Annotated in this window: 47 protein-coding genes (2 of these 47 cut by a window edge); 26 read left to right on the top strand and 21 right to left on the bottom strand. The window is 40.5% G+C overall.

What is annotated here, in order from left to right; translation table 11 throughout:
- A protein-coding gene (locus WA256_RS06185) for a YfcC family protein (RefSeq protein WP_289096245.1) crosses the window boundary here: on the bottom strand, positions 1-1,373 show its 5' portion. The gene continues 34 nt to the left of window position 1, outside the view; the window shows 1,373 of its 1,407 coding nt (coding positions 1-1,373); it begins with the start codon at positions 1,371-1,373; the stop codon falls past the left edge of the window.
- Between the two features lie 152 nt (positions 1,374-1,525).
- Positions 1,526-2,746 (bottom strand): M24 family metallopeptidase, encoded by a 1,221-nt coding sequence (locus WA256_RS06180; protein ID WP_335989791.1) that lies wholly within the window; start codon positions 2,744-2,746, stop codon positions 1,526-1,528.
- Between the two features lie 129 nt (positions 2,747-2,875).
- Between WA256_RS06180 and WA256_RS06175 the strand changes: the two genes are divergently transcribed.
- Positions 2,876-3,955, top strand: a complete 1,080-nt coding sequence (locus WA256_RS06175; protein WP_335989789.1) for a M24 family metallopeptidase — start codon at positions 2,876-2,878, stop codon at positions 3,953-3,955.
- 15 nt (positions 3,956-3,970) lie between these two features.
- Here the strand turns inward: WA256_RS06175 and WA256_RS06170 are convergent, their stop codons facing one another.
- Complete coding sequence (locus WA256_RS06170) at positions 3,971-4,579, bottom strand: flavin reductase family protein (RefSeq protein WP_335989786.1); 609 nt, start codon at positions 4,577-4,579, stop codon at positions 3,971-3,973.
- 10 nt (positions 4,580-4,589) lie between these two features.
- On the bottom strand, positions 4,590-5,336 hold the full coding sequence (locus WA256_RS06165) for an SDR family NAD(P)-dependent oxidoreductase (RefSeq protein ID WP_335989783.1): 747 nt from the start codon (positions 5,334-5,336) through the stop codon (positions 4,590-4,592).
- Between the two features lie 423 nt (positions 5,337-5,759).
- On the opposite strand from WA256_RS06165, the gene ppc reads away from it, so the two are divergent.
- Positions 5,760-8,405 (top strand): phosphoenolpyruvate carboxylase, encoded by a 2,646-nt coding sequence (gene ppc, locus WA256_RS06160; RefSeq protein WP_054564093.1) that lies wholly within the window; start codon positions 5,760-5,762, stop codon positions 8,403-8,405.
- Here ppc and WA256_RS06155 read toward each other — a convergent pair.
- Positions 8,402-10,441, bottom strand: coding sequence for a tetratricopeptide repeat-containing sensor histidine kinase (locus tag WA256_RS06155; RefSeq protein WP_335989780.1), 2,040 nt, complete (start codon positions 10,439-10,441; stop codon positions 8,402-8,404). The two genes, ppc and WA256_RS06155, sit on opposite strands and share 4 nt — an antisense overlap.
- 337 nt (positions 10,442-10,778) lie before the next feature.
- Between WA256_RS06155 and WA256_RS06150 the strand changes: the two genes are divergently transcribed.
- Together WA256_RS06150 and cdd are read left to right on the top strand one after the other, a co-directional pair.
- On the top strand, positions 10,779-11,147 hold the full coding sequence (locus WA256_RS06150) for a hypothetical protein (protein ID WP_062565518.1): 369 nt from the start codon (positions 10,779-10,781) through the stop codon (positions 11,145-11,147).
- 165 nt (positions 11,148-11,312) lie between these two features.
- Entirely contained in the window at positions 11,313-12,239 is a 927-nt protein-coding gene (gene cdd, locus WA256_RS06145; protein WP_063528656.1) for a cytidine deaminase, read from the top strand.
- Here cdd and udp read toward each other — a convergent pair.
- On the bottom strand, positions 12,231-12,986 hold the full coding sequence (udp, locus tag WA256_RS06140) for a uridine phosphorylase (protein ID WP_055021853.1): 756 nt from the start codon (positions 12,984-12,986) through the stop codon (positions 12,231-12,233). The genes cdd and udp overlap by 9 nt on opposite strands.
- A 145-nt stretch (positions 12,987-13,131) precedes the next feature.
- Here udp and WA256_RS06135 point away from each other — a divergent pair, with 145 nt between their 5' ends.
- From WA256_RS06135 to WA256_RS06120, 4 genes are all read left to right on the top strand, one after another.
- Entirely contained in the window at positions 13,132-13,911 is a 780-nt protein-coding gene (locus WA256_RS06135; RefSeq protein WP_054564098.1) for a DUF2189 domain-containing protein, read from the top strand.
- Positions 13,912-14,200: 289 nt separating this feature from the next.
- Positions 14,201-15,310 (top strand): arginase family protein, encoded by a 1,110-nt coding sequence (locus WA256_RS06130; protein WP_055198846.1) that lies wholly within the window; start codon positions 14,201-14,203, stop codon positions 15,308-15,310.
- A gap of 124 nt (positions 15,311-15,434) precedes the next feature.
- Positions 15,435-16,127, top strand: a complete 693-nt coding sequence (locus WA256_RS06125; protein ID WP_130167533.1) for a substrate-binding periplasmic protein — start codon at positions 15,435-15,437, stop codon at positions 16,125-16,127.
- 139 nt (positions 16,128-16,266) lie between these two features.
- Positions 16,267-17,553, top strand: coding sequence for a hemolysin family protein (locus WA256_RS06120; RefSeq protein WP_175080072.1), 1,287 nt, complete (start codon positions 16,267-16,269; stop codon positions 17,551-17,553).
- A gap of 29 nt (positions 17,554-17,582) precedes the next feature.
- On the opposite strand, the gene iadA is transcribed toward WA256_RS06120, so the two are convergent.
- The 3 genes from iadA to WA256_RS06105 all read right to left on the bottom strand — a co-directional run bounded on the left by iadA (position 17,583) and on the right by WA256_RS06105 (position 23,240).
- Positions 17,583-18,749: a beta-aspartyl-peptidase gene (gene iadA, locus WA256_RS06115; RefSeq protein WP_062565512.1), complete on the bottom strand. Its 1,167-nt coding sequence runs from the start codon at positions 18,747-18,749 to the stop codon at positions 17,583-17,585.
- An 11-nt stretch (positions 18,750-18,760) separates the two neighbouring features.
- Positions 18,761-20,170, bottom strand: coding sequence for a putative basic amino acid antiporter YfcC (gene yfcC / locus WA256_RS06110; protein WP_335989765.1), 1,410 nt, complete (start codon positions 20,168-20,170; stop codon positions 18,761-18,763).
- A 142-nt stretch (positions 20,171-20,312) separates the two neighbouring features.
- A complete protein-coding gene (locus WA256_RS06105; protein ID WP_335989762.1) occupies positions 20,313-23,240 on the bottom strand; it encodes a TonB-dependent receptor domain-containing protein in 2,928 nt (975 codons plus the stop codon).
- A gap of 343 nt (positions 23,241-23,583) precedes the next feature.
- Here WA256_RS06105 and WA256_RS06100 point away from each other — a divergent pair, with 343 nt between their 5' ends.
- The 7 genes from WA256_RS06100 (at position 23,584) to WA256_RS06070 (ending at position 33,609) form a co-directional block, all read left to right on the top strand.
- Positions 23,584-25,278, top strand: coding sequence for a cyanophycinase (locus tag WA256_RS06100; RefSeq protein WP_335989760.1), 1,695 nt, complete (start codon positions 23,584-23,586; stop codon positions 25,276-25,278).
- A gap of 87 nt (positions 25,279-25,365) precedes the next feature.
- The gene (locus WA256_RS06095) at positions 25,366-25,779 is read left to right on the top strand and encodes a hypothetical protein (RefSeq protein ID WP_335989759.1); all 414 of its coding nucleotides are present in this window, start codon (positions 25,366-25,368) and stop codon (positions 25,777-25,779) included.
- A gap of 71 nt (positions 25,780-25,850) precedes the next feature.
- Positions 25,851-26,939, top strand: a complete 1,089-nt coding sequence (locus WA256_RS06090) for a 6-phosphofructokinase (protein WP_335989757.1) — start codon at positions 25,851-25,853, stop codon at positions 26,937-26,939.
- Between the two features lie 213 nt (positions 26,940-27,152).
- Complete coding sequence (locus WA256_RS06085) at positions 27,153-28,316, top strand: efflux RND transporter periplasmic adaptor subunit (RefSeq protein WP_063529955.1); 1,164 nt, start codon at positions 27,153-27,155, stop codon at positions 28,314-28,316.
- Between the two features lie 12 nt (positions 28,317-28,328).
- Positions 28,329-31,460: an efflux RND transporter permease subunit gene (locus WA256_RS06080; RefSeq protein ID WP_335989754.1), complete on the top strand. Its 3,132-nt coding sequence runs from the start codon at positions 28,329-28,331 to the stop codon at positions 31,458-31,460.
- On the top strand, positions 31,460-32,863 hold the full coding sequence (locus WA256_RS06075; protein WP_335989751.1) for an efflux transporter outer membrane subunit: 1,404 nt from the start codon (positions 31,460-31,462) through the stop codon (positions 32,861-32,863). The genes WA256_RS06080 and WA256_RS06075 overlap by 1 nt, the downstream gene beginning before the upstream one ends.
- A 128-nt stretch (positions 32,864-32,991) precedes the next feature.
- Entirely contained in the window at positions 32,992-33,609 is a 618-nt protein-coding gene (locus tag WA256_RS06070; protein WP_058584303.1) for a TetR/AcrR family transcriptional regulator, read from the top strand.
- 8 nt (positions 33,610-33,617) lie between these two features.
- On the opposite strand, the gene WA256_RS06065 is transcribed toward WA256_RS06070, so the two are convergent.
- Together WA256_RS06065 and WA256_RS06060 are read right to left on the bottom strand one after the other, a co-directional pair.
- Positions 33,618-34,715, bottom strand: a complete 1,098-nt coding sequence (locus WA256_RS06065; RefSeq protein WP_335989748.1) for a HupE/UreJ family protein — start codon at positions 34,713-34,715, stop codon at positions 33,618-33,620.
- A 162-nt stretch (positions 34,716-34,877) separates the two neighbouring features.
- Positions 34,878-35,582 carry an anti-sigma factor gene (locus WA256_RS06060; RefSeq protein WP_332393870.1) on the bottom strand — a complete coding sequence of 235 codons (705 nt, stop codon included), beginning with the start codon at positions 35,580-35,582 and terminating at the stop codon, positions 34,878-34,880.
- Between the two features lie 304 nt (positions 35,583-35,886).
- On the opposite strand from WA256_RS06060, the gene WA256_RS06055 reads away from it, so the two are divergent.
- Positions 35,887-37,509, top strand: a complete 1,623-nt coding sequence (locus tag WA256_RS06055) for a diacylglycerol kinase family protein (RefSeq protein ID WP_062565501.1) — start codon at positions 35,887-35,889, stop codon at positions 37,507-37,509.
- 4 nt (positions 37,510-37,513) lie between these two features.
- Here WA256_RS06055 and WA256_RS06050 read toward each other — a convergent pair whose 3' ends face one another.
- Positions 37,514-37,780, bottom strand: a complete 267-nt coding sequence (locus WA256_RS06050; protein ID WP_335989743.1) for a VF530 family protein — start codon at positions 37,778-37,780, stop codon at positions 37,514-37,516.
- Between the two features lie 56 nt (positions 37,781-37,836).
- Positions 37,837-38,136, bottom strand: a complete 300-nt coding sequence (locus tag WA256_RS06045) for a DUF1496 domain-containing protein (protein ID WP_269408366.1) — start codon at positions 38,134-38,136, stop codon at positions 37,837-37,839.
- Between the two features lie 77 nt (positions 38,137-38,213).
- Here WA256_RS06045 and WA256_RS06040 point away from each other — a divergent pair, with 77 nt between their 5' ends.
- The gene (locus WA256_RS06040) at positions 38,214-38,444 is read left to right on the top strand and encodes a TIGR02647 family protein (RefSeq protein WP_054563059.1); all 231 of its coding nucleotides are present in this window, start codon (positions 38,214-38,216) and stop codon (positions 38,442-38,444) included.
- 53 nt (positions 38,445-38,497) lie between these two features.
- On the opposite strand, the gene maiA is transcribed toward WA256_RS06040, so the two are convergent.
- Positions 38,498-39,127, bottom strand: a complete 630-nt coding sequence (gene maiA / locus WA256_RS06035; protein ID WP_054563060.1) for a maleylacetoacetate isomerase — start codon at positions 39,125-39,127, stop codon at positions 38,498-38,500.
- A complete protein-coding gene (gene hmgA / locus WA256_RS06030; protein ID WP_335989740.1) occupies positions 39,127-40,431 on the bottom strand; it encodes a homogentisate 1,2-dioxygenase in 1,305 nt (434 codons plus the stop codon). Before hmgA ends, maiA begins: the two co-directional genes overlap by 1 nt.
- 103 nt (positions 40,432-40,534) lie before the next feature.
- Between hmgA and WA256_RS06025 the strand changes: the two genes are divergently transcribed.
- From WA256_RS06025 to WA256_RS06005, 5 genes are all read left to right on the top strand, one after another.
- Positions 40,535-40,990 (top strand): MarR family winged helix-turn-helix transcriptional regulator, encoded by a 456-nt coding sequence (locus tag WA256_RS06025; protein WP_335989738.1) that lies wholly within the window; start codon positions 40,535-40,537, stop codon positions 40,988-40,990.
- Positions 40,991-41,085: 95 nt separating this feature from the next.
- Entirely contained in the window at positions 41,086-41,898 is an 813-nt protein-coding gene (locus tag WA256_RS06020; RefSeq protein ID WP_062565497.1) for a hypothetical protein, read from the top strand.
- Positions 41,898-42,938, top strand: a complete 1,041-nt coding sequence (locus tag WA256_RS06015; protein ID WP_054563064.1) for an extracellular solute-binding protein — start codon at positions 41,898-41,900, stop codon at positions 42,936-42,938. The genes WA256_RS06020 and WA256_RS06015 overlap by 1 nt, the downstream gene beginning before the upstream one ends.
- Complete coding sequence (locus WA256_RS06010) at positions 42,938-44,437, top strand: ABC transporter permease (RefSeq protein ID WP_063530111.1); 1,500 nt, start codon at positions 42,938-42,940, stop codon at positions 44,435-44,437. Before WA256_RS06015 ends, WA256_RS06010 begins: the two co-directional genes overlap by 1 nt.
- A gap of 11 nt (positions 44,438-44,448) precedes the next feature.
- A complete protein-coding gene (locus WA256_RS06005; RefSeq protein ID WP_269408361.1) occupies positions 44,449-45,459 on the top strand; it encodes an ABC transporter ATP-binding protein in 1,011 nt (336 codons plus the stop codon).
- A gap of 405 nt (positions 45,460-45,864) precedes the next feature.
- Here the strand turns inward: WA256_RS06005 and WA256_RS06000 are convergent, their stop codons facing one another.
- Entirely contained in the window at positions 45,865-48,987 is a 3,123-nt protein-coding gene (locus WA256_RS06000; RefSeq protein WP_335989731.1) for a TonB-dependent receptor, read from the bottom strand.
- A 34-nt stretch (positions 48,988-49,021) separates the two neighbouring features.
- Positions 49,022-49,885, bottom strand: a complete 864-nt coding sequence (locus WA256_RS05995; protein ID WP_335989729.1) for a S1/P1 nuclease — start codon at positions 49,883-49,885, stop codon at positions 49,022-49,024.
- 219 nt (positions 49,886-50,104) lie between these two features.
- Between WA256_RS05995 and WA256_RS05990 the strand changes: the two genes are divergently transcribed.
- Entirely contained in the window at positions 50,105-51,007 is a 903-nt protein-coding gene (locus WA256_RS05990) for a hypothetical protein (RefSeq protein WP_054563069.1), read from the top strand.
- Positions 50,994-51,941, top strand: coding sequence for a hypothetical protein (locus WA256_RS05985; RefSeq protein WP_063527523.1), 948 nt, complete (start codon positions 50,994-50,996; stop codon positions 51,939-51,941). The genes WA256_RS05990 and WA256_RS05985 overlap by 14 nt, the downstream gene beginning before the upstream one ends.
- A gap of 58 nt (positions 51,942-51,999) precedes the next feature.
- On the opposite strand, the gene ushA is transcribed toward WA256_RS05985, so the two are convergent.
- From ushA to WA256_RS21045, 3 genes are all read right to left on the bottom strand, one after another.
- A complete protein-coding gene (gene ushA / locus WA256_RS05980; protein WP_335989725.1) occupies positions 52,000-53,607 on the bottom strand; it encodes a bifunctional UDP-sugar hydrolase/5'-nucleotidase UshA in 1,608 nt (535 codons plus the stop codon).
- 75 nt (positions 53,608-53,682) lie between these two features.
- Positions 53,683-53,880: a hypothetical protein gene (locus WA256_RS05975; protein ID WP_054563072.1), complete on the bottom strand. Its 198-nt coding sequence runs from the start codon at positions 53,878-53,880 to the stop codon at positions 53,683-53,685.
- A gap of 231 nt (positions 53,881-54,111) precedes the next feature.
- On the bottom strand, positions 54,112-54,180 hold the full coding sequence (locus WA256_RS21045; RefSeq protein ID WP_350338400.1) for a hypothetical protein: 69 nt from the start codon (positions 54,178-54,180) through the stop codon (positions 54,112-54,114).
- Here WA256_RS21045 and WA256_RS05970 point away from each other — a divergent pair.
- Complete coding sequence (locus tag WA256_RS05970; protein ID WP_350338401.1) at positions 54,158-54,865, top strand: peptidylprolyl isomerase; 708 nt, start codon at positions 54,158-54,160, stop codon at positions 54,863-54,865. The two genes, WA256_RS21045 and WA256_RS05970, sit on opposite strands and share 23 nt — an antisense overlap.
- A gap of 123 nt (positions 54,866-54,988) precedes the next feature.
- On the opposite strand, the gene WA256_RS05965 is transcribed toward WA256_RS05970, so the two are convergent.
- On the bottom strand, positions 54,989-55,402 hold the full coding sequence (locus tag WA256_RS05965) for an MAPEG family protein (protein ID WP_175080616.1): 414 nt from the start codon (positions 55,400-55,402) through the stop codon (positions 54,989-54,991).
- Positions 55,403-55,568: 166 nt separating this feature from the next.
- Here WA256_RS05965 and WA256_RS05960 point away from each other — a divergent pair, with 166 nt between their 5' ends.
- Positions 55,569-57,671, top strand: the 5' portion of a protein-coding gene (locus WA256_RS05960) for an insulinase family protein (protein ID WP_335989720.1). Its footprint extends 783 nt past the window's final position; only the first 2,103 of its 2,886 coding nucleotides appear in the window; the start codon lies at positions 55,569-55,571; the stop codon falls past the right edge of the window.

Raw genomic sequence — 57,671 nt, 5'->3', positions numbered from 1 at the left:
CCAAACATTACAGCTAATACCAATACAACCGATGCTGCGACCATTAGTTTGATCAGTAGTGGTAAACAGAATCTAAACCAATGGCCGTAAGGCACACCTGCCATCCCTAAAATACCCATAAGTACGGCATTGGTAGGGATGATCATATTTGAAAAGCCATCACCAAATTGATAAGCAAGCACGGCGACTTGCCTTGGTACACCCACTAAATCACCTAGTGGCGCCATTAGTGGCATGGTGACATAAGCTTGCCCTGAACCAGAAGGAATAAAGGTATTAAGCAGGGTTTGAATAACCAGCATGCCAATTGCTGATATTTCTGCTGATACATAAGAAAGCGGTAACGACATGCCATGTACAAGGCTATGCAGGATTTGGCCGTCTTCTAAAATAAGTGCAATACCACGTGCAACACCAATTAACACTGCAGTAGTAACAAGATCAGACACGCCCTCTATAAATTTGTTAGCTGCTTCATCAGCAGACAGTTTGCCTAAGATGGCTACAACTACACCCCAAGCAATAAAAACACCACCTAGCTCGTATAAGTACCAGCCCTTTGTTGCGATACCCCATACTGCAATTGCAAGGGTAATAATAAAGCTGCCTAAAACTAGTTTATGGCGCAGGGCAAGTGCTGGGTAACTTGTTGCTGTTTGATTTTCCAGTGGGCAAGGCACGCCAATCATCATCGATTTAGACGGATCGTTCGCTACCTTTTTGGTGTATTGCCAAACATGATGAAAACCAATGAGCACAAATGGAATAAATATAGCTAAACGTAACCATAGGCCAGAGTAAACAGGAATACCTGCAATTTGTTGTGCGATTAATACCGTAAATGGGTTAAACGCCGAAACACCATAACCAATACCATAACCTGCGACTATCATACCTACGGCAGTCATTGCATCTAGGCGCATTGCCTTACAAAGCGCGACGAGAATAATAACAAAAGGAATATATTCGCCGGCGGTACCAATACTGCTTGATGCTAAGGCAAAGCAAAACACCACCATAAAGATTAATCGTTGCGGTTTTTTACCGTGTCGCTCTAAAAGTCTACCAATGAGAGCATCAACAGTGCCTGTGGCACGTGCAACAGCTAATACGCCGCCAACAATTAACACAAAGAAAATAACATCTTGAGCTGCAGCAAATGCGCGAGGTATGGCTTGTAATAAATCCCATGGGGTTAAGTAATGGCGCTCAGCAACCGTTTGATAGGTGCCCGCAACAACCATTTCTCGACCTGATTCACTCAATGTAGTAGTGAAAAAACCTTGTGGTACTAACCAGGTAGCTATAAGCGCAACAACCATCATGCCCAGCAGCAGTATCAGGGTATGTGGAACTTTAAAACGTAAACCCATTTATTCTCCGTAATTATGTTAGGTTAAATTCTTGAAATCATAACATGATAAAAGCTGATAGGTTGTCTCTAAAATGTCCACACTGTTAATGATTGTAATAATTCAGATACAAAAAAGGCCAGAAAACTGGCCTTATAAAGTTAATTTGAATTTTATTTAGCTAAACCAAATGGGTCATCAATGCTATGAGCAGGCTCGGTAAACCAGCGCGGACCTTCGTCTGTCATATAAAAGTGATCTTCTAAGCGAATACCAAACTCATCCGGTATAACTAGCATGGGTTCGTTACTAAAACACATACCTGTTGCGAGTGGGGTAGGGTTACCACCAACTAGGTATGGCCATTCATGAATATCTAAACCAATGCCATGGCCTGTTCTGTGTGGACAGCCTGGTGTTTGATACTCTGGACCCATGCCATTTTCGGCGAGGTACTGCCTTGCAGCATCGTCTACTTTGCCACATGGCTCACCATTTTTTGCGGCAGCAAAAGCAGCAAGTTGGGCATTTTTCTCGTGTTGCCAAAACATACGTTGGCGATCGGTTGCTTCACCAAATACATAAGTACGGGTAATGTCAGAGAGGTAATCATGTACTTTACAGCCAGTATCAATCAGTACCACATCACCTTTTTTAAGGGTTTGCGGGTTTTTAACGCCATGTGGGAAAGACGACGCAACACCAAATAACACAATACAAAAATAGTTACCAGGTGCGCCGACTTTTTGGTGCGCTTTTTTAATAAAGGCTTCAACCTCAGTGGTGGTGATACCTTCATAAAGCATACTTGCCGTTGCTTTGTGTACTTCTAGGGTCATGTCCATAGCACGTTGCATTAAGGCAAGTTCATTAGCTGACTTATGCATGCGGCAGTGAGCTGTTACGCACTGTGCGTTAACAATATTGTAATTGCCGTTCGCTTTATTAATGCCGTCGTAGATGAAAAACTGTGCGCTTTCATCAATACCAAGGGTACCATTTTTGCTAATGCCCATTTCTGTCAGAACATCTACACACAGTTGATAAGGGTTTTCGTGTTCTTGCCAGCCACGAATTGGGCCATCAATCACCATAAAATCGTTTAAGCTGCCGATTTCAAAAAATGGTGCTATGTATTGCACATCACCTTTAGCAGGTAAAATAGCGCCAACTAAACGCTCACTTGCGTACCAACGCATACCTGTAAAGTAGGCTAGGTTAGTGCCTGCATTTAAGTATATTGCATCAATATTGTTTGCTTGCATATACGCTTGTGCCTTTGCGATACGCGCATGAAATTCGTCATTTTGAATAGGGGTTAAATCTGTTGTCATATCTGACAAAGAGTCAAGCGCCTGCTCTGGCGTTTGTGTGCCAATACCGTATGTTGTCATTGTGTACTCCTTGGTTTTTTGTGCATTGTGGCTTGAGTAAACAGCTGATGCAAACTCACTGCGACTAATCGCATAATATTCGTATTTATGGACATAACTGTTAGCATGCGCAAAAAATAAGGAGCGACAATGCAAGTTAATTACTTAAAAAGACAAGCTGAATTTAAAGCCTTGCTAGAGCAACAAGGTTACAGCGCCATGTTAGTACTTGGTCATGAAAATATTCGTTACTTAAGTGGTTTTAGTGGAAATGCTGCTTATGCATTAATTACTCAAAATGCGTGTGTGTTGATCACTGATTACCGTTACCATCAACGTGCAATTGCTGAAACAACAGGATTTGAAGTTGTTTGTCGAGACAGAGACAACGAAACCCTTGGCCATTGTATAAATAGACACCTTAACCCAAACAGCCATGTTGCATTTGATGCAAGCTATATCACGGTAGCAATTTGGCAAGGTGTGGCAGATGAACTAACCGGCCACACTCTAACAGCGGTAAACGGCTTAATTGAAAAGCTCAGACGCGTTAAAGACAACTGGGAAGTTGCGCAAATCAAAGCTGCTGCAGCCATCGCTGATGAAGCATTAGCACAAACGCTACCTTATTTTAAACCGGATGTAACTGAGCGAGACCTTGCCTTAGAGCTTGAATTTAGAATGCAAAAGCTAGGTTCAGAAGGTATGTCGTTTGCCACCATCATGCTGTTTGCAGAGCGCTCAGCCTTGCCACATGGTAACCCGTCAGATCAGGTTTTAAAACAAGGTGACTTTGTAACCCTTGATTTTGGTGCTGTTGTTAATGGCTATCGCTCTGATATGACTCGCAGCTACATCATTGGCGAAGCGTCAGAAAAACAAACCCGTATTTATAATACAGTACTTGATGCACAAAATGCTGCACTTGAAATGGTTAAACCAGGTGTTAACTGTTTAGATTTAAATGCCATGTCAAATAAGGTAATTGCTGAGGCGGGCTTTGGCGAGTACGCAGGTAAAGGCCTGGGCCATGGTTTAGGGCTATTTTTACATGAAGTGCCATTTATTAACACATTGACAGACTACAACCTTGAAGTTGGTAATGTGATCACTATTGAGCCTGGCATTTATATACCAGGCTACGGTGGTGTGCGCCTAGAAGATGACATAGTTGTCACCGAATCTGGCTTTGAGGTGTTAACCCATGCGCCTAAGCCATTTATAATCTAGTGCTTAAATTAAAGGTTACTTTTTAGCATACGCTAAGCGGGCTAAACGTTCAGTTACATGGTAACTATCAAGCCCGCTCACTGCGACTGTACCAATGGATTCAATATCGACAAAGCCATCTTCTTGCAAACACGCCTCATCTAAATAAATGTCGGTTATTTCACCTATGATCAGCTCAGTGCCATTGATGGCAAGGTGGTGGTGTTCTCTCAGCTCAAGCGCATATTTAAGCTTACTTTCTTTAACAAAAGGCGCTGTAAAGTCATTTAGGTATTCAGTACTGAGCCCTGTTGCATCAAATTCAGACTCGTCCTTGTCGTAGCGTGCCGATGTTTGATGCGCTTTGCTATAAATGTCTTTGTTCACATGGTTAATTGTGTACTGCTGGGTGGCTAATAAGTTTTCTAGGGTATGGCGAGGCACTGAATGGGGCCTAATTATCATACCCACTAAAGGGGGATGTGCGCCAAGATGAAATACTGAACTGACAATCGCTAAGTTAGTTTGGCCATTATTATCTTGTGTGCCGACTAAGTTGGCACTTTTAAACCCCGACAAACTATTAATTAGATGGGCGCGGTAGCGGTTTTCTAAATCAGCAATGGCTTGTTTTGTTAAATGCATAAATTTCCTGTTACCAGTCTATGGGTTTTCCTTGCCAGTCAAAGTAGGCTGGGCTGGGTGATTGTTGTAAATAATCAGCATCACTTATCAATGAATACAATTGCTCGGCTACAAACTCAGGGGTAAATAGCTTTCCTTCGGGCACATTTGCTTGAAAGGGCTTTGATAATGGCGTATCAGTAGTACCTGGGTGAAATAACACGCAGTGGCATTTTTTATAGCGTCTGCTAAGTTCAATCGCAGCAGATTTAAATAACATATTTAATGCCGCCTTCGACGCTCGGTAGCTATACCACCCGCCTAACTTGTTATCACTAATGCTACCAACACGTGCACTAAGGGCACACACCACAGTTGAAACTTGTGGCTTTAAAAGCGATGAGAATAAAGTCACACAGCGAATTGGTAGTAGAGCATTTGTCGTCATGCTATTTATAAAGTGCTGCTCAGATATTTGTTCAAGTTTACGTTCAGGCACATGATCTGGATCATGCAATAGGCCGTTAAATATCATCAGTTGAGCTAAGTCATATTGGCTGCCGGCAAGTTCTTTCGCAATACCACTTAAGCTTTGCTCTGAGTAGTCAGTAATAAAATGCTGGTGGCTTATCTCATTGCTTGATGACTCATTAAAACTTGCCTTAAATTCACCTCGACTGATGGTTACAATATGACCCGTGTTTATTTGTTTATATAGAGTGGTGAAATAAGCATTTGCAATTTCACTGCTTGCACCGCACAAAATATAGAGTTGCATTTTTACCTGTTCTAAAAATATTTGAAAATTTTTTCGCTCAAACTATCACCAATTAATAAAATGATAGTAGCTCTGTTTGTCTTGATCTAACCCTACAAACACATAAAAAAAGGCGGGTAAAGATTTGACCATGCAAACATTAAGGATGCCTTAATTTACGGGGATTTTACCCTCTAAATTGGTAAGTCCATTTTACCAATTAAGCTGGCTTTAACGCTTTGCAGCTGACTAAGCTGCGTATTTATTACACTTTTATGTTTATAGATTGGTTATTCTTTTTTACGAGTATGTTAGAAAATTCGATCTATTAAATTAACGCTGACAATGATATTAATAAAAGGGATCAGTGTTTAGCTGCGTTCGTGCTTGGCTAAATACTGTGCAGTAGGTACTTTCAACTTAGTTAAAGAAAGGAGTATGAGAATGAGTGAACAATACGCTGCACTTCGCGGTAATGTTAGTATGCTTGGACAAATGCTGGGTCAAACCATTAAAGATGCACAAGGACAAGCCATTTTAGATAAGGTAGAAGAGATTCGTGCTTTATCTAAATCGTCACGCAGTGGTAACGAAGCCGACAGACAAGCGCTTATCGAAGTACTACACGCTCTCACAGATGAAGAACTATTACCGGTTGCACGCTCATTTAATCATTTTTTGAATCTTGCTAATGTTGCTGAACAATTCCATACCGTATCTCGCTTTAATGATGTTGGTTTTTGCCAACTAAACCCTCTCACTCAAACATTAAAAGCGTTAGCAACAGCATCAAAGCAAGGTCAAGTTGATCCTAATCACTTGGCGCAAACACTCTCAAAACTCCACATCAATTTAGTACTGACGGCTCACCCAACTGAGGTGACACGCCGTACAATGATCAATAAACACGTAGAATTAAGTGATTGCCTTGCCTCTTTAGAGCGTAAAGACAACTTACCTAGTGAACGTGCAGATTTATTAAACCGCATTGCCCAACTTATTAGCCAAGCGTGGCATACCGATGACATTCGTCGCTCACGCCCAACGCCAATTGATGAAGCAAAATGGGGTTTTGCGGTTATTGAAAATAGCTTATGGCACGCTGTTCCGCGTTTCTTACGTGAGTTTGGCGAAGACGTAAAAGCAGAGCTTGATCTAGAGCTACCTATTGATTTCAGCCCAATTGAATTTACTTCTTGGATGGGCGGCGACCGAGATGGTAACCCGTTTGTAACTGCTGAAGTCACACAGCAAGTACTTGATCATGGCCGCTGGATGGCACTTGATTTGTATTCTCGTGATATCGAAACGCTAAGCAATGAGTTATCTATGTCGGATGCAAGCGATGAGCTTATTGAGCTTGCGGGCCAAGACTTTGAACCTTACCGTGCGGTACTTAAAAAATTAAAGAATCAAATCGCTGAAACTGTGACGCATTTGGGCGCTAAAATAAAGAAAAAGCGCACTGATTCTGAAGATTTAATTACCGATATCGCGCAAATTAAACACCCAATCGAAGTGTGTTATCGCTCGCTTATTAAAACCAACATGAAAGTAGTTGCCGATGGCTTGCTGCTTGATGTTCTGCGCCGTATTAATAGCTTTGGTCTGCGCCTTGCAAAACTTGATGTACGTCAGGATTCATCGCGTCATGGTGATGTTTTCTCTGAGCTAACACGTTATTTAGGTTTAGGTGATTACCATCAATGGCAAGAAGAAGACAAACAAGCGTTTTTACTTGCTGAGCTAAACTCTCGACGTCCGCTAATTCCAAAACATTGGCAACCAAGCCCAGAAGTACAGGAGGTGCTAGATACATTCGATGTAATCGCAGCGCAAGATGCTCAAACATTTGGCTTGTATATTATTTCGATGGCACGTACCGCATCTGATGTGCTGGCAGTGCAGTTATTACTTAAAGAAAGTGGTTGTAAGTTTAACTTACCGGTTGCGCCATTATTTGAAACGTTAGATGACTTAAATAATGGTAAAGAGGTTATCGAATGTTTACTTGATAACACTTGGTACCGAGGTCACATTCAAAACCAGCAAAATGTCATGATCGGCTACTCAGACTCAGCAAAAGATGCAGGTATGATGGCTGCCGGTTGGGCACAATATGAAGCTATGGATAAGCTGGTACAATTAGCCGAAAATCGCGGTATTGAGCTTATTTTATTCCACGGCCGTGGTGGTACTGTTGGTCGCGGTGGCGCGCCAGCTGCCCAAGCTCTTCGCTCACAGCCTCCTGGTTCATTAAAAGGTGGCCTACGTGTAACAGAGCAAGGTGAAATGATCCGCTTTAAGTTTGGTTTGCCTGCTGTAGCGTTACAAAGCTTAAATATTTATGCCGGTGCAGTTCTAGAAAGTAACCTGCTGCCACCGCCAGAGCCTAAGAGCGAATGGCGTGATGTTATGGAGCTTATTAGTGCAGATTCTTGTGAGCATTACCGTCAAGTTGTGCGCCATGATGAAAACTTTGTGCCTTATTTTAGAATGGCAACGCCAGAGCAAGAGCTTTCTAAATTACCACTTGGTTCTCGACCTGCGAAGCGTAACCCAAACGGTGGAGTAGAAAGCCTTCGTGCTATTCCATGGATTTTTGCATGGAGCCAAAACCGTTTAATGCTGCCAGCTTGGTTGGGTGCATTAACAGGTCTTAAAGCTGCGTTAGATAAGTATGGCATCGAGACACTTCATGAAATGAGCTTAAAATGGCCATTCTTCCGTGCTCGTTTAGAGATGCTAGAAATGGTATTTAGTAAAGCAGATACATGGTTAAGTGCGCATTACGACGATGCACTAGTGACTGAGCAATATAAGCCATTAGGCGTGAAGCTACGTCAAGAATTGAGCGAAGCTATTGAACTTGTTCAATCGCTTAGTCCACAAAAGAGCCTGCTTGCAGACCAACCTTGGATCAAAGAGTCAATCGCACTTCGTAACCCGTACACAGATCCACTTAACTTATTACAAGTCGAGTTACTGCGTCGTTCACGCGAAGCTGACGAAAGCTCAGCAGGTGATATTGATAATGCCTTGATGATCACTATGACAGGTATTGCTGCAGGTATGCGTAATACCGGTTAATAGCTGGTGTCATCAACCAATCGAGCATCGATTGGTAGGCTAATAACAAATCGTGCGCCGTGTTTACATGACTCGGCGCTTATTTTCCCTCTAAGATTATATTTTACCGCATTAAATACTACGTTTAAGCCAAGCCCTAGATGGTTTCCACCTAGATTTGTTGTATAAAAAGGCGTAAATATTTCATGTAGGATCTCATCATTGATACCGACACCGTTATCTTGATAGGTAATTTCAACCACATGTGTATAGGCTTTAACTATTACTTCGACAACACCTTGATCAGAATTAACAAAGCCATGCTCGCAGGAATTTATAACCAAGGTTTTTAATACATCACTTAAGATAGTTGGATATGACGTAATAACTGCCTCATCACCATGAATTTTAAACTCAATTTGTTTACCAAGATGTTTGCTCAAAGGGCATAAACGATGATTAAGAAAGCTTGGCAGCTGTATTTTGCTCATCGGTTTATCAAGGTGTATCGACACATTGAGCGCTTTGAATTCTTCGACAATTCCAGCAAGCCGATTAATGCTACAGATCACCAGCTCTTTAGCGCTATTTGTATCATTGATGAACTTATGAAAATGCTTACTAGAGAGCTCTCGGGCTTTAAATTTTTCCTCTAAACCTTCCATGTATTCATCGATTAATGAACTTGCGGTCACTATGGTGCCAATAGGGGTATTAAGTTGATGCGCCATACCAGATACCAGTGCTGTTAAAGAGGCTATTTTTTCGATTTCAATCAGATGATCTTGTGTATCTTTTAACTGCTCTAATGCTTTAGTTAATTTTTGTTTTTGTTTGTCTATGCTGTTAATGGCGATAAGTGAGCCAAATAAAATAACAACTAAACAGATGCTTACTACAATCGTGAGATCTTTAAATGCATTGGCTTTAGTTGCTTTTATTTGCTCAGCACGAGTTAGGTTAGAAATTCTTACTTCTTTTGCGGCAACATCGGCTTCTGCAAGTGCTTTTGCTAAATTCACTTTGGCTTGTCTGGTTAAAATAGCGGCGTTAATGTACGAATATTGTTTATAAGCGCTGAGTGCATTTACATAATTTTTTTGTTGCTCGTAAAGCTCTGCAGTTAATTTTGCAATCGATAATAGGGCTTCAAAATTAGTATGGCTAACAGTGTGTGTATCAACGGATGCAAGTGTATTGAGTGCTTTGTCAGTATGTCCTTGTGCTTCATACGTTTCTGCTAAACATAAAATAATATTAAGTTGCTCATTCTCAAGCTGTTTATTTTCAATGAGTGTTGAAGCCTCGTTGAGTACCTTTTCTGAGTCTTCTAAAAAACCTTGAAAACGTAATACTTTGGCTTTTAGAACAAGGCTTGAAGCAAGGTGAGTGGTGTAGTTGTGTTGGCTTTGCAGCCCAATAGCTTCATTGATAACCTTGAGTGCATTTGAGTACTGTTTTAATCCAATTAAAGCAAGCGCTAAGTTATTGCTAGCAAATGATTCGTTGAGAGTTTGATTTTTTCTGTGGGCATAATCTCGATAGTATGTGAACGAGTCTGCAGCTTCTTTATAACGGTTCAAACGTAGCTTTACCAAAGCGATATTATTTTCGGTTTGATAAATTAAACGCTCATCTCGAGATTGTGCAAATGGCATGGCATCACGATAGTACACTAAGGCTTCTTCATATAGACCTAATCGCGCATAAATCCCACCAGAAATATTGAAATAGCCATACATGAGGTCTTTTTCATCAGATTGAGAAACCATATTCATGTACTTAACAATGGTTTCCATGGCTTGTTCAAGCTTGTCAGTCTCAAGCAAAAACCAAGCTTTATAATTTGTGACTATAATCTTTTGTTCTAGTGTTAGTTCGGTAGTTTCAATTAGCGCATTGACAAACTCAAGCCCTTCTTGAGGTGAACTGGCGTAGCTTTGCCTTATTGAGGTTCTAAGCTTTTCAAATTCTTTAATGGGCATCGCTTTAGGTGTTGTTGAAATTAATAAAATCAACAAGGTAAAGCCAAATAATATAACCAATCGCGCTTTCATGACACACCAATCCATTTAAAAGTGAGCTTAAAAAACGCTCACCCATTTTGCTGTCTAAATAACGCTAAATATTATAAATTTTAACTAAATATAGGTTTATCTGAAAAAGCTGATTCTATGAAAGGAAAACTCATACTTGTGTCTAAAGTAAATAAGATATGAATTTGCATAACAACTCTTTAAAGTAGATCTAATCCTAAAATCTGAATTTTACAACTGGTCATACCTATTTTATTGCTAGGTATTGACTAGAGAGGCGATATTTATAAAATAGCCCAGCTTTTTGATTCAGCTACCGTTAAGCCAAATCAACCCCACGCTTTTTTTAGAGTAACTTATGCCAAACGTGTCTACTTGCATCACTTATGATGCATCGACGTCACTCGTGATGATGACGTTAAGAGGGACTGCTAGTGCACAGGATGTGATAAATTTTTACCAAATTGCCCAACAATATTCAGAATTACATGGGTCAGAGAAAATACTCGTTGATGTGTCTGAGATGACACACAATTTCGCACCTGCTGATTTATTCACCATTATGCCGGAAGTGGCAAACTCTTTGAAAAAAGCTGTTGTAGCAATAGTTGTAAGTTTTGATGGTTTTATGCACGACTTATTTATGCAAAAAGCAAAACGCTATAACTTACAAGCTGAAAACTTTGAATGTTTTAACAAAGCAAAAAATTGGCTGGTTCGTCAATAGTTGGTCGAGCTAGTCATCGCTATTTTGTTGTGTATATCTGGGCTTACAAATACCGCTAATTTTTAGCTTTTATTGTGCGATTTACCTTGATGTTTACCGCCAAAACCTAGCAATTCATTACGTAACCTTTTAAACTGTTTAGCCAATTAATAATTATAATTTGTTATGACAGCAACTAGGATAGATGCAAGCAAACTAGCTCAAAATTCAGAGCCGTTTAGCTTCAATGATCAACAAAAAAATTCTCTTTTTGCCCAGCTTAAACAGCAACGTGGCATCTTATCTCAATCTGATATTTCTTCTCTTTGTCAGCAGTTTCAAGTTAGCCAACTTGAGTTACTAAAAGCCTGTGTACCCGTCGCAAGTTTATTTTCTGTCGCGCCTATTTCTAAATTCTATGTGGGCGCCATTGCAGTTGGGTTAAACAAGCAAGGCGAAACAAATTTCTATTTTGGCGCAAATGTTGAGTTTTCTCATCAAGCATTGAGTTTGGTCGTTCATGCTGAGCAATCAGCCATTAATAATGCATGGCTTAATGGCGCGCAAGCAGTGTTAAAAATTGCTATTAGCGATGCACCTTGCGGTTACTGCCGTCAATTTATGAATGAATTGAGCACCGCAGACTCACTTGAGATTTTATTGCCAGAACGTGACTTTAATCTACATGAGTTATTACCTTATTCATTTGGCCCAAAAGACCTAGGCAATGAAGCCTGTTTATTTTCTAATAAGCAAAGTGATAAACAGTTTACTGATCTTTCGATTGCTGATAATAAACTTATTCAATTGGCACTCAATGCATACGTGCCTTACACAGGTAACTTTAGTGCGGTTAAATTAACGACTTTTGATGAAGGTGACTTTTACGGAAGTTATGCTGAAAATGCGGCCTATAGTCCAAGCCTTTCGCCATTACAAAGTGCATTGAGTCAGTTTTATCTTGCGGGCTTAACCTTTGATGATAAAACAGTTAAGTCAATAACCTTGTTAGAAACACAAGGGGCAGAAAATCAATATGAGGTGGCTAAAAGTGTGCTGGCAAGCTTTGCAAACCCACCAGCATTTGAGCACTGTGTTGCTAAACTAGTCTAGCAACAGTTTTGCAGCTTCAATGACGACGGCGACTGATTTTTTCTCAATCTCGCCGTGGTCAACATTCGGAATTTCTTGTTTAGTACGATTTACTAATACACCTGCAACACAGGCTGCGCGTAAGCCAAGGGCGGCACACATAGTAAATAGTGTTGCTGATTCCATTTCATAATTCATCACGCCTAGTTTTTGCCACTCTTCACAGCTGCCTTGGAATGAGCGAGGAACATAGCCAGAATAAGTATCGTAACGTTCTTGACCCGGGTAGAAAGTATCACTCGATGCAGTAATACCAATGTGGAAATTAATTCCTAACTTATCACATGCATTTACCATCGCTTGTGTTGCAAAGAAGTCAGACACAGCAGGGTAGCTTAGTGGTGCGAAATGCTGGCTAGCACCATCTAAACGAACTGAAGCTTGGCTAATTAAAATGTCGCCTTCGTTAATGTGTGGCTGAATTGCACCGGTCGTGCCAATACGCAAAAAGGTATCAATACCTAGCTGAGCAAGCTCTTCAACAGCAATTGATGTAGATGGGCCGCCAATACCGGTAGAACAAACTACAACGCTGTGCCCGTTTAGCTCACCTCGGTATACATGAAATTCACGGGTCTTCGCTAAGCATTCAGGGTTATCGAGAAGTGTTGAAATGCGTGCTGAGCGGTCAGGATCGCCTGGGACAATCGCAAGGGTTGCGCCGTTTAAGTCCTGACGAGTAAGCCCTAAGTGAAATACCTTTTCCATTATTGAACCTTATTTTTGTCTAAAGCGTAATACTTTAATCATATGTGTTTAAAGTACAGGACAGATGTCCTATTAGATCACCAATGTTGCAAGAATTGCACAGATAACCTAAACCTAAAGAAGTAACGATAAAAGAGGATATATTATGCCTGCTTCATCTTCTATGAGTAAACACCATGAGTTTGCACGCTGTTTAGAAAGCTCGAAAATTTCAATTGGTGCGCCTTTTCATTGGTTAGCACTTGCATTTAAAGATATTGCTAATGCGCCCATACTGAGTCTAGTCTACGGATTAGTATTTACCTTGATACCTGCGACTATCATGTATTTTGTCTATCAGTTTGATACACACTTAGTCATATTGCCTGCAGTCGTTGGCTTTGCATTAATTGGCCCTGCCTTTGCTGCCGGACTTTACGATGTTGCATGGGAGCTTGAAAAAGGCCACAAACCTACTTTAATGCACAGCCTTAAATCGATGTTTAGAAACCCAGCAGGTGAATGGGGCTTTGCAGTGTTATTAATGGTAATTATGATTGTTTGGATGCGCTTAGCTGCACTTATTCATGCATTGTACCCGAACGTTGTTAACCCGAGTTTTGAGCAGTTATCTGCGTTTTTAACGCTCGGTAGTATTGTCGGTGGTATCTTACTGGTCACTGTATTTGCTATCTCAGCGTTTACCCCGCAAATTATGATGGAACGCAGAGTTGATATTATGACTGCGGTAATTTCTTCAATGAATGCGGTTAAAACCAATTTCGGTGCCATGGTTGTCTGGGCTGGTTTGATACTATGTTTAGTATTTGTCGGCTTTATTACAGGTACTGCCGGGTTTATCGTTATTATGCCTTTATTGAGCTATGCCAGCTGGCATGCATACATTGCCGTTATCAAAACTAAGAAGCCAAGAGGCTACGAATAATGAGTATTCACTTCGTTTGAATATAAATCTATAGCGGCAATCGCCTTGGTTGCCGCAAAATTTGACTTTCTTTTCGCGCATGTTATACCTGCCAAAATACAGCGCTCTTATTTGACTAGAGCAGTTTAAATTCTTCTGCATTAAAAATATAACTATTTAATATCAGTGAGTTATAGGTTTGGTTTAGCAAGCGATTGTTGAGTCTCAAAAATCCAGACTATACACAAACCTGATTGCGTAACTTTTTTAATTACGCATGAATATGCAGATAAAGATCAGCGGAGTAGAGATGAGTAACACACAAAAAGCCTTCCACGAAAAACTAAGTCAGTGTCTTTGTCCTCCTGGCGATGGCGTATTTACAGTTAATACAGCAAAAGAACGTAAAGATGCGCTGCGTACTAAATTATACGGCCAAACAGATAATGTTGACGTGCTTTGGAAAGAGTCACTTGAAACACTGGCAGAGTCTGAACACAAAGCGGTAATTTTAGGTATTAGCTCTGACTGTGGCGGTGGTATTTTACGTGGTGCTAACTGGGGCCCACTATTTTTACGCTCTACCTTGATTGATCAACAACCACAAGCACGCGCCTTTGATTTAGGCGATGTTCGTGTGATCCCACATTTACTTCATGATAAATACCTTAACGATGCAACCATTACAAACTGTCAAAAAGCGTTATATGCTGATGAAAACAGCGAATATCATGTATCGCCTTTGTCTATCACTGAAGATGTCTGTGATGGCTTTTATGCAAATTACCCAGATAAGGGTATTTTTGGTATTGGTGGCGACCATTCAATTAGCTACCCGCTGACTAAAGCTTACTTAAAAGCAAAACGTGATGCAGGTAAACGCACTGCAATCATTCATTTTGATGCTCATACAGACTTATTAGTAGAACGTTTAGGTATCGATTTATGTTTTGGTTCGTGGTGTACACATATTCTTGAGTACTTACCAGCTCCACGTAACTTAATTCAATTTGGTATTCGCTCTAGTGGTAAGCCTAAGCAACACTGGGAAGACACGTTTGGCGTTAAACAACATTGGGCACACGAAATCATCGAACGTGGCGCTAAAGCTGTTGCTGAAGAAGTTATTGCGCAGCTAAAAGCAGATAATGTTGATGAGCTTTATGTGAGCTTTGATATTGATGCACTTGATGAAAGCTTTGCTTCAGCGACAGGAACACCAGAAGCCGGTGGTTTAACACCTCAGCATGCATTAGACATTCTAGTTGAATTGGCTGACGAGTTCCCAATTACTGGTGCTGACATGATGGAAATTGCACCATTCACAGATAGCTCATTAATCGGTCAGACAAGTTCTGAAACAACTCTAAGAGAAGGCGCTAAAATCTCAGCTTTTTTGATTAATGCAATGAATAAGTAATTGACTCTATAGCGGAAACACCCTGTTTCCGCTCATTCCTTTTTACTAAATAATATTTCAATATCTGCAACTTCGAGCTATATTATTATAAAAAATAATTATAATTTATTTGGTATCGCTCATCATGCGCTCAATTATCACCTTGTCATTGCTGCTTTTTCTGCAACCTTGTTTTGCAGCAATTACTGTGGTGACAGAAAATTTCCCTAATTTCCAATACCTAGATGAAAATGGCGAATTAACTGGCACTGTAGTTGATAAAGTTAAATCAGGTTTAGATAAAAGTGGTGTGGATTATGAGCTGTCAGTAAATTCTTGGTCAATTTCGTATAATGCTGCATTACGTGATAGCAATACCTGCATCTTTTCTATGGCAAGGCTTCCTGCACGCGAAGATAAATTTACTTGGGTGGCACAAATCGGTGGTTTTTCGGCGTCGTTCTATTCGTTTAAATCTGAGCAATTAAAAATAGCGAGTATAGATGATGCTAAAAAGTACCGAATTGCAGTATTAAAAAATAACTATTCACATATTTACTTAAAAGAAAACGGCTTTGATGAACGTAATCAGCTGATCTTACTTGATAGTTTTGACAACATTTATGATGTACTTAAAAGTAGACGCTCAAGTATAGATTTAGTCATCCTCAGCGATGAACAATTTAAATATGAGCGCGATAACGACAGCACACTTGAAGATTTAAAACCGATATTTAAACTGCCCGTTGGCACACCTCAGTTATACTTTGCCTGCAATAAAAATATCAATCCTGTGACTCTTGAAAAATTAAATAAAGGCTTTGCTGCTAACGATTAAAAATAGCACTTGTTGATTGCCACAAAGTGGCTATAATCAGCTGCTTTTTGTCCATTCTCGCCAAACTCTCGCTAGCCTAAACGAGCAAAAAGTTGTTTGCATTCAACACTCTGAATGCGCTTAATTATTAGGAGCTACAATGAGTGATTTACTCATTATCATGATTTTAATTTTGATCAGTGCATTGTTTGCAATGAGCGAAATTGCGATTGCGGCATCTCGTAAGATCAAATTACGAGTTATGGTGGACGAAGGCAACAAAAAAGCCCAAGCAGTGCTTAGCTTGCAAGAGCAACCTGGGGCATTTTTTGCCATGATACAAATTGCCCTCAACGCAATTGCCATTTTAGGTGGTATTGTTGGTGAGCAAGCATTATCTCCTTACATAGAACAAATCTTAGGCATGATTTATCAAGGCCCGTTATTGAGTCAAATCAGCTTTTTGATTTCGTTTTTGAGTATTACCTCTTTGTTTATTCTATTCGCTGACCTATTACCTAAACGGTTAGCCATGATTATGCCAGAGGCAGTTGCAGTTAACGTGGTATCCATTATGCGCTGGGTGACCTTTGCGCTCACTCCTTTTGTTGTTTTCTTTAATGGTATAACTAATTTGGTTTTACGCGCGTTTAAAGTACCCGCTGAACGAGAAGATATTGTCACCACAGAAGACATCGTCGCGATGATGGATGCAGGGGCCGAGTACGGCAGCTTACAGCAACAAGAATATGAGCTAATTGGCAATGTATTTGATTTAGAGGCACGTTTTTTATCGAGTGTGATGACTCCTCGTGATCAAATTGTGTTTTTTGATGTAAAGGCGGATGCTCAAGAAGTTGCAACCAAAATTATTGAGCACCCTCATAATCACTTTTTAGTCTGTGATGGTAGTTTAGATAAATTAATTGGCTCGGTTGAATCAAAAGATATCCTTCGCAAGGTGCTAAAAGGGCAAACCGCTGAAATTGATAATGAACTGATAAGCCAAGATATTTTTTATCTGCCAGAAACATTGAGTCTTTCAGAGGCGCTAAATACTTTCAAAAAAGCGGCAGAGCCGTTTGCCGTAGTGGTTAATGAGTATGCGCTAATGGTAGGTATTGTTACTGTTAAAGATTTAATGAAAGGATTTATGGGCGACTTAATTAGCCACCAGGGTGAAGAGTTAATTATTCAACGTGATAATTCATCTTGGCTGGTTGATGGTTTAACACCTGTGGTTGAGCTTGCTAAGGTACTTGAAATTGAAGAGTTCCCTGAACAGTCTCATTACGAAACTGTCGCAGGGTTTTTGATCTACACCATGAAACGCTTGCCTAAACGTGCAGAGTTTATTAATTACGGTGGCTATAAGTTTGAAGTTGTCGATGTTGAAGGTGTGAAAGTCGAGCAACTACTCGTTACTCGCATTTCTGAACATGTTTAGCATAGTGTTTAAGGCCGCCGATTGCGGCCTTATTCAAAGGTGCCTTTAACAAGTGCTTTGCCTTTGCTTACCATATGAACACCCTTTGACCAGCATTCTGTTGGCGCAAGCGTTGTTTTATTAAGTAACACAAGGTCGGCATCTGCATTTTGCTTAATTACACCTTTATTTATACCCAGTATCTGTGCAGGGTTTGATGTAACAGCCATTAAAGCGTGTTCAATCGAAACATTAAATTTTTGCACTGCTTCTACAAACGAGCCATGCAATGTGGACTCTTTACCTACTTCAAGGCCAAGCAGATTATAGCTTTTGTCAAAAATAGGGAGGCTTGCATGGCCATCAGAGCTCATAGTGAGCTTCGTTGGGTCGACTTTATTCTCTATACAATAGGCAAGTGCGTGTGCGGCAGAGTATTCACCATGAGCAAGGTCATACTCTGTTGTACTTGTTGTAAAATCGATAGTGCCACCGGCTTTACAAAACTCTACCCCAGCATTAAGTAAGTCGATATTACGATTCATGTGAGTTGGGTAAAATTGTGCTAGCGAAATATCGGTTAGCTTATCAACCTCATGCAATATCGATAAATGTGTATCAACAGGGCCAACATGAATGCTGACAGTGCCTTTTTTACCACTTAACATGCCGGCCACTTTTGCCTCTGCAGCCAGTTCTGCCAGCTGTTGCACTGTGGGTTGGCTGCTACGATGATCAGATATAGCAACTTCTCCCACGCCAATAAACTCATCTATGTACATTAAATCGCTGGTGATAGAGCCTGTCAGTGTTTTCGCAGGTAAATGATATGAGCCCGAATGACAAAAAACGTTGAGCCCAAGCTCTTTCAGCTCTTTTGCTTTAGCAATCAGGTTACTATGAGTTCGGCTACTTGAGTCAGTGCCCAGGGCTGCAATAACAGTAGTTGTACCATGCAGTGTTGCATCAGTCAGGTTCATTTCTGGTGTTCTACTTGCAAAGCCAGCTTCGCCGCCACCGCCAGTTATATGAACGAGTGAATCCACAAACCCCGGGGCCAAAATACAATGAGTGCCATCTACCTTGGTAATCCCCTGATAGGTATCGATAGTTATTTCAGGCTGTATATCAACTATTTTTGTGCCAGCAATAAGGACATCTTGAATGCCTAAAGGTGAGGGGGCGAAAACGTCTGCGCCTTTTATAAGTGTTAACATAATTAAATCTTTTACTGATAGTTAATAAAGTGTGCGAGAAAAATAAAACCACTGGCAAGGCCAAACAAAGCCAAAGTGAAGCGCCAAATAAAACGTGCCCATTCACTCCAATCTAATTTAACAATACCTAAACAGCCAATGAGACTAGCAGAAGTAGGAATAAAAATATTCGTTAAACCATCACCCAACTGAAATGCCAACACCACAATTTGACGTGAGATATTTAATAAATCACCGAGCGGCGACATTAGCGGCATTGTTATGGCTGCTTGTCCTGAACCAGACGAAACAAAGAAGTTAAATACACTTTGAAATAATAGCATGCCCCAAGCAGCAATATAATCGGGCACAACTGAGATGCTGGTGGCACTATAGTACAGTAAGGTATTAAGGGTCGAAGGTGACGTTAAATCGCTACCGCCAAGTATTAAAATAACGCCTTTTGCCAAAGCAACCAAAAGCGCTGCAGGTAAGAGCTCTTGGGCACCTTCTTTAAATGCGTTTGCGCTTTCATTGGCAGTTTGTTTTTTGAATAGGCTGGCTATTACAGCGCAAGCAATACCTAGGCAAAAGAATTGCGCTGCTAGTTCAGGAATATAATACTGCCGAGCCATCACGCCCCAAATAACCCAAACAATGCCAGCAATAAAAGTAAGTAAGATTAGTTTATCTGCGTTATCTAAATTTATTGCACTGTTTATGTGTTGGTTAGATTGTTGTTTAGTTGCTCTGATAGAATTGGCATAGCGAATGGTGAATACAAGGCCAAATGAAGTAAAAACAAGCCAAGCAACCATTCTGAACCCTGCGCCAGAAAAAACGGGAATTTCAGCAATTGATTGAGCTATGGCAATGCTAAATGGATTCATCCATGAGGTAGCAAAGCCAATTTGTGTAGCAACATAGGTTGTTAATACCGTCACTTTTGCGTCATAGCCAAGTTGTTTCATAATCGGAAATAACACAATACAAAAGGCGATGGCTTCTTCACCCATGCCGAAAACCGCACCACCTAAAGAGAAAAGCACGAACAAGAGAGGAATGAATACCCACTCTATATGTTGTGTTTTGTTGATCAGTGCCATTATGCCGTTATTTATCGCACCGGTTTTTAAGATAATCCCAAACGCACCGCCAGTGATTAAAATAAACGCCATTACACCAATCGCTGCGCCATACTTATCACCTGACACTAACCCTTCAAATAAGACATTAGCTAGGCCAATTTCACCACCTTCTGCAAAAAATGCTGGCGGGATATGATCTGAGGCTGTTTGATATTGTGATAATTCAACGCTATGGCTATCTTTTTCGGCATTAAACACACCGGGGGTTATAAATAGCCTGGCAAAATAGGCGATAACTGCGACGCACAACAAAATGATGCTCGCATCTGGCATCGCAAACTGTTTGTTTTTCATAAAGTCACTTAAATGTCATTCGACGTTTATAAGATAAGCAAGGTATTGTAGCCCTTGCTAATAAAGATTAATACTGAGAGTCGTCAGTTTAAGATAAGGTAAGCTCAAAAGTGTGGGCGACTATTAAGCCGCCCATACCTTGCTAAAAGCGATAGCTCAAACTTAACGTATAGCGACTGCCATAAGCATTATGGTTTATAGAATCAAAACCTCGACTTGAACCATACAGTTTAGGCAGTTCTTTATCGAAGATATTATCGATACGAGCACGGATTGATAATGAATCATTGATAAAATATCCGGCTGATAAATCCCATACTAGCCAGTCATCAACATCGCGTTTTAACTCATCATTAAGCTCGCCAAGTTCTTCTAGCTCATCTATTTCACGGCCACGAAGCCCTTCAATATCATCCTCATAGCTACTTGTATAATTGGCGCCTAGGTTTAAATAATAACTCTCGGCATCCCAATCGATAGAGAATCTGCCAACATTTTCAGGGTAGCGATAAGTGCCGATTAGCTTTTCGATTGCATCTGAACCGGGTTTGTTTCGCTCAAACTCTAAATAGTGTGTACCATCAAAAGCGAGTGTTAAGTGGCCTGTTGCAAAAAGAAAACGATGATCGAATTTAAAGTCGATACCCGCTAAGGTTTGTGTGCCGGTATTTTCCAGTGGAATAACATGGTCTCTAAATAGCGGCAGGAATAGCTCATCTTCTCGCGGATTAAACTCACTAATATAGTTTGTTAGGATCTCTGAAAGATTAGCGCCATCACTTTCGATATTAAGGCCTGCATTATCGGTTACTTCACACAGCTGCTGCTCGTACGAAATACCTTGTTGCCCTTGTGGTACTAAGCCACAGTGACGAAGAGAAGCATCCGTAATTGCTCTATCTAGCACTGCAGTCATATTGGTATCGATGACTTGCTCATGATCAAAATGCCAATAATCGACAGTGAGATTGGTATTTACAGATGGGCTCCATGCAAAGCCAATACTGAGCGCTTCAGACTCTTCGGCTTTGAGTGCTTGGTTCCCAAGTTCTAGGCTGTTAACACTGACTTCTGTACCATCACCCATACAGTATAAGTCTGCAACTGCCTGATTTGCCCCGCAATCAAAGCTTGATTGTGTGGTACGTAATTTTACGCCAGCTTGAGTTAATGAAGGTGCTCTAAACGACGTTGACCAAGAGCTCCTAATAATTAGAGAATCTGAAGGGCGGTAGCTTAAACCCACTTTAGGGTTAAACGTTCCACCAAAGTCATCGTAATGATCGTAACGACCAGCAACTTGCAGTTCTAGCTGCTCAGTAACTGGCATATTCAACTCTACAAATGCAGCGTATTGCGTACGGTCTGCTTCTGATAAGCTCGAGCCAAAACCAAAAACATCAACTAAATAACCATTTTCAGCACGCGCTTGAGAGTCTAATGACGGAATATCTTTTAACTCTTCTCGGCGAGCCTCAATACCAAATGCAGCATAAATGGGTAACTCATTAAATGTAAATAAGTCGCCATTAAAGTTTAAATCCCATCCGTAAACTGTACTTTCACCACTTCTACTAGGGTTTGCTTTTGCAAGCTCAAGCACCGCATCATTATTAGCATCACCCTGTAAAAAAGGGTTGTAGAATGGCATTAACTGACCTTGCGCACAATTGAGCTGTGTTCCATCGTATGTAGCAGTTGAACCGTCGGAGCATAATTCACCAGTGATTGCAGCATGAAATTGGTAGCGGTTGTAAATACCATCTATCGCTTCTTGCTCTGACTTAGAACGAGAAAATGTTACACCTGACTCCCAACTCCAGTCCCCAATGTAACCAGCTAGGCTACTGACTAAGCGAAAGTTTTTAGTTTCAACTTCAACAGTACGCGGTGAATTAAAACGTGCATCAAATGCAAAGCCATACACTTCTCGACCCGCTTGAGTGGTAAATGGATCAATATAAAGCTGGTCCATTAAGTCGTTACTGCCATCAGCGTTATCATAAATGAATAGCGCATCTTCTATGATAAACGGACCATCATCATCGTTTATTTGATTGATTGGTGCAGGTGATGAATAGGCTTTTGATTTAGTTTGGCTATAGAAGAAATCGGTATGCCAATCTAAATCACCTAAGCTGCTGTTAAACATAAAGCCAGTTGAAAGGCTTTCAAATGGGGTTTCTAGGTAATCATCTTGGTTAGCATAGTAAGCACAAATTTGCTCACCATACTCAGTCGTGACAAGTTCTGTTTTACAGTTTGGCGCAGGTAGCTCATTGCCATCTCGACTACTGTAGTAATAAATGTTCGGCGAGTTCTCAAGTTTCGGTAAGTATGAGTAACCATTCACTAAATTTGGGGTTGCGGTATAGCTTCTGTCGGTCGCTTTAAAGGCATTGCGGTCGTAAATATCGGCAAATACCGTTAAGTTACTCTCACCTATATTCGTGCCGTAAACTAAGTTAAGTTGTTTCTTACCTTCGTCATGACTGTCAAAACTATTAGTGTAAGAAGTGTTTACTTCAGCTCCTTGATAGTCATCTTTAAGAATATAGTTAATAACACCAGCGACAGCATCAGCCCCATATATTGCCGATGCGCCAGTGGCTAAAATATCAATGCGCTCGATTGCAGCAAGTGGAATTGAGTTCACATCGACAAAGTTTTCAGTGCCTGCTGCGAACGAGCTTGGTGCAACACGGCGGCCATTAATCAGCGTTAATGTTGCAGAAGGCCCCATACCTCTAAGGCTCGCAGCGGATTGACCCGCTGGCGTTGAGGTTGATGTACCACCACTTTCAGATGTTGAAAAGGTACCGGATCCGCCTTTAAAAACGGATAAATCTTTTAATAATTCATGAATAGTGTTCGCTCCTGAGCGCTTGATTGCATCTTGGTCAAGCACTGTAAGCGGGATGGTTCCTTCTAAATCAACCCCTTTAATTCGTGATCCTGTTACTTCTACTCGTTCAATTTTTTCTGATTGTTGGTCGTTTTGAGCATACACAGCTTGTACTGGGCACAGCACAGCACTGATTGCTACAGCAATTGATAACTGACGAAACATATTGATTTACCTTTGTCTTAAAAAACACACGGCAAAACCGTGACGTTTTGAATAATTGTTATAATTTTTTAGACAGGGCAGTGGGTTATAGACACAACTAGCCCCTCACAGGAAGTGAGGTGTGGCTACTCGTCAAACCACTCCGAAAGGTAGTGTGGAGAGTAGAAATATGTGCAAAGCGATAATGCGTTTTTCAACATAATTCCAATCCGTAAGGTCTTTTGACAAAGCTAGCGATACAGTGCTAGCTTACTCGCGTTTTTAAATGTTCCTTTTTTTTATAGCAAGCAACAAAAAGCTGCGCAAGCAATTTTCTAATATTTTTTTACAAGAGTGTAACAATATGAACATCCTTAAGGAGCAAAAGACTAAATATCAAACTTCAGCTTTTTCTTTGGTATTTGGTTTGTTTTTCGCATCATTTGGCAGCAAAGTCTATGCAAATGATCAACAGCAAACGCTGGTCTTAGTCGGCGGTTCTTTGACCACCTGCTCAAGTATGAGCCCTAAAAACTGTCTTTCGAGTAAACAGATTAGTGGTAAACAAACTAATCAATATCGATTAAATAATGATGCTTTATCTACAATAAAGACAAATTGGCCAACCAAGAATAAAAAAAATCGTCAGCAAACGCTTAAGGTATTAGCACAGATTGCACGTGAAAAGTCAGGTTTGATCACTAAAAGTGATATTTTATGGGCATGGCGTGATTTAGATAACAAGTTACTAAACGAACTCACTGATTCAGAATACAACTTTGTCGTAGACTCACTTGAAGTGGCTGTATTAAATACAGATTCGACCCGTCAAAAAGAGCAGGTCAGTACAAGCGATAATAACGAACGTGCAGCCAATGATATTTTAGACTTTGTTGCTGCATCATTAAAAACAACCACCGAATCACCAACAATTTTAGCGGTTACGGCTTCAAGCAGAGACCCATATGAATCAGCTGACTTTTATGAAGCGCTATTAGACTTTACTGGTGTAGAATCAAGCTGGTTACCTCTAACCCCCGCCTTAGCAAAAGCGATTACCAGTAAGCAATGTGAGAGTTTGGATTCTTTACGCACTGACTCTATGGGCGTTTTTAATCGTGAGACAATTTACCCTGATCGAATTAAGGCCGAAAAAGCGCTTTGTGATAAAGGAGTCGATCATTTAGTTAAACTGATTGAAAACGCTACGGGTATTATGTTTAACGGTGGCGATCAGAGTTTAACCAGAAAAGTACTGTTTGATGACAACGGCAAGCAATATCCTTGGACTCACGCAATTTTACAAAGACCATTACTTGTTGGCACAAGCGCAGGTACAGCGGTGCAAAGTGGTGGTAAAAATGCCTACGGCACAGTGCCGATGATTTCAAATGGTACAAGTTTAGCGGCAATGAGAGAAGGCTCGTTTGCGGTGTCTGCGCCGAGTGAGCGCTGTGAAAATGAATGCGGTGATAAGATTTCGGCTGATAGTCTTACCTATGAAAAACAAGGTGGGCTTGGCAGCTTTACTTATGGTGTTCTTGATACACACTTTAGCGAGCGCAACAGAACAATGCGTTTGGCAAGATTACTGGCAGATACCGAGCAACAGCATGGCTTTGGCATTGATGAGACAACAGCCCTTGTATCAATTCGAGCTGGTGAAACCGCACTAATGACGGTGATTGGTAAAAGCGGTGTCGTGCATGTTAAATCTGACGCTAAAAACAACGGAGCAATCAGTTATTGGCCTGCTGGTGCCGTTATTGATGTAACAAAGGATGGTTTTACTCTAGCTAAACGAACTGTTGATAATGCACTCCCTAGTATTAAAATTCCGCCACTGCCGATGCAGCGTTTTGGCACTATTTTTTCAGATGCTAAATTACGTTCGCTTGTACAAGCTATGTGCTTAACACAAGAGCAACAAGCAGTCGCTCAGCATGATGAGTTTTTATTAGATTTAAATGCCACAGACAATACTCATTATTATCGTGTAAACACGAGTAGTACAGGCTGTGCGGTAGAAAACCTAGCCTTTAAAGTTAAGACATTTTAACGATGTAAGGTACTGAAAAAGTAGTGGATAATTTGTTCATTATTAGTTAGCGTAAGGCTAATAATGAACAAACCATGGAATGGGGTTATGAAATATAACGTACTACTTTTATTTATTTTTGGCTGTTTATTTGCCTATTTATCAATACCAGTCATAGGTTATGGTTCGGCTATTGCGATTCCAACCGAAGTACTTTCAGCCCTTTATGATTTGTCACCTAACTTTGCTTTATCAATGGTTGATATCGTTACTTTAGGTCTTCCTTTATTAGCGTTACTCTTAATATTTTTACTCATTAGTAAGTCGCTGTACCTTAAAGATAAAACGTATTCATACTTTATATTGCTGACACCATTTTTAGCGCTGCATTTATATTTTGCTGTTAACACCTTTTCTGCAAATATTGATAACACCACTTTACTGACTAGTCTGCCTAAGTATGTATTACTAGTGCTATTTGTTGCGCTTTTTTCTACGCATAAAAAACCAAGTTTTAGTTGATGTAAGTCATACGCGAAACTTCAACATATAAGCTAATCTGTAATTAATCAGTGAACGAAGTTGGTAATACAATGAAAAAATTACTGCTATTAACAAGTGGGGGTGATTGCCCTGGGCTCAATGGGGTGATCAGAGCGGTGGTTAAAGCAGCCGAACATGATGGCAATTGGCAGGTGTATGGTAGCCGAAGAGCATATTGTGGTGTGCTTGAAAAGCCAAATGATATTATACACTTAACTAGTGAAGTTGTGGCGGGTATTCATGTTCGTGGTGGAACAATTCTCGAAACTGTTAATAAAGGGAATCCTACCGCATTTCCTGCTGAAATAGCTGGCGAACAAGTGTTTATTGACCGCTCTGATGAGTTAATCAGTATTATTAAGCAACTTGGTTTTGATGCCGTTATAAATATTGGTGGTGATGGTTCACATAGGGTATCTCAGCATTTATTTGAGCATGGCTTAAATATCGTTGGGGTACCAAAAACTATTGATAATGATTTATATGGCACTGATTACACAATTGGTTTTCAGACTGCTGTCGACACCGCCACCGAAGCCATTGATCGTTTAATACCAACAGCGCAAAGTCATAACCGAGTGATTGTGACTGAAGTAATGGGGCGCGATGCCGGTTGGATTTGTTTGCACTCTGCTATTGCAGCTGGCGCAGAAGTCGCACTTATTCCAGAGATTCCTTACGATATTGAAGCTATTAAAGCCAAACTAATATCACGATTTGATAAAGGCCATGGATTTGCCAACATTGTCATTTCAGAAGGAGCAAAACCTGTTGCTGGTGATGTTGTTAGTAAACAATCAAATGAACTTGGTTACGAAAACCCAGTGCTTGGTGGCATTGCTGAGCAGCTTGCTTCACAAATACGTGTGGCGCTTGATCTTGATGTAAGAGTAACCGTATTAGGGCATATTCAACGTGGAGGCACACCTAATGCGTTTGATAGGGTGCTTGCAGCAGAGTTTGGGGTGCAAGCATTCGAGCTAGTAAAGAAAGGCCAGTTTGGTTTTATTCCTGTCAGTAAAGACGGTGAAATTAAACCAATCAGTTTAAAAGAAGCTACTTCTGAATATCGCGTCATCCCTCTAGAACATTCTTTAATAGCAAGTGCCCGCGCAATGGGCATGTGTTTAGGCGAATAATCTGCGAATTGATATAACTTCAATTCGCATAACTAATAGTTTTAAAACAACTTTCTCAGTTACGTTCGTAATAATTCAATTAGCAATTTATTTATTGCACAAAATTCATGCGTTAAAGCAAGCATTTTATTTAATGTAAAGTTCTTTAAAGATGGTTGATCTGTGCCTTTTTTAGTTTAGAGTGATCGTTCACTCTAAACTAAGGAACTACACATGCAGCGCTCTCGCATTCCATTTTTTGCAGTGTCAGCTTTGGCTGGTGCTGTTTTATTATCAGGCTGCGGCCAATCAGAATCGGCTCAAGGGCAAACGCAGGCAGCTCAAGCTGTTCCTGTTGGTGTTATTGAGATGCAAAGCAAACCACTTACGCTAACTAAAGAATTACCGGGTCGTGTGGCTGCTTCACGTATCGCGCAAATTCGTCCGCAGGTTAATGGTATTATTCAATCACGTATGTTTGTTGAAGGTGCTGAGGTTGAAAAAGGCCAAGCTTTATATCAGATTGACCCATCTACATTTGAAGCTGAAGTAGCGACTAGTAAAGCCGCTATTACTAAAGCTCAAGCAAGTATTGCAAATGCCAAGGCAAAAGCAGAACGCTATAAAGAGCTATTGAGCATCAAAGCAGTAAGCCAACAAGATTACGACGAAGCTGATGCAGCATACAAAGGTGCAAAAGCTGACTTACTGACAGCTCAAGCGCAGCTTAAAACCGCTGAAATCAATTTAAACTACAGTAAAGTGTTAGCGCCAATTAGTGGCCAAATTGGTAAATCAGATGTCACTGCCGGTGCCCTTGTGAGTGCAAATCAAGCAACTGCATTAGCAACCATTACTCAATTAGACCCAATCTATGTTGATTTAACCCAGTCAAGCAGTGAACTAACACGTTTGAAAAAAGCCATTGCTGCGGGTGATCTTGATAAAGATGCCGCTTTGCATTCAAAAGTTGAATTAAAGATGGAAGACGGCAGTACTTATCAACATAAAGGTACATTGCAATTCTCTGAAGTGACTGTTGATCCAAGCACAGGCTCAGTAACCTTACGTGCTGAATTTCCTAACCCTGAAAAATTACTACTACCAGGTATGTATGTTCGTGCAGTGATTGTTGAAGGTGTGAAAAGTGATGCGATTTTAGCACCGCAACGTGGCGTAAGCAGAAACACAAAAGGTGAGCCTACAGCCATGGTTGTAAGCAAAGATAATACCGTAGAAGCACGTGTGCTTAAAACTGATCGTACTGTTGGCTCAAATTGGTTAGTGACAGACGGCCTAAACAATGGCGATAAGTTAATTGTTGAAGGTTTACAGAAAATCCGCCCAGGTGCACCAGTCAATGCAATGCCCGCAGAATCAGCAGCTAACAGCCAGTAACGGAGAAACTTAATGTCACGATTTTTTATTGATCGGCCCATATTTGCATGGGTACTTGCTATCGTTGTTATGCTGGCAGGTATCTTAGCAATTAGAAGTTTGCCGGTTGCGCAGTATCCATCAATTGCACCACCTGCAATTAGTATTCAAGCCACATACCCTGGTGCGTCGGCCCGTACTCTAGAAGATACGGTTACACAGGTTATTGAACAAAAAATGAAAGGGCTAGATGGCTTGCTCTACATGTCGTCAACCTCAGAGTCTAACGGCTCAGCGACCTTAACCTTAACCTTTAGTGCAGATACAGACCCGGATATCGCACAGGTTCAAGTACAAAACAAATTGTCGCTTGCAACACCGTTATTACCAGAAGAAGTACAACGTCAAGGTGTCTCGGTTGCAAAATCGGCTCGTAACTTCTTAATGGTTGTAGGCTTTGTATCTGAAGACGGCAGTATGAACAACATCGATATCGGTGATTATGTTTCATCAAACGTGCTTGATATTATTTCTCGTGTAAACGGTGTCGGTGAAGTACAGCTGTTTGGCTCTCAATACGCAATGCGTATTTGGTTAGACCCTGCTAAATTACTAAAATACTCATTAACTCCTGCTGATATTAGTGCTGCAATCAGTGCTCAAAATGCGCAAGTTTCGGCAGGTCAACTAGGTGCATTGCCAGCGGTGAGTGGCCAGCAATTAAATGCAACGGTGACAGCACAAAGCCGCTTGCAAACACCTGAGCAATTTAGAAATATCTTTGTAAAAACCAATGCTGATGGTTCAGTTGTTCGTTTAAGTGACGTTGCTGATGTTGAATTAGGTGGTGAAAACTACGGTGTTGTTGCGCGTTTTAACGGCAAACCGGCATCAGGTTTAGGTGTTAAGCTTGCCAGTGGTGCTAATGCACTTGATACAGCTGATGGCGTAAAAGCGGCGCTTGCTGAGCTTGAGCCTTTCTTCCCTGAAGGTTTAACAACGGTTGTTCCTTACGATACGACGCCATTCGTCTCGCTTTCAATTGAAAAAGTTGTCAGCACTCTAATCGAAGCTGTTGTGCTGGTGTTCTTGGTAATGTACTTATTCTTACAGAACTTCAGAGCAACACTTATTCCGACTATTGCAGTACCTGTTGTATTGCTTGGTACGTTTGCTATCTTGCAAGTGTTTGGCTTCTCAATTAATACCTTAACCATGTTTGCGATGGTACTTGCCATTGGTCTACTTGTAGATGATGCAATCGTCGTGGTTGAAAACGTTGAACGTGTAATGACCGAAGAGAACTTATCTCCTCTTGAGGCAACACGTAAATCAATGGATGAAATCAAAGGTGCCCTTGTTGGTATCGCGATGGTGCTGTCGGCAGTATTCGTGCCTATGGCGTTCTTCCCTGGCTCAACAGGGGTTATTTATCGCCAGTTCTCAATTACCTTGGTAACTGCGATGAGTTTATCAGTACTTGTTGCATTGATTTTAACACCAGCTTTGTGTGCGACAATGCTAAAACCAAGTCATGTACATAACGATAAATCTTTATTTGGTCGTTTCTTCCTTGGCTTTAACCGTGGTTTTGACAGAACGAACTCGGGTACACAAGGTTTTGTGTCTCGCATGATCAAGCACAGTAAACGCTATTTACTTATTTACGGTTTAATCGTCGGTGGCATGGTGTTTATTTTCTCACAATTCCCATCGGCATTCTTACCAGATGAAGACCAAGGTATTTTGTTTAACCAAGTAAGCTTACCTGCCGGTGCAACAACAGAGCAAACGTTAAAAGTTGTTGAAAAGATGGAACATCACTTCTTAGAAGAACAATCAGAAGCGGTTAAGTCTATCTTTACGGTAACAGGTTTCAGCTTTGCAGGTTCTGGTCAAAACGCGGCAATCGGCTTTGTGGGTTTAAAACACTGGGATGAACGTCAGCGTCCTGATTTAACTGTCGGTGCGGTTGCGGGTAAAGCCATGGGGTACTTCTCAACGATTAAAGAAGCGTTCGTGTTTGCTTTCCCACCTCCTGCGGTTGTTGAGCTTGGTACTGCAAACGGTTTCACCTTGTTCTTACAAGGTAGGGTTGGTCTAGGTCACGAAAAACTACTTGAAGCACGCAACATGTTTTTAGGTATGGCTGCACAAAACCCGGTGTTATCTGGTGTGCGCCCGAATGGTCAAGAAGATAAACCTGAGCTAGAGCTAGATATTGATTTAGCAAAAGCCGAAGCATTAGGCCTAACTCAAGCAGATATCAATAATACGTTATCAACGGCTTGGGGTAGTAGCTATGTAAATGACTTTATTGACCGTGGTCGTGTGAAAAAAGTGTACTTACAAGGTACGCCAGAATCACGCATGGTGCCAGAAGACTTAGATGAGTGGTATGTACGTAACGCCAATGGTGACATGGTGCCATTTACTGCCTTTGCTCATTCTTATTGGACTTATGGCTCACCGCGTCTTGAGCGTTATAACGGCTTTTCAGCGATGGAAATCCAAGGTGCTGCTGCTCCAGGCTACAGTACTGGTCAAGCGATGGCTGAAGTTGAGAAAATGGTTAAGAAATTACCACCGGGCGTATCGTTCGAATGGACAGGAATTTCATATGAAGAACGTTTAAGTGGTGGTCAAGCGCCATTACTTTATGCACTTTCATTGTTGGTTGTATTCCTATGTTTAGCGGCGTTATATGAAAGCTGGTCAGTTCCTGCTGCCGTTATGCTAATTGTACCGCTTGGTGTATTTGGTGCGTCGATTGCGTCATTTGTATTTAATTTATCAAACGATATTTATCTCCAAGTGGGTCTATTAACCACCATAGGTCTGGCATCAAAAAATGCCATCTTAATTGTAGAGTTTGCTATTCATAAAATGGATGAAGGTATGAAACTTGTCGATGCCGCGGTAGCAGCTATTCGTCTACGTTTACGTCCAATCTTTATGACATCAATGGCATTTGTGTGTGGTGTACTACCACTGGCAATTGCATCCAGTGCAGGCTCAGGTGCACAAAACGCACTAGGTATTGCTGTTATTGGCGGTACTCTTGCGTCATCGACCATTGTGGTAATCTTTGTGCCGCTGTTCTTTGTACTGGTGCGCAGAGTATTCCCAGGCAAAACAAAGTCAACTAATGAGGAGCAGGCATAATGAAAGCTAAACTTATCTCAGTGTCTGTTGCTGCACTTATGTTATCTGCCTGTAATATGGCGCCAGATATGGAGCAACGTGAATTACCCGTTGCTCAAAACTATGAAATCCAAGGTACAGCGGGCGATATCAATGCGCTCAATTGGCAGTCATTTTTCAGTAATGCGCAGCTGCAACAGCTGATTGCGCTCACACTGGAAAACAACAAAGATATTAAAACTGCTGCACTGAATGTGCAGCAGGTTAGAGCAATGTATCAGATTGAAGATTCAGCGCTTTACCCAAGCATAGACCTAAATGCATCGGGTACTCGTCAGCGTCTTCCGGCAGATTTATCTGGTACTGGTCAATCAACTATCTCTGAAAATTATTCAGCGACTGTTGGCTTAACCGCTTACGAAATTGATCTTTGGGGCAAAGTACGCAACCAATCAGAACAAGCATTACAAAACCTATATTCGGCTGAATACAGTTTGACTAGTGTGCGCATTAGTTTGATCTCCGAATTAGTGAATGCATGGCTTAACTATGCGACGGACAAAGAGCTTTTGGCACTTGCAAACGAGACTTTAAAGTCTCAGCAGGAGTCTTTAGAGCTAACTCGTAAGACATTTGCTCTAGGTGCTGCTTCTCAGTTAACGCTATCGCAACTTGAAAGCACAGTAGCAACCGCTAAGGTCGATATTGCAAACTATCAGCGTTTACTTAAGCGCGATAAAAATGCCCTCGATTTTCTAGTAGGTAAAACCGTCACTGCAGATTTATTACCAAGTGAAAGTATTGATGATGTACTTAGTTTGCCTGATGTGCCAGTAGGGTTACCGTCTGAGCTATTGACTCAGCGACCTGATATCAAAGCTGCAGAGCATGATTTATTGGCTGCCAATGCAAACATTGGTGTGGCAAAAGCGGCATTTTATCCAAGCATCAGTTTAACCGCGAATGCGGGGACAGCTTCAGCTGACTTGAGTAATCTTTTTGATTCAGGTTCTGGGACTTGGAGCTTTGTGCCTTCGGTAAACTTGCCCATTTTTAACATGGGTCGTAATCAAGCTAATCTCGATGTTGCAAAAGCTCAGCAAGAAATGGCTATAACCAGTTACGAGCAAACCATTCAACAGGCATTCAAAGAAGTCTCTGATGCCCTTGCTGATCGTGAAGGTTATATGCATCAGTTAGATGCCCTGAATGACTTGTATCAAAGTAATGAGCTATCTTTTACTTTATCGGATGCACGTTTTCAAAAAGGCGCCGACAGTTACTTGCAAGTATTGGATGCACAGCGAAATTGGTACAGTGCAGGACAACAGTTAATTTTGGGTAAGCAAGCGTATCTGGCGAGCCAAATTAATTTGTATAAAGCACTGGGTGGCGGCTGGAATGCACAAAAATCTGTGCAATAAATCAGCAAAAGCATAATTTATTTAAGGTTTTGCAGGTTCTTAGTTGTTTTGACTCTCCTCAAAGATTAAGATCCTGTAAACCTTGTTTAAATTAAAGTTAACCCTAGTCAGTAAAGCTTGGAGAAACCATGACGCAAAAAACGAAAAGACACAATGATCCTGCGCTTGCTGAGGCAAGACGTAATCAAGTGCTTTGTGCCGCAGCGGATTGTTTTCGACGTAAGGGTTATCATGGCGCGGGAATGGCCGAAATTTCAAAAACCGCGGGTATGAGTGCTGGCCACATTTACAATTACTTCGCCAGTAAAGAAGCGATTATAGAGTCGATTGTTGAGCGTGATATGGAAGAAATGTTCTCAATCTTTAAAGAGTTTGCTGATAAACCCGGCGATCGTGTCACTGTATTACTAGATGGTCTAGGCAGAGGCGTTGAGCGCCATACCGATTTGAATCAAGGTGCGCTTGATTTAGAAATGCTCGCCGAAGCTGCTCGTAATGAAAAAGTGGCTAACTTATTACGAGAGTCAGATAGCCACGCTCGTGATTCTATGCGTGAATTATTAGTGGGTGAAAGAGGGCCATTACAAGGCACAGCACTTGAAGAAGTGAATGCCCGTATTGAAGTGATGTTTTCAGTAATGGGTGGCCTGTTACTGCGTAAAATGCTCAACCCAGATTTAGATATTCATGAGTTACTTAAAGCGCTACGTCCAACAATGAAAACCTTATTGTTACCCTTTGAATAAAGCGCTTATTAAAAGCGCTCCATAGACCATTGGATTGCCATAATGGCAATTACCACTGAGCCTGCTGGCATAATAGCTTTTTTGTACCAAGTGTTATTTCTAAGTAGCATTAGCAGTGGTAAACAGATTGCTAAAATAACCAGTTGACCAATCTCAACCCCTAAATTAAAGGCTAAAATACTCATTAGCTGGTATTCATTTGATAAACCAAGCTCACCTAAAACACTCGCAAACCCCATACCGTGTAATAGACCAAAACAGAATGTGATCCAGCCTAAGCGCACAATCATTGGCCAAATATTATTTATTGCAGCAAAAAATACAGAAAGCGCGATACCTAATTCTACCCATCGGGTGTTTGGCGATATGATATTCATAGCAGTCGCTGTGAGGGTAATTGAGTGAGCAATTGTAAAAGCGGTGATTATCCAAGCTGTATCAATTAGAATTTGTTTTTTAGACTCGACACGTTGCCACTCGCCTTGCTTACGAACTAACACACCGCCCAGCAATAGCGCGATTAAGAACAAAATATGATCGGTACCCATCCAAATATGTAATATGCCTTGATGTACATATTCTATAAACGTTGTGGTGAAGCTTTGCTCTTTAAAGTTTATAACTTGTTTTGGCGTATTTTGTTCAAATACGCGGCTTGATTTAGCAATGGCAGCAATTGCTTGATGATGCTTATCTAATTCAAATAGGGCTGTGTAATTAACTGTTATAGAACTATCAGATGGACAATCAACTTGTAGTGGCACATGGATATACGACTGATTAAAGTGGTTATCTATACTAAGTGCACCATCAACCGTGACCTTGCAGCTTTGATTTTGTTGTAACACATTAAAATGGCTATTTAGATAGTCTAATACTGCTTGCTGCTGTGATGTAATTTCATGCCATGTAATTACATTATCCTGATTTTTATCGAAGTTTACTGCTTTATCGAGATCATTCACCGAGGCTTGCCAAGAGCCTACTAGCAATAGCTTATCGCTCGTTTGTTGTTCTAAATTAAGATAAGCGGTGCTTTGCTGGTGGGCGTGACAGATAGAGCTAAAAATTAATAGAAATAGCGTAAACAACAACGACTTTTTCATTTTTATTCCTAAGATAATACAGGCAGACAAGTCTGATACTCGAATGACCCCATTTCTTTTAATATAAGTAAAAAGAGGCTGTAACTATAGCAAGTACAAAGGTTTATCGACTAGGTCATCTATCTTAGAAATACTGGCTTTGCTCGTATTTATATATTGTTTCTAGTCTGTGTATGATTTGTTCGCATCGAGTACGGCTGTATAAATAATTTCACTTGGGCTACCTGATTGTGAGCCGCCAATTGGTTCACGGCTTATTGCAAGTAAAGTGATATCTTTTGGTTTAAATATTGCGTTTCGGGCAATTTCTTTGCTATCTGTTTTTGGTAATAAAGCAATAGGGATGGCGTTGGGGTAGTTTTTTAAACGGATCCACAACTGGTAATCATAATCAGTTTGCAAACTCATGCCGCTAGCTGCTTTAAGTAAAATACTGTGATCGCTTATTTCTAAATTCCAAACTGGATTATTTGCTGAGTCATAAAACATTACCGAGTGATTGATTTTATCACTAAACGACTCTTGCGGTTGCCAAGTAATTAATACCAACACAATACAAACCGCTGTTGCAATAGCAGCCCAAGCCTTAAATATTCCAAAGTTAGGGTCTTTTGCTTTCTTCTGTGTTGGTAGAAATAGTGGGTCAATCCGTTTTGTTATTTTATCCCAAACTTGCTGATCAGGTGGGTTAGATTCAATCGCGTTTTCTAGGTTTTTTATATGTCTTTGCCATAATGAGGTTGCGTATCGGGCTTGAGGAGAGGTTCGCATTAAGCGGCTAAATCTATCACGGGCATGGCCATGTAAAGTGCCTAAAACATATTCTGCTGCAAGTAAATTAAGTAGCGTTTGGTCATCGTATTTCATAACGAATTATGCTCGGGTTGATTTAAATTTTTGACGAAAGCTCTACTAAAAACCTGTGATTATTAGGCATGACTTTTAACATAGACTAGCAGGGAAAGAGTACTTGGCAAATCTATGCAATTCGTTCTATGTAAATTATTGTAAGTTATTCATAAAATTGTGAAAAAATGTCCTAAACTAAAATGGTAAGCTTTTTTATAAATGCTAAGTTACTGATTTTAAATAGCCAGTAGGGGTAATTTAACGGCTTTTACTGGAGTGAAACTTGCAACGTAGTATGCAATTAGAATAACAAGGAGTGATTATGTGGGCAGCATTTAGTTACTTAGCTTTAGCGATTGTATTTATAATTGCGGCTATTCGGGTAGAAACTTTTTACTTTGCGCTGTTTTTTTATTGGACGGCTTTGTCGTTACTTTTGGTTAGTGGCGCATATTTTTTTAATATCGCACGTATTTTTAGAAAACGTGAAAATGGCGTTATTCCTATCTATATTCGTTGGGCTTTTATTCCATTTTTATTGGGTGCACAACTTTACAATGCTTGGTCGAGAAAACACGACAAAGTGCCACCATTACAACAAATTAATGAGCATTTATTTTTAGCCTGTCGTTTATTTCCTTCAGATATAGACACCATGAAAGAAATGGGTATTACAGCTATTTTAGATGTAACTTGCGAGTTTGATGGCCTTGAATGGTCTTCTACGCAAGAGAATATTCGTTATTTAAATATCCCTGTTCTTGATCATAGCGTGCCAACACGCGCGCAACTACACCAAGCGATTAATTGGATTGACCACCAAGTAAAAGCAGATAGACGTGTTGTAGTTCATTGCGCTTTAGGGCGTGGCCGTTCAGTATTTGTGATGGCAGCTTACTTACTTAGCCAAAACAAAGATGCCGATGTGCACCAAGTACTCGCACAAATTAAAGAGACACGAGAAACTGCAAATTTAAACAAGCGCCAGCTGCGTCATCTTGTGCGTCGCCATCGTAGAGGTGACTTACTAATCAAAAATAAAGCTGTGCTCATTGCTAATCCTGTTTCTGGCACAAAACTGTGGGAAGCTAAACGTAAGCAAATTACATCTCGTTTGTCTGAGTATTACGATTTAACTGTTTACACCACGTCAGAGCAGGTAAATGGTACTGAGTTAGCCAAAGAAGCACTAGAATTGAACCCTGATGTAGTCATCGCCTGTGGTGGTGATGGCACAGTAACAGAGGTGGCAAGTGTACTTGTTAATACAGAGTGTAAACTGGGTATTATTCCTTTAGGTACTGCCAATGCGCTCGCTCATGTGTTGATGGGTATACAATCGAAGCTTATTCCGGTAGAGCAGGCGTGTGAGCTTATTATTGAAGGGCAGGCGAGTCGAATAGATACCGCTGTGTGTAATGGCGAGCGTATGTTATTACTAGCAGGGATTGGTTTTGAACAAAAGATGATTGAAAAAGCCCATCGTGATGCTAAAAATGAGTCTGGGCAATTAGCTTATTTACAAGGGTTTTGGCAAGCATTAGGTGAGCATGAAGCGCAAGACTATGTTGTTACTCTTGATAATAACGATGAGCAAACAATCAATACCACCAGTTTAATCATCGCCAACGCCGCGCCATTTACTACTTTACTTGCTCAATCTGCAGGGCAGCCAGATCATCAAGATGGTTTACTCGATGTAAATTGGCTAACACCTAGTGCCGATTCTAAAGCGAGTACTTTAAGTATTGCGGAGTTAGTCTTCTCGAGCATTACGCAAACTAGTTTTGCCATTAACAGTCATCACACAAATGCTAAACGAGTAACAGTAAGCGCAGAAAAAGGGTTGAGCTATGTTATTGATGGTGAGGTGAAAACCGCAGATAAACTAGAGGTAGAGATATCACCGAAATCGCTTTCGGTGATGGTAGCAGCTGAAGATTAAGTGGTTACTTTTTGATGCTTTTCCATTGGAAAGTGCCATCATCAGCTAGGTCATTATTGATAAAGGTATCAATATATAACTGCTCTACTTTTTCTCGTGCCCAAGGGGTCTTTCGTAAAAACTTAAGACTCGACTTTACACTTGGGTCATTTTGAAAGCAGCGTACGTCTACGTGCGCTGCCATACCTTCCCAACCAAGTTTTTCTTCAAGTTTAGTAATGATGTCGGCTAGTTTAACGCCATGTAACGGATTATTTGGTTGATTGTCCATGATAAATCTTAGGTTATTTGCAACCGCGCAATAGTACCCTATCTGTGCGTTTTAAGCTAATTGACGTGAATCGTTTTCGCTTGTTTAGGGTAAATAATCTCGCCATTAGCATTTAGTCTGAGCCAAGCCAAATCACTGTTTGAAAAATTAGGCTGTTTAGCAGTGCAAATTAACCTAATATCGCCAACAGTAATATACGCACCTTCGGTATAGCGTTTATTTTCATACCAACACACTTTTTGATTGTTTAATGCCTCTTGACCATCAAGCACAATTAGTGGTTTTTCCTTTGCTAGCGCTTGGTTTAGAAACCCTAAAGTAAACAAAGTACTTAACAGTAAAATTTTCTTTAACAAAATGCGCCTCCCGTTGGGCAGATCTGTATAACTACACTAAGCTTATGACAAGGAATAAATAATAAAAAGGTGAACACATGCAATTTGATAAAAATATGATCGACGAACTAACCCTGCTTGCAAAATTTCCTCGCAACTCTCAAATGCAGGGAATTAAAATTCATTCCGATGCCGAAAGCTCAATTAAAGATGCAGCAAAACGTCTTTATGATAAAGGTATTACAGATAGTCCTGATGGTGGCTACTTAACCGACTTAGGGCTCGATTTAATTAACCATGTGAGTGTGATTAACTCAGCGCTTAGATAACAAATAAAAAAGGCCCGAAATGTTCGGGCCTTTTTAAAAACAAATCTTAAAGCTTAAATCGCATCTGGCTGGTTTTGCGGTGCAGCATCAATAAAGGCATCAAGCTTATTACATTGCTCATATACCGCAGCAATTTTAGGGTACTTGGTCATATCGACTTTAAAGCGCAAGGCATTAAATACTTGCGGCACTAAGCACACATCAGCAAGCGTTGGTTTGTTGCCCACACAAAAAGTGTTCGCTTCATTAAGTAGCTTTTCGATACTTTCAAAGCCCACTTCTACCCAATGCTTATACCAGGTCGTTTTTGCTTCTTCATCAACACCAAGATCGTTAGCCAAGTACTTTAATACACGCAAATTATCGATAGGGTGGATATCGCACGCTACGGCATAACATAAATTACGGATCTGAGCTTTTTGCCATGCATCACCCGTTAAAAGAGGCGTTTCTGGATGAGTTTCTTCTAACCACTCTAAAATAGCCAGCGATTGCGCAAGTACACCTTGATCAGTTTCAAGTGCTGGCAATAACCCTTGTGGGTTTTTAGCTAGGTACTCGTCACTTTGCTGTTCTGATTTTAATAAATTAACCGTCACCAACTCGTGATCAATGTTCTTTAAATTAAGCGCAATGCGAACTCGGTATGCAGCTGATGAACGAAAATAGCTATAAAGTTTCATTATACGTCCTGTTTACCTGTGAAATGTTTTTTAATAGTGCGCCAACAATCTGTGTAGTTAGGCTGACGCTCTTTACCTTCAAGGGCATATTTAGTTGGTGAAATAACGTAACGCGATTCGAACATAAATGCCAAAGTGTTTTCGTAGCGTTGTGGTTCAAGCTCAGCATTTGATGCTTTTTCGAATACATCGGCTTCTGGACCATGTGGCGACATACAGTTATGTAAGCTAGAACCACCTGGTACAAAGCCATGTTCTTTAGCATCGTACACACCTTCTATTAAGCCCATAAACTCACTCATAATATTACGGTGGTAATAAGGTGGGCGGAATGTGTTCTCAGCCACCATCCAACGTGGAGGGAAGATAGCAAAATCGATATTAGCAACACCCTCTGTACCAGATGGTGATGTTAATACAGTAAAGATTGATGGATCTGGGTGATCGTAACTTACTGTATTCATAACATTGAATCGAGCAAGATCATATTTGTAAGGTGCACTGTTACCCGTCCAAGCAACCACATCTAATGGCGAGTGACCAATATCACAACGGAACATATTGCCATTGAATTTAGCAACGAGTTCAAAATCACCTTCAATATCTTCGAAAGCCGCTACAGGGTAGTGGAAGTCACGGTCATTAGCATAACCATTGGCACCCACTGGGCCGCGCTCTGGTAAAATATAGGCATGGCCATAGTTTTCACAGATGTAGCCACGTGCTGTATCGGTGAGCAAATCAACTGCGAACTTAATGCCACGAGGAATTACGGCAATTTCTCCTGCACGAACGGTTAGTTGCCCGCACTCGGTTCTAAGTAATAGCTCACCTTGTTGCGGCACAAATAACATTTCACCATCAGCATTATAAAAGTAACGGTGTTGCATTGATTTATTAGCGACATAAATATGAATACCAATACCTGTTTGTGCATTGGCACTACCGTTGGCAGCCATAGTGACTAAACCATCTATAAAATCAGTTGGCTGTGCTGGAATTTCAATTGGATCCCAACGTAGCATTGTCGGTGGTGTTGGCACTTCTGTAATAGGAGCGGTGCGAATAAGGCCATTATCAATTGGCGTGTAATCACCTTGTATTACTGACGGGCGAATGCGGTAAAACCAGGTACGACGGTTATCAGCACGGGGCGCTGTAAATGCAGTTGTGCTGAACTGCTCAGCATATAAATCGTATTTAACTTTTTGCGGGCTGAATTGACCGATAGGTAATGCACCGGGTAATGCTTCGGTTTCGAATTCATTACCAAAGCCTGTCATATATTGTAATTCGTTATTCATCACTAGACTCCTGAAAGGTTTTAGGTAAGATACTCTCATGTGAGACTAAATTCAAACTACACTGAATTTACTTGTGTAAATATTCTTTGACAGTAGTGCAGCTATGACGACAGATAATCAAACAACGCTCGATTTAAAACAGTTCTTACCTTATTCATTAACCAATATTGCAATGCAAATGAGTGAGCAGTTTAGTGAGCTATATCAACAGCAGTTCGATTTAACGGTTCCACAATGGCGTATAATTGCGAATTTGGCGCAATATGGTGAGCGTACTGCCAAAGAATTATGTGATATGGCACAAATGGATAAATCAACGGTGTCTCGTGCAGTAAAGTCGCTATTGACAAGAAACCTTATAATAGCCAAAGAAAACCCTAAGGATAAACGCGCAAGTTTGTTATCACTATCCGTTGAGGGGAACCGTTTGCATGAGCAAATTGTGCCATTAGCAAATGAGTGGCAAGCAGGTTTAGTGAGCGACTTAGGTAGCCGAGAACTTAAACAATTTATGAACACTCTTAGTAAGCTTTCCAATCACTTAAATAAAAATGTGTAATTCTGTAATCAAGGCTTTATAGCAATTGATTTAGACAATCGATACGTATATGATAATGGCTATCATTTACAATTAGAAACTTGGATGTCCCCCCTATGAAATTAGCGTTAAACACCGTTAAAACACTAGGTCTTAGCCTAGTATTAGCATCTACTTTTATTGCCCAACCTGTATTGGCAAATGGCCCAATTGGTGAGCACGTTAATCATCTAAAAGAAAATTTAAAAGATTACTCAGAAGACGTTGAGTGGATGATCGGTAAAGTTGACACCATGGTTACCGATTATGAAACAAAAGGCGCAAAAGCAGTTAAAAGCGATGATTTAATTGAATACTGGGAATCAGTAAAGTTTCACAGTGCGATTGAAACGAATTATGTACCGGTTTATGCATCAATCTGGCAAGGCATTTATGGTATCAAAATGGCCATTGATGACAAAAAACCAGCAAGCGAAGTACGTGAGCACCAAAAGGCCTTAAATGCTGCCTTGTGGCAGGGTCTTGGAGCTGTTAAACTTGCTGCCGACTTCCAGCAAAAAGGCTTATTAAAAGCTGTAAAAGCAACTGCTTCTGAAACAATGACGCAAAGCGCTACTATCGATGAGATCAAACATAAATTAGACCGTGTTGTTGCAAAATACGCAGAACGTTTAAGCGATGAAGCAACGCAAATTGTACACGATACTTACCTTCACTTATTCGAAGGTGTTGAAGGTACACTTATCGAAAAAGATGCGAAGTTAGTAGAAGTTCTCGAAAAAGATTTTAACGTAACCCTGCCTAAAGCTATTTCTGATAAAGGGTCTGTTGACCAAGTACGTGCAGTGGTTGTTGATATGCAAGAAAAACTAGATCGCGCTAAGGTGTTACTAGAAGAAGCCGAAAAAGCACGTAAGGATGTATTTTAGTGAAGCGTAGGACCTTTATTCAAGGCCTGGCTGCGTTTGGGGTAGTGGGCGCAATGCCGCTACCTCTTTCTCGTGCCTTTGCAGCCTCTGCTGCAAGCCCTATTTCAGTGAAAGACTTACCCGCCCTAGAGGGTGACTTAACCTTATATTTAGGCCGTGGTGAAGGTGGTTTGTACGAAAACGTACTGCAATCAATCCAAAAGAAAAACCCAAAACTTAATTTATCAATTCGCCGTGGTCCAACTGCTGCACTTGCCAACATGATTGTGGCTGAAGCGAAAGCGGGTGTTAAACGTGCTGATTTATTTTGGGCCGTTGACTCAGGTGCGATTGGCTTAGTAACAGACGCAGGTTTAGCTAAACCACTACCAAGTGACTTAGAAGCGCAATTACAACCTCAGTTCCGCTATCCGGGCTGGGCACCAGTGACAGGTCGTATTCGTACATTACCTTACAACACTAAGCGTTTATCAAAAGATCAGATCCCAGATAGCATAATGGCTATTGCCGATAGCGATTTATCAATTGGTTGGGCACCTGCTTATGCTTCTTTCCAATCATTTGTCACGGCAATGCGCATTCTTGAAGGTGAAGATAAAACGGCTAAATGGCTTAAGAAAGTTCAAAAACGCTCGAAAACTTATGCCGGCGAGCTTGGCGTAGTGATGGCCGTTGAACGTGGTGAAGTGGATATTGGTTTTGCAAACCATTATTACACGTTACGTCTTAAATCAGGTAAACCAGATGCAAACCTTGATCTTGCTTTTACCAATCAAGATGCCGGTTGTTTAGTTAATGCATCAGGTGTGTTATCGCTGACAGACAACCCGAATGCAATGAACTTTATGCGCTACTTACTAAGTTCTGAAGTACAAAGTTACTTAGCACGTGAAGCCTATGAAATTCCATTGATCCAAGGTATTGACCAGCCAGCTGGATTACCAGCCTTAACGGATGTGTCACCGCCGAAAATCGATTTAACTCAATTGGCAGATTTAAGGCCAACACTCGACCTTATGCGCAGTAGCGGTGTTTTATAATGCGCATACCTGCTTCTTATCCCATGGCGCTGCTTGCAGCGCTTTTGGCGTTAGTGCCAGTTTATATTCTGATCACTTTAGCCAGTGATGCGACGGCTGTTTTTGATAGTCACAATTTAAAAATTCTTGGTAACACTTTATCACTTATGGTGTTAACTGTTTTAGGCTCTATTTTAATTGGCGTGCCTCTGGCGTTTATTAGTGCCTATGTTCAACTTCCTTTTAAAAAGCTTTGGCTTGTTTTGTTTGCAGCGCCACTTGCTATTCCAAGTTATATTGGCGCGTTTACTTTATATGCAGCATTTGGCCCCGGTGGTGAGATAAATCAGCTGCTAGGCTTTGAAACCCCGCCTATGTATGGCTTAACTGGCGCCGCCATTGTAATGACGCTATACACGTTTCCATTTGTAATGCTTACAACGCGTTCGTCTTTACTTAGTCTAGATGCCAGCATGGTAAACGCGGCTCGCACTTTAGGTATGTCGATGCCGATGAGTGTGTTTAAAGTCATATTACCGCGTGTAATAAACGGTATTGCGGCGGGCTCATTACTGGTTGCACTTTATACTCTATCAGATTTTGGTACACCGGCGATGATGCGCTTAGATACCTTTACCCGCGTTATCTATGTTGAATATAACGCCTTTGGGTTAAGCCGAGCAGCGATGTTATCGCTACAATTAATGGTCATAGTAGGCTTTTTACTGTTCATCGAATCACAAATTAAAACAGCTTCTGAGCGCCACGGTAGACCGCTGATGTTATTCCCATCTAACGGACAAAAGTTAGCCATGCTGGTGACTTTTCTACCAGTTTTATTACTGGCTATTTGCTTGCCGTTAGCCATATTTACCCTGTGGCTTGCACGTGATGGTGTTGCCGATTTTGATTTCAGCATTGCGTGGAACTCGGCTTATGCATCTGGCATTGCGGCTATTGTCGCTGTTGTTGTTGCTATACCTGTAGCCCATGCTGCACTAAGCGGTAAAGTAGGGCGCATTATGGAACGGGTAACTTATTTCGGATTTGGTATACCAGGTATCGTAATGGGCACTGCACTTGTTTATGGAGGCCTGCAATTACCGCTTTTATACCAAACTCTGGCATTATTAGTGATTGCCTACGTGCTACGCTTTTTACCACTGGCAGTTGGCTCTGTGCGTACCAGCACAGAACACTTAGATTCGAGTTTAATTAAATCAGCACGCGTATTAGGCGCAAGCCCTCGTGAAGCATTTATGCGTATTACCTTGCCTTTAACACTGCGCGGTATCATTGCTGGTGCAGCCTTGGTATTTTTAGAATCAATGCGAGAGCTTGAAGCAACATTGTTACTCGGCCCAACAGGGTTTGAAACCCTATCAACTTATTTATGGCGTGTTTATGAAGCCGGTTATTTCGGTCGCGCTGCAATACCTGGGCTCTTGTTAGTAGTGATATCAGCATGTGGCTTAGCTATAATGCTCTCAGGCGAAAAGCGCAGTCAATTAGAACATTAAGGATCAGTTTAATGCTATCAGTTAGTAAGCTGTCTATCGATTATGGTAGCAATCGTGTGGTAAGTGAACTCAACTTATCACTTGGGGAAAGTGAGATCCTCATGCTAGTTGGTCCAACTGGCTGTGGTAAAAGTACAATTTTACAAGCGTTAGCTGGGCTTATTCCTATCAGTGAAGGCGAAATTAATTTAGGCTCATGGCGAGCTACCCCAAAGTTAAAAGTTCCACCAGAAAAACGTAAAGTGGGTATGGTATTTCAAGACTTTGCGTTATTCCCGCACTTAACAGTACAGCAAAATATTTGCTTTAGATTAACCGATACCTCAAAAGCTGATCATTGGATTAAGTTACTGGGTCTTGAAGCATTTCGTGATAAAAAGCCCGCTACTTTATCGGGGGGTCAGAAGCAGCGTGTAGCCCTTGCCCGTACATTGGCTCACGAACCTGACTTTGTATTGCTTGACGAGCCTTTATCAAACTTAGATGCAGCTTTAAAAGACACCCTTCGTTGGGATATTCGTAATGCATTAAAAGATGCAGGTGTTCCTGCAATTTGGGTAACCCATGACCAAGAAGAAGCCTTATCTGTTGGTGACCGTGTTGGCGTATTAAAAGAAGGCATTATTCAGCAAATCGATACCCCTGAACGCTGCTTTAGCTTACCAAGCAATCGCTTTGTTGCACGCTTCTTAGGTGAAGCAAGTTTCATTGCTGGTAATTGTGAAGGTGATATTGCCACCACTGATTTAGGTAATGCACCAGCGATTAAAGTTGATCATGATACTGCAAAAGTTGATGTATTACTTCGCCCTGATGATGTTCACCTTATTCAAAATGCAGCTACTAGCAATGGTAAAGTGACCTGGGTGCGCTACGAAGGTGGCAGCCGCTTATGCGCTGTAAAATTAGCGTGTGATACTGTGGTGACAAGCCGAGTAAGCCATGAAGTGATGGTACGCCCAGGTGATGCAGTACATGTATCTATTAACACAACACACCCACTTGCAGTTTACGCAGCTTAAATAAAGATATCTGTGCAGGTCTAAATGGCCTGCATTTTTTAGAAAGCTTTCAGCTGTCAGCCATCAGACGCGAATAAAATCTGCTACCTAGCAACTTGCTAACTTTCCTCTAGAAGCTTTACTCTCATAACTCTTATCTCGTATCTCGTTACTACAACCATTCACTGCTAAAGCCCGTCCTACGGAAATTTTATCAGGTATTAGACTCTAGGTTTTAGGCACTAGAACGCGATGTAAAATCGCTGTTACCTTGCAACTTTCTAACTTTACTCTTGAAGCTTTACTCTTGCTAATTTTCCCCTAGTAGCTTTACTCTCGTAACTAGCAACTCCCTAACTTTCTCTAAAACGTAAAAAGCCCGCCAGTAGGGGCGGGCTTTTGTTTTATAACAAGTTTAACTCGTTATTAGAATGTGTAACGCACACCTACACGCATTTCCCAAACTGATGCGCTGCTTTGAGTTGCAGTTTTACCATTGTTAGGGTTGAAGTCTGAGTATACGTAACGACCTTGGTCATCAAGGTCTACGGTCACCATGCTGTTACCAACAAAGCTACCTTTCTTAAGTACGCCCCAGTCATCGTTTAACATATTAGTTAAGTTATCGATAACGAAGAATACTTCACCTTTGTGACCAGGCATGAATCCAGGTACTTCCTGAGTCATCTTGAAATTAACTTTAGTGAACCAATCAGCATTTTGACGGTTACGACCAGAGATTTCACCACGAGCTAAACCTTGAGCAGAAATCCACTCGTTAAACTCAGTTACTTCTTCAGGAGTCATGTCGTAAACAACGTTAGGGTCATTCACTTCAGGGATATACATTAGCTGACGACCACCGTTTGAGTTGCTATCACCCCAAACGCCGTCTGAATCATCAAATGTGTAGCTGTAAGGTAGACCTTTGTACGTTTCGCTGAACAGGTTGAAACGAGTGTTGTAACCATCAAACAACTCAGTTGTGTAGCCTAATGTCATAGTAAAGCGATGCGGGATCTCGTAATCAGATGTGTGTGCACCTGGATTAGTCGGATCATATGTCGCTAAGTTACCGTAGTTTGAGCTCGCTACAGAGCTTGTCATAGGGTTAACATCAGTTGAGTCAGTGTAAGCATAAGCTAGTTGTACGCTAATACCGTTATCAAAACGTTTGCTCATTGCAGCTGAGATAACATGAGACTCACCGCTGTCACCACTTACATTAGTTAGTAGTAAATCGCCGTAACGGCCTGTTTCTTTTTCTTCAAGAATTGGGCGACCATCAAATGTAGTGTTACCAGAATCTTGTAACGCGATATCTTCTAGGAAAGCAGCATCTTTACGTTTAGTGAATAAGTAATCTAGTGAGAATACGTACTCATCTTCAGTTGTGTATGTTGCACCTACTGAGTATTTCCACTCTGATGGCATTTCGAAGTCTGGGTCAACAGCGTTTACTGATGAATCACCTGAACCAATGACTGTGTTTGCAACTTGATCGTAAAGGCTTTGTGGTACTTCATAACCTGGTGTGCCGCCGTTCACGTTTGGCGTAGCGAATAGGTCAACACCACCTCTGATTGATGTACCAATGTTAGTGATACCATCATTCGAGTATGAGTTAGATAGCCATACATTCGGGTTACCACCTGAGAATAAACCAACACCTGCACGTACTTCTAGTGCATCTGTTGCGTACCACTCAAAACCAACACGTGGTTGAATTAAATCGATGCCGTCGAATGTTGATTGGTTGCTGAAACCGTAACGGTTTGTAAAGTTTTCATTATAGTTAGGTTTGTCGTCACTTGTGTATTTGTCGTAACGGAGACCAAACGTTAATGTTGCATCTAAATCTGTAAAGCTGTACTCATCTTGAACGTATAATGTATGTTGAGCATAGGCAAAACTTGCTGCAGCATCAGTAGGATCATTTGTTCCTGCCGCGTTGTTGTAGTAAACACGGTCTGCAAAACCATCTTCAAAATCATCAACTGATTTAAAACGCCACTCACCTTGAGTATGCTGAACGAATTGGTTGAATACGTCTAACTCTTCAAACTCGTAGCCAGCTGTAATAGTGTGTTGATCAAGGTAGTATGTACCCGCAATTTTTGCTGTCACTGTTTCGTAGCTAAGAGCATTAGATTGACGAGAATCATCTGGACCGATATAGATAGTACCGCCGTCTTCTGTACGAATTTGCATTTCACCGAAGCTACTTGCAGCATCTAAAGAGCGAACAGTCTGATCTAATTCTGATTTCCCTAAACGAATTTCAGTTGAAAATTCATCAGACCAATCTGAATAAAGTGAACCAATGATTGATGTAAATTCAGCACTTTGCTTGAAGAAGTGATTATCTAAAGTAACAGTGTTGCTGTAAGCATCTGACTGAGACAGTGTAAAACCATCATTATAGTTATAGATTAAGTTTGCACGGTGGTCATCGTTGATATTCCAGTCTAACTTAACTAAGATTTTTTCATCTTCAACTGGTGCGCTTGATGGCATGCCACCTGCGTCATAACCGTAAACGTCTTGAGCGATTTGTTGTACACGTGCAACGTCTGCAGCTGTAACACTACCTGTGTCTAGGCCGCCGTAGTTGTATTGTTTTACACCTTCAAGTTTTTCGTAAGATGTGAATAAGAAAAGGCTATCTTTAATTAGTGGTAAACCAACGTTGAAGCCGTAACGTTTTTCGGTGTAATCACCGTTATCGTAGTCTTCACCTTCGATTTTATCACCTTTCATTGAATCATTTGTGTAGTCGAAGAAAACACCACCGTGTACTTCGTTACCACCTGATTTAGTAACAGCGTTGATGTTACATGATGTGAAACCACCATATTGAACATCAAAAGGTGCTAGTTCAACTGCCACCTGCTCGATTGAATCAAAAGAGAAAGGAGCACGGATTGTAGGGTAACCGTTAGAGCTTAAACCGAAGTTATCGTTCATACGAACGCCGTCTAGCGTTAAGCTGTTGAAACGTGGGTTACCACCACCACAGTTGATTGAACCGCGGCTATCGTCAATTGTTACACGTGGATCGATACGAACGATATCTTTTAAATCACGGTTGATAGCTGGTTGGTTTTCTAAATCTTCAAGTGTGAACGTTGCAGCTGGGCCTGTACCACCAGACATACGGCTGATTGGACGACCAGTAACTACGATTTGTTCTACATAAGATTGTCTCTCTAACGTAACATTAACTGGGTAGTCAGCACCAACTTGTAGGTTGATGTTGTTGAATGTTTGATCTGCGAATACGTCAGAATCTACAACAACGCGGTAAGGACCACCTACACGTAGGCCTTTTGCTGTGAAGTAACCCGCATCGTTCGTTTCAGTTTCTTTAGTTGAACCTGAAGGTAAGTGAACGATAGTAATCTTAGTGCCTGCAGCAGGGTTGCCGCTAGGACCTTTGATTTGACCCTTGATAGCAGATGTTGTTTCATTTGCTAACGCTGCACCACTCACACCAACACATGCTGCAATAGCAAGTGATAGAGCTGTTTTGCGGAGTTGGATTTTCATTATGTTATTTCCCGTGTTAGAGGTTATGTTTCATTTATAGTTTGCTGTCAGTTGGCATCTTAAGTGCCTTTACTAACGGTTTTGCTGATTTATCAAATAGATTATTTAATAAACCTGCCAATCTTATCCCGCCTTGTTGTAGGCGAGTTTTAACAACCGGTAAGTTTTTATAGATATAACTATAACTTACGTTTGTTTCATTTTCTTTATACAGAGAGTTTGCAATGTTATTAGATTCGATTAACCAATCGCTAGGTGAACTGGCAAGGTAGTCCGTTATTAACGCTTGATTTGTTGTATTTATAAATTGCGCAAACTCAGTATAGGACAAATTTTCATTTTCAATGAGTTTTGTGTCCCACAAGCTATGTAAATTGGTATCTTGACCGAAGAATGTGACAGAAATATTGTTGCCGCCGCGATCTTCACCACGACCAGCATGAAAAGGTTGATGGCTATCACCAACAAGGTGAACTAAAAAACGCAGTGCGAACTGTTTTTCACCTAGAGAAGCTTTTTGGTTTTGTAATACTGAGATTGAATATTCCATGCCTTCGAGGATATCTGACACGGTTTCTTTGTTATGGTGGGCATGTGAGTCGTAATGTGGTTTGGCTTCACCTTCTTTAAAGTTAATGTAGTGCCAGCGCGAAGATTTCTTTTGCCAGAATTTTTCTGGAGCAGAACGCATTTCATCAGCCCACGTTGCTACCTGTGGTAAAGAATCACCATCAAGTAAAGGAACTAATGCTTGCTTGGTGGTGTCTGTAATATGCTTAGATGCAATTTCACCAATAATACGGTGACCATTCTGACCCCATGCATTAGCCGGGTTACTTAACACAGCTGAAATAACTGGTGTCGATAACAGCAACATTTTTATTGTTTTTTGTAACATTGACTCAGTGTCCAAAAATGAATGTGCCCTGAAGCACGATTTCTTGATGCATATTTTCCTGAATTTAAAAGCAAATAGAAAGGACTCAATAAGATTCATAATTTCTTGTTCATATATGTTATTTATCAATAACTTAAAATATTCAGGTAAAATTACTTGTTGTAATAAGTAAGAATAATTGTTCAAATAGAGACAACGGAGCGTTGTTGGCTATTAAAATTGAATTTAAGAACAATACTAATAAAAAAATCGTCGATTGTTACATTTTTGTTTCTAGCAGTTATTTTGTTTTTTTATATCGGAATTTTGCAGGGTAAACCGGCTGTATCTGATATAGATGCATTTATTGAAACGTCTTTTCAATGTGATACTAAATCAGAGGTTAACCTTAACGAGTTAGTGGTTTATTCATCGGGCAAAGTATTGGCTGAGGATGTCGCTAAAACTTTGTGCGCTGATGACATCATTAGTAAACAATACGGCAAGGTCACCTCTTATTGGGGTTATAAAACTTCTGACACTATTGAGTTTTTAGGTAAAGGGATTGCAGATCTGATCCTGGCTAAAGAAAACTTGATTAATGCCTTTATGGCCGAGTCAACCTATAACTACCAAGCAGTTGTTGGCTTTCCTGACTACACTGCTTATTTAATTTCTAGTAAAGAAAAGCCACGCATTGAAAAAAGCTACTTTTTAGATAAACGTATTGGTTTGCTTGATTACCCAACGAGCCGCTCTGGACACATTCTCCCTAAACAATTATTTAAAAAATTAGATATCAACCTAGAAAACCTAAATATCACTTACGCAAGTTCGCATACTGAATTAAGAGAGCTGCTTGCAAGTGGTAAGGTCGATTTGATTTCTTCTTATTGGCAAGACAGCGACCAGCAACGTTTTTCTAAAAACTACATTACGCCTATACGTGACAATATAAGTGGTAGTCGTTGGTATTTAAAAATGCAGGATGAAAACACCGACCTTTTATGTGCAGTTCAAGCGCAGTTAACCCAATTGGCACACAATCAAAACTCTCATTACTTTAATCATGTTGAGTCTTTTTGGGAATGTGAGTCGACTCAGCAAACAATGAAAGTAGGGGATAGCAATGCTGCCAATTAGAGTAAAACTTGCTTATGGCGGAGTATTTATAAGCTGTTGCTTGGTTTTATTTGCCAGCTTTATTACAGCAAAAGCTTATAAGACAACAACTAATGATGCCCTGACTCTAGCAAAAGTTGAAAACCGCATTGCCCTTGATTTAAACCATTTAAATTTACCTGATGATTTTTTAAAGCATTCAGGTAGTAAAGATATGGTACTCAATTATATCGCGCGTCTTAATGCACAATTAGCTGACTCAGGCGTGATGGTTTACTCCATTGAGGGGATCTCTGATTATCCTGCTCGTGCAGATTTAATCACTAAGCAATTGCATGCACCACAAAAATCATTAACGGTTAGCTTTGTTGTGGCATCGTCTTTATTTGCTAAAGATGATATCGCTGTGTTGATTTTGGTGTGTTTATTTGCAGCTGCATTTACTTATTTATTATTTATAAGTGAACGCACTAAAATCCAAATTGCTAAACACGAACCAGAAGTTGCAATTCAGGTAGAAGAAAAGCCTAAATTGATAGTCGATCTTCAAAATAAAACTTTGGCTGCTAGCTGTGCTGTTGATAAAACAGTGGCGCTTGCTAATAAACCGCTGTGCTTTTACCTTGCATTGGTTGAGTTTTGTATTGAACATCCTGATGTAGTGCTTAATCAAAATAAAGATGTACCAGAAGAATTACTGACTTTAGCAAACAAGTATTTTTACCGGTTAGTAGAGCTTGGTCATACAATACGTAAGCGCCCAAACTTTACCAATAGTTTAGAAAAAACATTAAGTGAAATTCGGGCTGCACTTGATGAAGTTTGGCAAGAGCAGCCGGAGATAAAAGAAACCTATTATCCACCTAAGGCCCATGGTGAAGGCTCCCGTTCTCGATTACATCATTACGGATTGAAAGCAATTGAGATTGCCGATATTGAAGTCATTGGGAAGTAATCTAGTTTAAAAGTAAAAAGGGAAGTCACTGACTTCCCTTTTTCTATTTAAGTAGTCTTTATTTAGGGGCGTAATCAGCCGCTTTAACAGGACTATTTTGCTCAAAGAAGCGTTTTAATGCCTGTGCATCTGTATCATCTGTACTCACAAAGCCTTTTTTACTGGTAAGAGTAGGGTAACCATCACCACCAGAGGCATTATAGCTGTTAATGCTCATACGATAAGTTTTAGCCATATCAAGTGGTTTACCAGCAATTTTAACATCAGATAAAGTGTCGTTATCGCGTTTAAAGCTTAGCTTATAATATTGTAAGTAGGCACCTGAATCAGGAGGGAAAGAAGTAACAACCTGTAAGTAGTCAAATAGTTCTTGGCCTGTCATATCAATATAGGTGATACGGTTTTTAAAAGGATGAACTTTTAAAATATCTTTATAACTTACATCGCCTGCTTGAATGCTATCGCGAATACCGCCACCGCTTATCAAACCAAAATCAGCACCCACTGACTGCATTTGTGCAGCAATAATAACGCGTGCTAAGTTTACTTGCTCATAGCGTACTTTATTGCGGTCACCTTCAAGTTTTGCATCCACGTTACCTATTTTACCAGCAATTTGTGCTGCGCCTTTTTGCTGATAAACCGCAAGGATGTCTTGTAAGTTTTTGTTTGGTTCAATGTACTCAGCCGCTAGCTTTTTATTGCCGTTTTCATCATCGATATAAAGATTTACAGGAATAAGTGAGTAATTGATCAAAGTTAATTCATCGTTTTCTAATTTGAATTCAGCTTTACCAACATATTTACCCCACTCATGGGCTTGCATGATCCAAGTTCCATTTTGTTGGTCAGGCTTACACTCTTTACCTGGCATAAAGCTTTTGTCAGCAACATTGGCTTCTTTCATACACACTGGCTCTTGTGAATGACCGCCAACAATAATATCAAGCATCCCTTTTGGTAAGTTGCGCGCCATAGTCACATCACCGGGTGCATTAATACCAAAGTTAGCATCAACATAGTGACCCATGTGAGTAACAGCGATTGTAATATCTGGGTTGTACTGTTTATCAATTTCTGGAGCTAACTTTGCAGTAACGTCTGTAGGGTCTTTAAATTCTAGGCCACCGATATATTGCGGGTTACCGATTTTAGCGGTATCTGTGGTAGTTAAGCCGATTACAGCAATTTTAAGCCCATTCTTTTTAAAGATTTTATAGCCTTGGTAACGATTTTCACCAGTTGTTTTATCGATGATATTGGCTGATAAAAAAGGGAAGTTTGACCATTTTTGTTGTTGATCAAGTACTGCCAGTGGATTATCAAACTCATGGTTACCAATTGCCATGGCATCATAACCAATTAACGACATACCTTTAAAATCTGGTTCCGCGTGTTGTAAGTCAGACTCTGGAATACCCGTATTGATATCGCCACCAGAAAGCAGTAAAACAGCATGACCTTGTGCTTTGGCTTCGGCTTTTAGTTGATCAATTAAAGTCTTACGAGCAGCCATGCCATATTCACCTTGTTCGTTATGCCAAAAACGACCATGGTTATCATTAGTATGAAGCAGAGTTAAATATTGGGCTGAATCAGTATTATTAGAAGAGGAGCTACATGCGGTTAGGGTAACCAGTAGCGATGTTAGTAAAAAAAAGCGCATAATTGTTTGCCTGAATAGAGCAGTAGGTTAATTATGCGCTTAGTTTAAACGACTTAAGTTTAAATTAAATGTCTTTTATAAACTTTTGTCGCTATTTTCTGTATTTAGTTGTCCTGTTGCGGCAAGTTGTCTGCGTTGTAGTTCTTGTTCTGCGTAATGAGACTTTTGATGATTATTGCCGACCATCCAATTTAAAAAACTAGCGGGTAACTTACTGTAAGGCTCACCTTGGTGTAGGCCAAAATCGCATATTGCGTTCTCTTCATTCGCCATGGTTCATTCCTGTGTGTTCATTGTTGTCGTGCAGATACTAACAAACTGAGCCTATTTGATAAGACGATTTTGATTTATTCTTTAAATTTTTTATAACTATAATGAATACATGGTGTAAATTAATGTAACTGAGATGTAATTGCTTTGGCGCGTTTTGTGTAACTGTTTTGTTTGCTATTTAAGCGTCTGTCTATTTTGTTTAAGCTTCTTGCAGTTTTATAATAAAAATTATCAGGAAAGATAAACAATGAAAAAACATCTACTTGCAACTGCTTTATTGGCTAGCTGTTTTACAGCCAATGCTACTATTGTTGAAATGCAGACAGATCTGGGCAGTATTACTGTTCACCTTTATGATCAACATACACCTGTTACCGTTGAAAACTTTTTAAACTATGTTGCAGATGGCAGCTACGACGGTACGGTTATCCATCGCTCAGTTGATAACTTTGTTTTGCAAGGTGGTGGTTTTAAATTTGATACTGATTTTGAGGCGATAGAAACTGCTGACGCTATTACCAATGAGCCAGAGCTGTCGAATGTTAAAGGTACCATTGCAATGGCCAAGCTTGGTGGTAATGCTAATAGTGCGACAAGTCAGTGGTTTTTCAATTTAAAAGATAACAGCGCTAACCTCGACTTACAAAATGGTGGCTTTACTGTTTTTGGTGAAGTAACTGTACAGAGTATGGATGTTTTAGAACAAATCACCTCTTTAGTTCACTGTGGAGAAATCCCAGTAGTAAATCTTAATGAAGAGCAGTGCCCAGATACAACATCAGGTTTCAGTGGTGAAAACTTATTTTACATTAACAGTGTGACTGTGATTGATGATGATCCGAATTCGTCTGCTTCTTTATCACCAAAAGAGAACACGCTAATTGATGAAGATAACTCTTCAGACAATGGCGGTGGTAGCTCAGGCGGGAGTCTTGCGTGGATGCTATCTTTATTAGCTCTTGCAGGCTTTAGTCGTCGTAAATAATTCCAACCAACAAAGTAACGCCTTGATATTAAGCTCCTGTGAAACGCTGAATTCTGCATCTTGAGGTGGCTTGGGTATATATAAGGCGCTAAAAAGCGCCTTATTTCTTTGTATTGATGTTTATTAGAAGATTCTAACTAAAATAAGCACCCACATTATTAGCATTATAAAGCTACTGACAACAAAACTATAATAGCGCGCCTTCAAGGTGTTTGAAGTTAAGTGTATTACGCTATGAATAATTCTTAATGCAACATAAACCCAAGCAAGGGCAACAAATACAGTACCTACAGCATTGACTTGCAGAGCTGTTAAACACGCAATAAAAAACAGCACAGGCATTTCGAATTGATTGATAAAGTTCCGATCTGCTACGCGAACATTATCCCCAGCCTTTTCAAGCTCCATTGTTAAGAAGTCTTTCATCTCGATGGTTTTTTGTTTTGCCGCACGAAAACGACGCTTACCCATAATGTACATGACTGCAAAAGTCAGAAAGACCTGAGTGAACATTGCTACAATTAGCCACTTTTCCATAGCTCATCCTTTGTTATAGTTATTGCTATTAATCTTAACCGTAAGTATTGCATTTTCACAATGTGTTACAAAGTTTTGCTGTAACTTAGCTAAAAAGCATTGAATTGCGGCGCTCGAAAACACATGATAAATAAAAATTTATTCAATTTCTAATGGATACAAAATAATGAAAAAAATAATTGGACTCAGTGCAATCGCTTTTGCAGTGTTAGCTGGTTGTTCTTCTACTTCTACCACAACGCCTCCTGCAGCTAATACTAACCTTATTCCTGACTCGTTAGTTATCAGCCCAAACGACACCCGTGAGTACAAAACATTAAAACTAGATAACGAAATTGATGTAATTTTAATTTCAGATCCTAGTGCTGAAAAATCAGCTGCTGCTTTGAGTGTAGGCGTTGGTTTATTGCACGATCCTATGTCGCAACAGGGCATGGCGCACTACCTAGAGCATATGCTGTTCCTTGGTACAGACCGCTACCCAGACACTAAAGGTTACAGTGATTTCATGACCAAAAATGGTGGCGCACATAACGCTTACACCTGGTTAGATATCACAAACTACATGTTCAAAGTTAACAATGATGCCTACGACGAAGCACTTGACCGCTTTGCAGACTTTTTTAAATCACCAAAGCTTTACCCTGAATACACAGACAAAGAAAAAAATGCGGTAAACGCAGAGTGGTCAATGCGTCGTGAAATGGACTTTTTTGGCCAATTTAAACTAGCGCGTCAAATGATGGGCTCACACCCTGCAAACCGTTTCTTAATTGGTAACCTAGAAACTTTAGGGGACAAAGAAGGCAGCAATCTGCATAAAGAAACCGTTGCTTTCTATAACAAATATTATTCATCGAACATTATAAAAGTGGCGATGATCTCAAATCGTCCACTTGCTGAAATGGAAGCAAAAGCTAAACAGTATTTTGCTGATATTGAAAATAAAAAAATCGAAAAACCAACGGTGACTGATAAGTTAGACTTTTCTGTTGCTGGCGGAAAGCGTGTTTACTACTCACCAAATGAAGATGTAAAACAACTACAGTTAGAGTTCACAATTGCTGATAACAGTTCACAGTTTGCGGTTAAACCAAATCGTTTTGTTTCATACCTTTTAAGTAACGAAATGCAAGGTAGTCCTGCGCAAATCTTGCGTGACAAAGGCTGGGTGTCACGTTTATCTGCTTCTGATGCTCCAACACAATATGGTAACTACGGCAGCTTAACGGTTAATATTGAATTGACTGATGCTGGCATGCAAAACCGCGAAGAAATTGTCGCTATGGTTATGCAGTACATTGCGCTTATTAAAGAGCAGGGTGTTGATAGCAAATACTTTAATGAAATTCGTACATCGTTAAACAATGAATTTCAATTCCTCGAAAAAGGTGATGAGTTTGGTTATGTAAGTAACTTAACTGATAGCATGCAAAAGTTCCCTGTGAACAACGCAATTAATGCACCTTATTATTATGCAAAGTTTGATGCAGATGCGGTGCAAAATGTGCTGTCGCAATTAAACGAAGATACTTTACGTATTTGGTATATCTCTCAACAAGAAGAAACAGATTCACAGCTGCATTTTTACGATGGTAAATACCGCATTGAAGATATCAGCGAAGCAGAAGTTGCTAGCTGGAATAAACCGAGCGAATACGCTTTAGCATTACCAACAGTAAACCGCTTATTACCAGAAAGCTTTGCAATTAAAACGGCGGAGTTTAAACAACAAGCGCATCCTGAACTGGTATTTGATAAGCAGGGTGTAAAAGTTTGGCGCCAAGCAAGTCAGCAATTTGCTGAGCAACCAAAAGGTCTTGTTGAAGTTTATATTAATACACCTGATGCCCTTGTGAATGTTAAATCACAAGTTCTTTATGCAGTGTGGGCTGATCTTTATAACTTACAACAAAGCAAACTAAGCACAGAAGCAGCCGTTGCAGGTATGAGCTTAGGGCTACAACCAAGTAACGGCCTTGTGTTATCACTAAGTGGTTTTACTGATAAACAAGACGTACTTTTAGCTCAAGCGCTTGAAAATCTAACGTTAGATGTGTCTGAAGAAGGATTTGCACAAGCAATCGATCGTTTTAAGCGTGACTTACTAAATCAGCAAAAACAGTTTCCGTTCTATCAAGCATTCGGTGAGTACTCTAAGCTTACTCGTAGTGGTAAATTTGATACTGAAACCTTGATTGCAGCGGCAGATACACTAACCCTTGCCGATTTCGCGGCTATTAAACAATCAACACTTGCAGCCAATGAT

The organism is Pseudoalteromonas sp. CH_XMU1449-3, assembly GCF_037027245.1.
Taxonomy (GTDB): domain Bacteria; phylum Pseudomonadota; class Gammaproteobacteria; order Enterobacterales; family Alteromonadaceae; genus Pseudoalteromonas; species Pseudoalteromonas shioyasakiensis.
Note: the sequence above shows the minus strand (reverse complement) of the source record. Positions and strands in the feature narration are given on the sequence as shown.

Bases quoted from the DNA above. Each gene is read 5' to 3' on its own strand.
- WA256_RS06180 (WP_335989791.1), bottom strand. From the start codon at position 2,746: ATGACAACATACGGTATTGGCACACAAACGCCAGAGCAGGCGCTTGAC.
- WA256_RS06175 (WP_335989789.1), top strand. From the start codon at position 2,876: ATGCAAGTTAATTACTTAAAAAGACAAGCTGAATTTAAAGCCTTGCTA.
- WA256_RS06170 (WP_335989786.1), bottom strand. From the start codon at position 4,579: ATGCATTTAACAAAACAAGCCATTGCTGATTTAGAAAACCGCTACCGC.
- WA256_RS06165 (WP_335989783.1), bottom strand. From the start codon at position 5,336: ATGCAACTCTATATTTTGTGCGGTGCAAGCAGTGAAATTGCAAATGCT.
- ppc (WP_054564093.1), top strand. From the start codon at position 5,760: ATGAGTGAACAATACGCTGCACTTCGCGGTAATGTTAGTATGCTTGGA.
- WA256_RS06155 (WP_335989780.1), bottom strand. From the start codon at position 10,441: ATGAAAGCGCGATTGGTTATATTATTTGGCTTTACCTTGTTGATTTTA.
- WA256_RS06150 (WP_062565518.1), top strand. From the start codon at position 10,779: ATGCCAAACGTGTCTACTTGCATCACTTATGATGCATCGACGTCACTC.
- cdd (WP_063528656.1), top strand. From the start codon at position 11,313: ATGACAGCAACTAGGATAGATGCAAGCAAACTAGCTCAAAATTCAGAG.
- udp (WP_055021853.1), bottom strand. From the start codon at position 12,986: ATGGAAAAGGTATTTCACTTAGGGCTTACTCGTCAGGACTTAAACGGC.
- WA256_RS06135 (WP_054564098.1), top strand. From the start codon at position 13,132: ATGCCTGCTTCATCTTCTATGAGTAAACACCATGAGTTTGCACGCTGT.
- WA256_RS06130 (WP_055198846.1), top strand. From the start codon at position 14,201: ATGAGTAACACACAAAAAGCCTTCCACGAAAAACTAAGTCAGTGTCTT.
- WA256_RS06125 (WP_130167533.1), top strand. From the start codon at position 15,435: ATGCGCTCAATTATCACCTTGTCATTGCTGCTTTTTCTGCAACCTTGT.
- WA256_RS06120 (WP_175080072.1), top strand. From the start codon at position 16,267: ATGAGTGATTTACTCATTATCATGATTTTAATTTTGATCAGTGCATTG.
- iadA (WP_062565512.1), bottom strand. From the start codon at position 18,749: ATGTTAACACTTATAAAAGGCGCAGACGTTTTCGCCCCCTCACCTTTA.
- yfcC (WP_335989765.1), bottom strand. From the start codon at position 20,170: ATGAAAAACAAACAGTTTGCGATGCCAGATGCGAGCATCATTTTGTTG.
- WA256_RS06105 (WP_335989762.1), bottom strand. From the start codon at position 23,240: ATGTTTCGTCAGTTATCAATTGCTGTAGCAATCAGTGCTGTGCTGTGC.
- WA256_RS06100 (WP_335989760.1), top strand. From the start codon at position 23,584: ATGAACATCCTTAAGGAGCAAAAGACTAAATATCAAACTTCAGCTTTT.
- WA256_RS06095 (WP_335989759.1), top strand. From the start codon at position 25,366: ATGAAATATAACGTACTACTTTTATTTATTTTTGGCTGTTTATTTGCC.
- WA256_RS06090 (WP_335989757.1), top strand. From the start codon at position 25,851: ATGAAAAAATTACTGCTATTAACAAGTGGGGGTGATTGCCCTGGGCTC.
- WA256_RS06085 (WP_063529955.1), top strand. From the start codon at position 27,153: ATGCAGCGCTCTCGCATTCCATTTTTTGCAGTGTCAGCTTTGGCTGGT.
- WA256_RS06080 (WP_335989754.1), top strand. From the start codon at position 28,329: ATGTCACGATTTTTTATTGATCGGCCCATATTTGCATGGGTACTTGCT.
- WA256_RS06075 (WP_335989751.1), top strand. From the start codon at position 31,460: ATGAAAGCTAAACTTATCTCAGTGTCTGTTGCTGCACTTATGTTATCT.
- WA256_RS06070 (WP_058584303.1), top strand. From the start codon at position 32,992: ATGACGCAAAAAACGAAAAGACACAATGATCCTGCGCTTGCTGAGGCA.
- WA256_RS06065 (WP_335989748.1), bottom strand. From the start codon at position 34,715: ATGAAAAAGTCGTTGTTGTTTACGCTATTTCTATTAATTTTTAGCTCT.
- WA256_RS06060 (WP_332393870.1), bottom strand. From the start codon at position 35,582: ATGAAATACGATGACCAAACGCTACTTAATTTACTTGCAGCAGAATAT.
- WA256_RS06055 (WP_062565501.1), top strand. From the start codon at position 35,887: ATGTGGGCAGCATTTAGTTACTTAGCTTTAGCGATTGTATTTATAATT.
- WA256_RS06050 (WP_335989743.1), bottom strand. From the start codon at position 37,780: ATGGACAATCAACCAAATAATCCGTTACATGGCGTTAAACTAGCCGAC.
- WA256_RS06040 (WP_054563059.1), top strand. From the start codon at position 38,214: ATGCAATTTGATAAAAATATGATCGACGAACTAACCCTGCTTGCAAAA.
- maiA (WP_054563060.1), bottom strand. From the start codon at position 39,127: ATGAAACTTTATAGCTATTTTCGTTCATCAGCTGCATACCGAGTTCGC.
- hmgA (WP_335989740.1), bottom strand. From the start codon at position 40,431: ATGAATAACGAATTACAATATATGACAGGCTTTGGTAATGAATTCGAA.
- WA256_RS06025 (WP_335989738.1), top strand. From the start codon at position 40,535: ATGACGACAGATAATCAAACAACGCTCGATTTAAAACAGTTCTTACCT.
- WA256_RS06020 (WP_062565497.1), top strand. From the start codon at position 41,086: ATGAAATTAGCGTTAAACACCGTTAAAACACTAGGTCTTAGCCTAGTA.
- WA256_RS06010 (WP_063530111.1), top strand. From the start codon at position 42,938: ATGCGCATACCTGCTTCTTATCCCATGGCGCTGCTTGCAGCGCTTTTG.
- WA256_RS06005 (WP_269408361.1), top strand. From the start codon at position 44,449: ATGCTATCAGTTAGTAAGCTGTCTATCGATTATGGTAGCAATCGTGTG.
- WA256_RS06000 (WP_335989731.1), bottom strand. From the start codon at position 48,987: ATGAAAATCCAACTCCGCAAAACAGCTCTATCACTTGCTATTGCAGCA.
- WA256_RS05995 (WP_335989729.1), bottom strand. From the start codon at position 49,885: ATGTTACAAAAAACAATAAAAATGTTGCTGTTATCGACACCAGTTATT.
- WA256_RS05985 (WP_063527523.1), top strand. From the start codon at position 50,994: ATGCTGCCAATTAGAGTAAAACTTGCTTATGGCGGAGTATTTATAAGC.
- ushA (WP_335989725.1), bottom strand. From the start codon at position 53,607: ATGCGCTTTTTTTTACTAACATCGCTACTGGTTACCCTAACCGCATGT.
- WA256_RS05975 (WP_054563072.1), bottom strand. From the start codon at position 53,880: ATGGCGAATGAAGAGAACGCAATATGCGATTTTGGCCTACACCAAGGT.
- WA256_RS05965 (WP_175080616.1), bottom strand. From the start codon at position 55,402: ATGGAAAAGTGGCTAATTGTAGCAATGTTCACTCAGGTCTTTCTGACT.